We start from the raw sequence: 55,190 nt of genomic DNA on the forward strand, positions 1-55,190 counted from the left end.
GCTCGCGCGGTCATCTGGGCGGCCCGCCGCACCCCGATGGTGAACGCGGCCTGGGTGGAGACCGAGGGCGGGGCCGAGATCTCGGTGCGCCACTACGTGAACCTCGGCATCGCGGCGGCCACGCCCCGCGGCCTGCTCGTGCCGAACATCAAGGACGCGCAGGACCTCAGCATGAAGGACCTCGCCCGGGCCCTGAACCGCCTCACCCTGACGGCGCGCGAGGGCAAGACCAGCCCCGCCGACCAGCAGGGCGGCACGATCACGATCACCAACATCGGTGTGTTCGGGATGGATGCCGGCACGCCCATCATCAACCCCGGCGAGGCCGGCATCGTGGCCATGGGCACGATCAGCCAGAAGCCGTGGGTCGTCGACGGCGAGGTGCGTCCCCGCTGGGTCACCACGGTCGCCGGATCCTTTGACCACCGCGTGATCGACGGCGACGGCATGAGCCGCTTCATCGCCGACGTGGCATCGGTGCTCGAGGAGCCCGCACTGCTCGTGGAGTGATATGAGACGTCCCTGAAGGTGCTTTCTCTTCAATCGAAGTTGAACCACTTTGACGAAGGTGACCTAGATCGAGGTAGTTGATCCCGGTGTTCACAGGGATCGCGGGATGGGAGGCTGTGAGATGGAACCTAAGGAGCGTCGAGCTACGCCGGCGATGCTCTCGTCGGAGTGGCCGGACGGACCCTCCTCCAGCCCCGCGGGTGAAGCTGCACGCCGATTCGCTCTGAAGTTACGTGAAGCCATCGGGCAGCGTTCGGTCAGGTCCGTCGCTCGAGACGCAGGTGTCGATGAGGGGACGATCCGCAAGATCCTGTCGGGGCAGTCGTGGGCCGACTTCCACACGATTTGGAGCCTTGAGCCGACCTTGGACACGCCGCTTTACTCTCGGTGACCGTTTGAGAACGCGGACCCCACTCTGCTGGTCGCTGGTTCTTATGCAGCGGGACTCACCGGCGGAACGCTTCAACGGGTTCGATCTTCGTAGCGCGGATCGCTGGATACAACCCGGCGATAGACCCGATAGCCACGCCCATCACTGGCCCAGCGACGAGTGACCATGGCTCTATGACCGCTGTCCACTGTTGGCTCAACGCGATGACAGTCACTGCGGCCATCGCCAGGGCCGTTCCGACCAAGCCACCGAGTAGCCCGCGCACGGCCGACTCGCCCAAGAACTGGATCGCGATGTGTCTCGGTAGGGCGCCGAGTGAGCGTCGAAGGGCGATCTCGCGGGTGCGAGCGATGACCCCCAGTAGGGAGACATTCGCGATTCCGACGCCACTGACGAGTACGCAGATTCCCGCTAGCGCGAAGAAAAGCGCCTGGGTCGATCCGTTGACCCTGTCCTTGACGACCGTCGGCTTCGGCGGCGGAACGATCTGGTACGCGGTGAGTTCCGCAGGGTTCAAGGCCACAGCGAGTTGGTCGGCGACCACCGTCGATGCTCCCACCTCGGTGGCAACGACCATCGTCTCCCGCTGCCCTGGGGCGGTGAAGTGCTCGCGGGCGAACCCCTCCGGGATGATGACGCTCGTCAGGGCGGCACTAGAACCAGTCGTGTTGTCAACAACTCCGATGACGGTGACTCGAAGGTTGTTGAGCACGACCACGGGTTGGTCGGCGACGTTGTCGATGCCGAGGTCACCGGCGAGCTTCTCTCCGATGACGGCGACGGGTTGGTCTTGGTGGAAGTCATCGAAAGTGCGACCGCTCGAGACCTCAGCGCCCACGAGATCGAAGTAGCCGGGCGTTACCGCCAACAGGGGAGGTTGCGATGACCCTGGGTCGATGGAGGGCGGGTTCGCGCTGATGGTGACGCCCGGGACGTTCCACCAGCGTCCGGTCGCGGTGACACCGTCGATCTGGGACACGCGGCTGTCCGCGTCTGCAGCGAAAAGAAGCTCAGTGCCTGTTCCGCCGCTGCGCGGTGTCACAGTGATCTGTGTGGCTTCCACCTTCAGGAACTCGTCACTGATCTGACCGTTCGCGCTGGCGGTGACGCCGAGAACTGCAACGAAGGATGCGACACCGATGGCGATTCCGACAATCGTCATCCCGGACCGAGACGAGCGCTGCACGACGCCGGCCATCGCCTCGTTCAGCAGCCTTCGACGCACGGGGCGGCCGCTCACGACTTCTCACCTAGCGTGCCGTCGAGCATGTGTAGCGTTCGGTTCCCGTGACGCGCGACCTCAGCGTCGTGAGTGATCAGCACGACGGTTCGCCCCGCATCGTTGAGCTCATCGAACAACGCGAGAATGGCGTTAGCCGTGACGCTGTCGAGGTTTCCTGTTGGCTCGTCGCACAGAAGCACCGCGGGATTGGCGGCCAACGCTCTGGCGATGGCGACTCGCTGTTGTTGTCCGCCGGATAGCTCTGTGGGTAGCCGACGTTCGAACGAACCGAGACCCACCGCTTCCAGAGCCTCCAACGCCCGACTGCGAGATTCACGTTCAGACGTTCCGTTGTACAGGTCGCTGAGCATCACGTTCTCCAGGCATGTGCGCTGCTCGAGCAGGTGAAAAGACTGGAAGACGAATCCGATGTCGGTGCCTCGTACACGCGCCCTGTCGTTCTCCGAAAGAAGCGTGACGTCCTGACCTCTCAGTGTGTAGGTTCCCGCCGTGGGTTTGTCGAGCAGTCCCAGGATGTTCAGAAGCGTGGACTTCCCTGACCCGGATGGGCCCACGATGGTCACGAAGTCGCCCTCGTCGATGGTGACCGAGGACGTTGCTAGAGCGTGCACCTCGGGCGGTCCGGCGTAGACACGAGACACCTCACGCAACTCGACAACAGCCGTCATTTCACGCCCACGACGACCAGATCACCGACGTCGAGGTCCCCTTCGCTGGCGGTCACTCGGGCTTGTCCGCCACCCGTGTCGTCGACGGTCACCGTCACCCTGTGGGTGTCGTCTCCGTCCCTGACGAGCACGTAAGTTCCACCGGTCGCATTCGAACGAACGGCGGAGAGCGGGACGAGCAGGCCAGTCTCGGCCTCCGCGCTGGCCTGAACGGTGATCTCTACCTTGCCGTCGATTGCCCCCGCTGACAGCGCGGCGTCCGGTTGGATGACGACCGTGGCGCGGCTGATCCCATCCTCTCCTGACACCAGCCCGCCGACCGCTGTGATGGTGCCCTCCTGTGCGCCTCCAATGGCACTCCCGGTCACAGACACGCGGTCGCCGACGGCGAGAAGCTGCGACATCGCATCCGTGACTTCCGCGGTCACCGTCGGATCAGACGTCGTCGCTCGAATCAGTGGGCTCTCGACACCACCGCCGAGCGGGGATTTGATGCTGAGCGCCGTCGCGGTGGCGACCGGACCGAAGACGAGCTCGGACTGGAGAGCGGCGCTCTCCGCAGGAACCTCGTACCCCACGGCCTTGTAGAGAGCGCGTAGCGCGTTGGTCGTACCTGCACCCCACGTCCCGTCGGGCTCGCCTTTCAGCCAAGGACGCAGTGCTTCCTGGAGGCGGCGAACATCCTGCCCCTTGTCGCCCGGGCGCAGGTCGCGCAGCAGCGGAATCGCTCCCTGCAGGTAGATGACGGGCCTGTCGTTCACCTCTGCGATGACCGTGCCTGCGCTGAATTGCGCACCAATGGCGACGGGGAGCTCTGTCACGACGCCAGCGCCGGCCGGAGTGAGTTCTGTGACGCTACCGAGAGCAACGACGCCAGGCAGCAGGATCGGATCCGCAATGGTGCCCTCCTCGACCGCAACAGTCAGCTCACTGGGCGACGGGGGTGCCGCATCGGCAGCGACTTGCGCGGGCGATCTCACAAAGAAGCCGGCTGCGCCCCCGATGGCTGCCGACACGAGAGCGGTCGCCAGCAGGAGGACTCCCACACGGCGAGTGGGTGTCATCCGTGCCGCTGGTCTTCCGTTCGTCGCCATCTATTCACCCAAGAGTGTGTTGACCGCGTCGAGGCGCTCACGTTCCGCGTCGAGCGCGGACTGGAACCTCTCAGGTTGCTTGTCGATGGCCTGCTGTTCGTAGTCGCCGAGGACGAAGTAGAACGTGTCGGTCCAACGGCTGGCATTCGTGCATTCCACGTCGGCCGTGGCGGCCGCGATGGTGTCGGCGGTGATAGCTCCTGCATTGGCGGTGGGAGCCTCTTCGAACCGTGCGTAGTCGAACCCGGCGTCCTTCATGCACGCTGACCACGTGCGTGCTTTCTCTTTCACGGCGTCGTGGCTGAACGCCAGGCCGTAGATGTCGGAGGTCACGTCGCGCAGATCTACGAATGACACTCCTACCTGGTCTTCCACCGCACCGTAACACCCCTTCTCCGGAGGCGGATTCCCCGAGCTGTCGGTGGGAATAAGGTCCTCGGAGAGTGCTTCGTCAGCTCCTCCTTCGCCGAGGATCATGCCCTGTTCTGGCCCGTACATCGCGGCTGAAAGCTGTGCGGCCTCAGTCGGGTCATCGGGCATCACGGGGTTCAGATTCTCTGCGCTGGCCAGATAGATGCCGGCACCATTGGACCAGTCGCCGCCGGGAGGGGCCGCATATCCGTACTCCTCGGCTTGATCCCGCGGCAAGGTTCCCAGCCTCCCGCCCCACTGGTAGATGAAGGGGTCTTTCGGGTCCTCGCTCACCTGCTGGATGTAGTCGCCGCTGAATGACGCGGACAAGTTGTAATCAGCGAGGCAACGGTTCAGCAGCTCGGCAGTACCCCGTTGCAATTGCTCCCGCTCAGAGTTCCCCATCGCGAACGAATCGAAGGGCAAAGCGCCCAGAGCCTGCGTCGCGGACAGCTCCGAGGGGACCTCAGGCGTCTTCCACCCTTGCTCTGCCGAAGACCCTCCTGAGCAACCGGTGAGGAGGAGGGCGGTGAGGACGATGGGCGTTGCGGGTGCGAGGCGTTTCATGGGTACGGTGCGGTCCTGTTCTGGTGATGATGATGATGAACGTGGGACCGGGCATAGCGCATGTCCGGTCCCACGTGGGGTCAAACTCCGGAGTAGCCCGACCAGGACGAGCAGCCCAACGACGTGCCGTTGTTGATGGAGCAGGCCTGGACGCGGAACTCCCAGCCGGGCAGCACCCACACAGGTCGCGACTCGGTCTGTCCGGCGCCCTTGGTGTTGTCGATGTTGTTGCTGGAGGTGTTTCCGCGGAGGTTCCACCACGTGCGAGAGCCCCACCCGTCGTTGTAACGGTCTGTGCTGGAGATCGTGTCCGTGGACGCGTTCCAGTAGCCGGTCGCGCGCGGCTGCCCACCGGACGAGTAGGTCGCTTGCGCGTCCGCCATCGCTGCCACTGACGGCGCGACAATAAGAGCGGCCGAAACGGCCGTTGCGGCGGCGAACTTCGCCCAGCGCTTCTTCGTGCTCAACTTCATTTTCTCTCCTCAAGGGATGCGAGGCCTGGATCATTATTGATCAGGTTCACCTCGGTTCCCTCTGAGTGTGAGATGCGGCGTTTCAGGTGTCTGTCCCCCGTTCGGTGGACACCGTTAACCCCCTTTGGCCGCTACAGGAAAGACCTGACAGATGTTGCGGATCCGCGTCTTTCTGGGCTTTCGGGGCTTCTCAACTGGGGCGACCGTGGCGACTATCGACGGTCGCGGTGGCCGGCCCTCCCGAGGAGAAGCAGTGGACCGGACCTCGGCGCGTGAGATTGTCTGTAAGGAGTTCGCTTTTCGGGCAAAGGGGTAGTGGTGATCGTGCTGTTCGCGAGCGGTTCCTGAGACGTTGCGGCTCGAGCGCAAGAGGTGCGGTCGCCGGCGACCGTCGGCTGCCCGGGGTCGCAGCTCCAACTGGCCCGGGACTAAATGATGCCGTGTGTCTCGAGTAGGCGAACCAACTGTCGGACCGGGCTCGGCGACATGTCCCATTCCCGTCGAAGACGCTCAGCCCGGTCCGACGCGCGCGCATCGTCGGTCCCCGGCGGACGGAGCGTGTGACGGGTCCCCGGAGCGAGTAGTTCGGTGCGGAGGAAGGCAAGAGCGAACTCCGCCATCACACGGTTGACGGTTGTCGCTGCGACCGAGTCCATCATCGTACGCAGCAGTCGCACTTATGGGGCTGGGAGTTGCAGGAACGCGGCGGACACGTCGAGGGCGGCGGCTATGGCGTTGGTGGCGGTCTTCGACACGGTCCCGCGTCCCGCCTCAACGAGGGATATGGCTGTCTGAGAGACGCCAGCGCTGGAAGCCAGTGCGGCCTGTGTGAGACCGCGAGCAACGCGGACGGCTTCGAATGCAGTGGAGGACACCGCCCCAGCGCAGGTGGCATTCACCGAACGCGGCGAAATATTCTGCCGATCTTGGTGTCTCTGCTGGGTTCGAGGGGTGCTGGCAAGGCAGGCAAGTAGTAGATAGTTCATGTAAGAGATCTCAAGAGAGAGATATAGAGAAAGGGCAAACTTCTCTCTGGATCCCTCTACATAGACACCCCCGCACTTGCCAGACTTGGCGGAGGTTCGATTTATGCTTAGTGAACTGGGGTTTCTGCGGTTATCGAGCTTGGCAGCAACCGCGATCTGCCTGCCAACCTGCCAGATCTTCACAATTCTCTGGATTTGGCCCCCCTGGGGCCCCGGATCTGCCGCAGGGTAGTCCGTGAGAGAGAGTCGCGGAGAACTCATCCCCGGTCGAAGAAGTTCCAGGACTTCCGAGCGGCCGCGACCAATGCAGGAGGGGGCGCCCTCGCGCCGGGGCCGGAGTTCACACAACAACTACACAGATGAAGCCAGGCCGGGTGCCGAACGAGTCCGTGCACGCCGCGACAGAACATCGCACTGACCTGGCAGGACGCGCTCACGTGCACAGCGACCTTGCCTAGGCACGCTTCGCGAGCCGGGGCAACGCCCGAGGGGCCTCTGGGGGTCGGTCGACGCTGTCCACCCGAACGAAACTGTCCGTGGGGCCGAAATCGCGCCGGCGGACACGCCTGGACCTGCAAGCGGTCGTTCGGGTGCGCCCGCACCGGGAATCCCCGGCATCACCTCAGCATGCGATGGTGTCCGGTTGCAGGCAAACGTTCCGTGTTGTCTCACGGGAACCCGTGCCTGTGGCGCAATCAAAAAGACCGCTCTGTGGTGAGAATGACATTCTCTCTCGCTGACGGGGATCGTTCGCTAGGGACTCTCGTTCAGCTGTCTGTGGTGGCGCACCGCGACCGAAGGATCACCGAACGCGGGCCAGGTCACAGCTCCACGTGGCCCGACACCGTAGCGATCCGGGTGATGGGGGCGCTCGGCGAACTGGGCCGATATCGAGGATGAGGACTGCGTAGGCGTGCGAATCCGAGACGGCGAATGGAGATCTGTCAGGACTTCCGCTGACGGGCAAAGGCTCGCACCATTCCGCCAAACTGAAGCGTCATAACTAAGTGAAAGCGCTCATCTTTCGCTACATTCTGACCTAGCCCGGTCTGGGGGCTGTGCACGAGTAGGGGAAAGAGGGTCTGGGATGGCTGGGGTGCCCGGGGACAAGGATCCGAAGAAGATCCGCTTCGTCCGGTGGTTTCGACGTAACGTGCATTGGGTGCGGACGCTCTTGATGGGCGTCGTCATCTTCTGCGCGATGGCCGCCGTGTTCATGTGGTGGGCGACGCCCGCGGCGAAGGTGACTTCGCACGGGGAGAACTGGGTCATCCTCGTCCTCGTGGCCCTTATCTTCCTGATAGGACGGTTGTTCGTCAGCGACAAGAGCCTTCGGCTTGGAGGTAAGGCGCTCGGTGAGCGTCACATCTACGACAAGTGGGAAAGCACAGGCGACGCGCTCGTTCTCGGCGACCAGTATGTCTCGACCGTGGTCCTCACCGACCTCTACTCATGTGTGATTCCCGCGACCACCGCGCTCACCTCGCCGGCAACATTCACGGAACGGATCACCGAGCGGCGCGAACTTGGTGACGAGCGCATCTCCGTGACGATGGTCCGCACATTCTCCGGAGCGAAGGACCTACGGGCGGTGCCCGCTCTTCGTGTGGAGAAGGGGACGCTCATCGGCTCACTGTCTGTTGCGGTCGATGGGAAGGCGTCTCGGACGCTCACTCATGGGCAGGCGCGGGGGCTCATGATTGTGTGCCTTTACATCCTTCACGATGAGGTGCTTCCCTCGTCGTCGCCGTTCATGACGAAGGCAATCCCGGCGGTCCTCGCGGACAAGCCCATCACCGACGACGAGCTCGCTCATTTGCTCAGCCACATCGATGACGTCGAACGAACTTCCGGCGAAACCGACGCGACGCGGGCACTGCGCGTTCTCACGCGGCTGGTCACCACCTGCGACTTCGTGTTCGTCGTGGCGCCAGAAGGGTGCGACAAGCCGACGAAGGTCTCCATCTCCTATCAGGAGCCCCACGGCGCACGAGTTCGCACGGCCGGAGCGTGGATCCGACGCACGCTGGGGCTGGGACGTCGGGACTATCTCACTGACCTGCATACTGCGTCGGAGAGCCCGTCGTACCACCTCGACATCGCAGGCCCCGATGGCATGTTCGTCCAGAACTCTCACGTGATCCTCCCGCACGACGGGCAGACCGTGCGCCCTACTGCCGTCGGGGCGTCGACGCCGCGCGAGCGAGCTGAGCTGGTGTTCATCCGCTCCCCGCGCGGTGACTCTGGGATCCACCTCTACGCGCGTGATATGGATGGTTCGCCCGTCGTCGTCGCAGACCCGAGCTCGAAGCGAAAGGTAGCCGTGAAGCCACAGTTCGTGGTGGAGCTGCGCGAGCGGCCACCGGGGATTCTCGGCCCGACGTTCGTGTTGTCATTCTGGATCGCCGCGGTCACATGGGTCGTCGGCGTGAACTACGAGGTTGTCTTCCCGACTGTGACCACTCCCGGTTCGGCATGGCCAGCGGTGATCTTTGGTGTCCCCGCACTTGTCGCAGGGTGGTTGTTGTCGAAGCTCACGAAGGAGGTCCTGCGGGTGATCTCCATAGCCACGTTCCTGTGCGTGGCGTGGGTGTCCCTGAACGCGGCATTTGTCGTGACGCTCGCAGCATTGAAGACGACGGGGATCAGTCTGGGCGGCTTCTCCCTGTGGAACATCCACCTTCACCACCCGACCTGGGCGCTCGCGATGTTCCTAACAGGTTTCAACCTGCTGGTGTGTCTGTGGCTCTTCATTGTCAGAAACGCAAGGTACGCTTCAACCATCAACGAGAGGGCGAACTAATGAGCGACGTAGCAACCACCACAGGTGAGATTGTTGTGCACGCCGACAGTTTCGACGTCATCAACGTCGGTAGCCGCTCCTCGGACATGACTCGCTCGTCAGGGCAGAGATTCCATTCCGGATTGCAGAACGAATTCTCCGGCCACAAGCTCATGGGCGCAGACGGACTCGCCACCATCGTGACGATGCGAATGACTCGTGATGAAGCGGACACGCTGTCGACAGCTTTGGGTCGTCGCCTAGCTGCGTTGAAGCAGCGTCAGCAAGATAAGGCCCGGTCCGCTGAGGCGGACGTTCGAGCAGATCACCGTAGAGCGGGCTAGTAGGCCTCTCTGTCGTTGGCAGAAAAGCTGGGCGCGCCAACCGTCTGTCACAGCCCAGAGACTCGTCCTTCAATGGAGTGCGGTTCGGTGACCGTGTTTCCGGGGCTGCTGCACCAGATCATATAGTTTGACGATCTCGTGACCAGGGCTGTTTCCCTGTCTCCAGTGTTCACCTGGATCAACAACGACAGATCCGGATCAGGTGTAGTCGACGGGTCATAAGTGATGGAGCAGATGACCCGAAGGCTGCGCCGATGGAACGTGGTTCACGTCCGGGGCTGACGGATGCGGCTCAGGCGTCGATCCAGAGGGTCGCGTTGACCGCCGCAAGCGCGCGCACCGTCTCCGCACGTATCGTCTCAGCGCCGTGTGGCAAGGTCAGGAAGAACCGCACCCAGACGTCAGTGCGGTGGAGTGCTTCGGCGGCGGGGGTGAGCAACGCGACGCGGTCGAGGATCGCGTCATTGAGCATGTCCGCACGAGTATCCGCATCCGTCTCATCGAACGAGAACGTCGTGATGTCGTAACGGATCCCATCGGCTTCTCGATGCTCCGTGAGGGCCTCGAGACCAGGCACGTCGTCTTGGCCGAACACGGTGACGCTGAGGATCACGTGGCCATCGTCATCGTCGTGGAGAGGAACCCAGCGAGCCGCAGTCATCGGCCCATCGTCGCACGGAACGCGGAATCAGGTGATCGCGGCTTCGAGCGCGCGGTGCCGGTGGCGGCGCTCGATCGCCTGACCGGCGTAGGACGCGGCGACGATGAGCGCGGCACCGAGCAGGCCGACGGTGCCCACGCTCTCGCCGCCGAGCAGCATTCCGACCAGGAGCGCCCAGACCGGCTCGGTGCCCATGAGGATGCTGGCGCGCGTCGCCGAGGTGCGCCGCACCGCCCAGAGCTGAACGACGAACGCGAACACCGAGCACATCAGCCCGAGGAACAGGACGTTCGCCCACCCCGATCTGTCGAGTCGCGCGACCGCCGCGGGCAGCTCCGCTCCTGCGACCAGCGAGGCCGTCGCCGCGCAGACGACGAGCTGCACCAGGACGACGGCGAGCGTGCTGTCTCGGCGGTTGCGGGTGAGCCGGGCGCTCGCTGTCACGTGCAGCGCGCGCACGACCGCCGCCGCGATCACCAGGGCGTCGCCCGCCGTCGGCATCCGCAGGCCGCCGTCGGATACGAGAAGGGCCACCCCCACCACGGCGGCGACCGCGGCGACGAAGTACGAGCGCGGAAGCCACGAGCGCGCAGCGACACTCTCGAGCACGGGGGTGAGGATGAGCGCGAGGCTGATGAGCAGGCCGGCATTGGTCGCCGACGTGAGATGGACGCCCCAGGTCTCGAGTCCGATGATGGCGGCCTGAGAGAAGCCGAGGGCGATGGCGACGGCGAGCCCGCGACCACGCGGCATCCGCTCCCGGCGCACCGCGCAGATCACGCCGAGAGCCACAGCCGCGACGAGGAACCGGAGTGCCACAGCCGAGGCGACGCCGGCCTCGAGCGCGAGACTCTTGGCCGCGACGAAGCTCGCACCCCACACCGCCGCCACGGCGACGAGCAGGACGTCGACGAGCACATCACGAGAGGGATGACGAGGCACGTCCTCACTCTGACGCTGCCGAAGGTGAAGACCAAGGGGAATCTTCTTAAGAATCTCGTAAGGTTGGCCTTATGGATCCGCACCATCTCCGACTGCTCCGGGAGCTTCGCGACCGAGGCAGCGTCGCGGCCGTCGCGGCCGCTCTCGGAATCTCGGCGTCAGCGGTGTCGCAGCAGCTCGCGACCCTGCAGTCGGCGGTGGCTCTGCCGCTCACCGTGCGCCGAGGTCGAGTCCTGATCCTGACCACGGCGGGGGAGGCGCTCGCCGCGGCGAGCATTCGTGTCGACGAGGCATTGACCGCGGCCCGCGACGCGATCGGCGAACTCCTCGACGCGGGCGACAGGCCGGTCCGGGTGTCGTCCTTCAACAGCGCAGGGCTCGCCCTCTTCGGACCGCTTCTGCGCGAACTCGACGGGAGTCCCGCCGTCCGTCTCGCCGATGCCGACGTCCCGCATCGGGACTTCCCCGGGCTCACCGCCGACCACGATCTCGTCATCGCTCACCGGCTCGCGCACGATGCCCCCTGGCCGGCCGATCGGGTCGTCGCGATCCCGCTCGTCGAGGAGCCGCTCGACATCGCCCTCCCCGCAGATCATCCTCTCGCCGGTCGGACGGACATCCGCCTCGCCGACCTCCGCGACGAGGAGTGGGTGTCGGTGCACGAGGGATTCCCTCTCGCGGGCGTGCTCGAGCATCTCGCGGCACTGTCGGGGTCACCCCTGCGGATCGCGCATCGCATCAACGAGTTCTCGGTGACGGCGGAGGTCGTGCGTGCCGGGGCGGCGATCGCCGTCATGCCTCGCGCGACGGCCACGCCTCTGGCGGTGGACGGCCTGGTTCTCAGACCGCTGTCGGACGTGGATCTGGTCCGCCACGTCGACGTGCTGGCTCGGCCGGATGCCCTGGCCTACACCTCGGTCAGGCGGGTGCTGCGAACTCTGCAGGATGTCGCCGCCCGTCTGCAGAGCGACCCGCTCAGCTCACCGCGCTGACGCGCGCACGTCACCGCGCTGACGCGCGCATGTCACCGTGCTGACGCGCGTCTCGGGGGCAGCTCCGCGAGCGTCGTGATCGACGAGGCGGCGGGGTCCCAGAGTCGTACGACGCGGGCGTGCGCAGCGATGTCCCCGCCGAGGAGATCCAGGGCGGCCGGCAGATCGGCGACGCGCAGCCTGCGGGCGAGCGCGACGTGCGGCATCCATTCACCCGGTGCGGTGTGCGGGGCATCCGCGCCAGGACCGACGGCATCGCGCACCAGTGACCGAAGCGCGAGCAGTTCGCCGGTGGGAACGATGCTCCGCGCCAGGACGCGCCGATCCCCGGAACCGAAGAGCAGCGGAGCACCCAGCGTGAGAGGGAATCGCGGGATGCCGTCGAAGACCTCCGCCCCCAGGGCGGGCAGACCGACGCGCGCGACCAGCGTGAGGTGAGGGCGGTTGCTCGCCGAGGTGTGCGCCGCGAGACTCGACATCCCGGCCGCGGCGAGAGCATCCCATTCGGCCCGGATCGCGGCGTCGGCCTCCGTGTCGAACAGCAGCTCGATCGACGAGGGAGAGCGCTGAGGCTCTGGTTCGTGCACGGCTCAGCTCGCCGCGCTGAGGCGTCGTTCCGCCAGCAGGGGCACGGCCACCTCGCGGGCGGCCATCCGCGCGGTCGCGACGGCGCCGATCGACACGACCTCGGCGCCGAGCGTGGAGGCGAGGATCTCGGGGGCCGGCAGGTGCAGCTGGGCCGGCAGCACCTCGCGTGCGGCGGCGAGCACGGGCTCGATGCTCTCGGCGACCCCTCCGCAGATGATCACGCGCGCCGGGTCGTACATGCTGCCGAGCACGCCGACGACGCGGGCGAGGGTCGCGCCGACCCGCGACGTCGCGAGCAGCGCATCGGCATCACCGGCGGATGCCGCGGTCAACACGGTCCGCGGATCGATGCGCTCCGCGCCCGCGAGCCGACCAATCGCCGATTCCGACGAGATCTCGCCGCTCTCGACCCCCGCACGCACCTCGTCCTGCAGGGCGTATCGCAGACCGAAGGCCGACCCGACTCCGATGATGTGGTCGAACACGACGCCCTCGCCGACGCCGCCGTGGGCGCCGTGCAGCACGTGGCCGTCCACGACCACGCCCCCGCCGAACCGTTCGCTCGCGAGCAGGGCGACGTAGTCGCGGCATCCGACCGCGGCCCCCGCGGACCCCTCGGCGATCGCGGCGAGCTGGGCGTCGTTCTTGATCTCGACGACGGGAGCCCACTCGTCGAGAGCTTCGGCGAGCCCCGGGTTGGTGCGCTCCCAGAAGCCCTCGGGGTGCGGCGGTGAGATGCCGGCCCTGTTCACCGGCGCGGCGACGCCGACGCAGATCGCGAGCACCGCCTCGCGCGAGACGTCGGCCTCGGCGAGCGCGTGCGCCATCTGATCCAGGATCGTCGCGCGCCGCGCAGCCGCCGACTGCGTCGGATCGAGGTCGGTGCGGTGGTGCACGAGGGTGCGCTCGAGCGGATCCGAGATCGTGACCGCGAGGTGGGTGTCTCCGGCATCCACCCCGATGACGACGCCGAGGTCGGATGCCAGCACGAAGCGCCGCGCGGGGCGCCCCGCGCGGTAGCTCCCGGCCACCCGTGCGTTGGGGAGTTCCCGCAGCACGGCGGCGTCGACGAGGGTGTCGATCGCGTCGATCGCGGTCGAGCGGGTCAGCGAGGTGGTCGCCATCGCCTCACTCGCGGTGAACTCGCCGGCGGTCCACGCGAAGTCGAGGATCGCGCCGACACTGGCTCGTCCGGTGCCCAGACCTGCGGATACTTCTGTCACGGGTCTTGACCTCACTCTCGTTCACATGAGACAGTACCGTTCATCGAAGTAAATTCGCTCACTAGATTTAGTCCGCGTATCTACAGCACGAAAGGACAACGGTGTCTGTGAAACCACCACGCCCGGCGCAGATCGTCGCCGGTGCGGCCGCTCTCGCCCTGGTCGGGGCCGCCCTCACCGGCTGCTCGACGGCCGGCGGAACCGAGACAATCCGCTTCACGTTCAGCAAGCGGGAGGCGATCGAGTTCATGACCGAGCTCGTGGCGCAGTACAACTCCTCGCAGGACGACGTCCACGTCGAGATCGACACCTCGGGTGTCGACGTCGTCTCGGCCAGCTTCGTGCGGGGCAACCCGCCCGACATCATGCTCGCCAACTACAACTACGAGATCGCCCGCTTCGTGCAGCGCTGCGCGCTCACCGATCTGTCGGGCACCGACGCCGCCTCGACCATCCGCGACGACCTGCAGCCCCTGATGGAGCAGTACGGGTCGTGCGAGGGGCGCACGAGCGCCCTGCCCTACTCGGTGATGGGCGCCTCCGTGATCTACAACAAGGAGATCTTCGCGCAGCAGGGCCTCGAGGTCCCGCAGACGTGGGACGAGCTCGTCGCGGTCTGCGACCGGTTGAAGGAGGCGGGCATCGATCCGTTCTACGCCACCTTCAAGGACGACTGGACGGTCGCCCAGGGCTGGTACGACTACACCGCCGGCGGCTCGGTCGACGTGATCGACTTCTTCGACACGCTCGCGCAGGAGGGCGCCGAGGTCGGCCCCGACTCCCCGGCCTCGTTCGAGAAGGACTTCGCCGAGCCCATGGACCGCATGATGACGCTGGTGAAGGACTACACGAACGCGGATGCCGCGAGCCGAGGCTACGGCGACGGCAACCTCGCCTTCGGCAAGGGCGAGGCCGCGATGTATCTGCAGGGGCCGTGGGCGTTCAGCGAGATCGAGAAGACCGCACCCGACCTCGACCTCGGCACGTTCCCGCTGCCGATGACCGACGACCCCGCCGACCTCGGCGTGCGCGTCAACATGGACCTCGCCGCGATGATCCCCGAGGGATCGCGCCACCAGGAGGCCGCCCGCGACTTCCTCGAGTACCTGTTCCTGCCCGAGCACATCGAGGAGTACAACGCCTCGCAGCTCGGGTTCACCCCGACGAAGGATGCTCCGGCTCCCGACGACCCGCGTGTCGCGGGCATGGTCGAGTACTACCAGAACGGCCAGATCTACCAGGGACCCTCGGTGCTCGTGCCGAAGACCCTGCCGGTCTTCAACTACGCGCAGGCCATGGTGCTCGGCGCGTCCCCGACCTCCACGTTGCGCACCATGGATGCCGACTGGGCGAGGATCGCGTTCCGCGCTCCGATCCCGTCGACCCAGGACAACGCCTCCGGTGAGGACTCCGCATCCGGCGAGACAGAGGAGTCCACGCCATGACGAACACCGCTCTCCCGAATCCCGCTCTCCCGAATCCCGCGGCGACTCCCGCCGCGTCGAACCTCACCAGGCCGAACAGCGCGACGACCGACACCACGGCGATCGTCACGGGCGGCACCCGCAAGCTCGGGCGCCGCACTCGCAAGGTCGAGCCGATCTACTACCTGTTCCTGCTGCCGACGCTGGTGCTCTTCACGCTTGCGATCACGGTGCCCGGCGTCATGGGGATCTTCTTCAGCTTCACCGACTCGATCGGCATCGGAGAGTGGAGCTTCAACGGGCTGACCAACTACATCGCGATGTTCAGCGACCCGGCCATCCTGCAGAGCTACCTGTTCACGTTCGGCTTCTCGATCGCGACGGTGATCGTCGTCAACGTGATCGCGTTCCTGCTGGCGGTCGGGCTGACCTCCCGCATCCGCTTCAAGACGGGTCTTCGCACGATCTTCGTGATCCCCATGGTGATCTCGGGCATCATCATCGCCTACGTCTTCAACTTCCTCTTCTCCAACTCCATCCCGGCCGCGGGCGCCGCCACCGGCATCCCGTGGCTGTCGACCAGCCTGCTCGCCAATCCGGATCTCGCCTGGGTCGCGATCGTCATCGTGACCGCCTGGCAGGCCGTACCGGGCACGCTGCTGATCTACATCGCGGGGCTCCTCTCGGTGCCGGGCGAGGTGTACGAGGCCGCGAGCATCGACGGCGCGAGCAAGACGCAGCAGCTGCTCCGCATCACACTGCCGCTCGTGGCCGGCTACGTGGTGATCAACGTGATCCTCGGCTTCAAGGGCTTCCTCAACGCCTACGACATCATCGTCGGCCTCACCAACGGCGGACCCGGCACCTCCACCCGCAGCGTCGCGATGACGATCATCGCGGGCTTCAACGGCGGCGACTACGCCTACCAGATGGCGAACGCGACGATCTTCTTCATCGTCGCCGTGCTCATCTCCCTGCTGCAGCTGTCGCTGACCCGCGGAAGGAACGCACTCTGATGTCGACGCAGACACTCACCACCATCCCCACCTCGGGCAAGAAGCCGCGCATCCGTATGGAGCGCGTCAACTGGTCGGGCACGATCATCCTGATCCTGTGCGCGGTCACCGTGCTGCTGCCGCTGTACGTGACCATCTCGATGGCCTTCAAGACCACCGGCCAGGCGGTCGACGGCAACGCCTTCTCGCTGCCGGCTCCGTTCAGCATCGACGGCTTCGTCGAGGCATGGAACCTCACGAAGTTCCCGGTCGGCGCCGGCATCTCGCTGCTGGTCACCGCAGGAACGGTCATCGCGACCATCGTGCTCGCCGCATTCGCCTCGTACGCGATCGTCCGCAACTGGGACCACCGCCTGTTCCGCTGGTCGTTCTTCTACCTGCTGGCCGCGATGTTCATCCCGTTCCCCGTGGTCGCGCTGCCGCAGATCCAGCTCACCGGATGGGTCGGACTCGACAACCCGTTCGGCGTGATCATCCTCGCGACGATGTTCCAGCTGAGCTTCAGCGTGCTGCTGTTCACTGCGTTCCTGCGGTCGATCCCGCTCGAGCTCGAGGAGAGCGCGCGCATCGACGGCGCGACGACGTGGCAGACGTTCTGGCAGCTGATCTTCCCGCTGCTCGCACCGATGAGCGCGACCGTCGGGATCTTCGCGTTCCTGTACGCCTGGAACGACTTCATGATGCCGTCGCTGATCATCTCCGATCCCGCGATGCAGACCCTGCCCGTGCGGCAGAACCTGTTCCAGACCCAGTTCAGCAACAACTACAACGTGTCGTTCGCCTCGTACCTGATGGCGATGGCCCCGGCGATCCTGGCGTACCTGTTCACGCAGCGCTTCGTCATGGAGGGCGTCACGCAGGGCGCCGTCAAGGGCTAGCCCCCTCGTCTCGTCGCTTCGCGGTTCCTGAGCGAGCGGAGCGAGACGAAGGGCGCTCAACGACCCTGGTTCCTGAGCGAGCATGCTGACTCCGGTTCCTGAGCGAGGAGCGAAGCGACGAGACGAAGGACCCACACCAGACCGCAGACCGCAACACGAAGGAGCAGTACCCCTCATGACCGATGCGCTTCTCACCGAGACCCGCGACGACACGACGGCAGCATGGTGGCGACAGGCCGCCGTGTATCAGATCTACCCCCGCAGCTTCGCGGACGCGAACGGCGACGGACTCGGTGACATCCCGGGCATCGTCTCGCGCGCCGACTACCTGCGCGATCTCGGCATCGACGCCGTGTGGCTCAGCCCGTTCTACCCCTCGGCCCTCGCCGACGGCGGATACGACGTGGCGGACTACCGTGACGTCGACCCGCGTCTCGGCACGCTCGACGACTTCGACGACATGGTCGCGGCGCTGCACGAGCGCGGCATCCGCGTGATCGTCGACATCGTGCCGAACCACTCGTCGGATCTGCACGAATGGTTCCGGGAGGCGCTCGCCGCAGGGCGCGGCTCGGCGGCGCGCGAGCGGTACATCTTCCGTGAGGGCTCCGGGCCCGACGGCTCCGAGCCCCCGACGGACTGGACCGCGGCCTTCGGAGGATCGGCCTGGGAGCGCGTCGAGGACGGACAGTGGTTCCTGCACAGCTTCGCGCCCGAGCAGCCCGACCTCAACTGGGATCACCCGGAGGTGCGGGAGGACTTCCTGACGACCCTGCGGTTCTGGTCGGACCGGGGCGTCGACGGATTCCGCATCGACGTGGCGCACATGCTCACGAAGGACCTCAGCGAACCGCTGCCGAGCACAGCCGAGCTCGAGCTCCTGCCGCACGACGGCAGCCACCCGCTGTACGACCGCGATGACGTGCACGAGGTGTACGCCGAGTGGCGCCGGGTCTTCAACGAGTACGACCCGCCCCGCACGGCCGTCGCCGAGGCGTGGGTGAGCACACCCGAGCGCCGGGCCAAGTACGCCTCGGCCGAGGGGCTCGGACAGGCGTTCAACTTCGACCTGCTCGTCGCGGACTTCGACGCGACGCAGTTCCGCACGATCATCGCCGACAACCTCGCGCAGGCTCGCGAGACCGGCTCGTCGACCACCTGGGTGCTGTCGAACCACGACGTCACGCGTCACGCGACCCGCTACGGTCTGGCGCCGCTCGCCGGTCGCACCGGGGTGAAGCAGGGCGTGGAGTGGGTCGCCGCCGGAGGCCCCGCCGATCAGCTCGACCGCGAGGGGGGTCTTCGCCGCGCGCACGCCGCGACGCTGCTGCTGCTCGGCCTGCCCGGCAGCACATACCTCTACCAGGGCGAGGAGCTCGGTCTGCAGGAGGTCGCCGAGATCGGTCCGGACGAGCGACAGGACCCCTCGTTCTTCCGCGGAGCCGACTTCGACGGTCTCGGACGTGACGGATGCCGTGTGCCGCTGCCGTGGACGGCATCCGGCCCCTCGTTCGGATTCGGATCCGGCGAGGCGCATCTGCCCCAGCCCGACTGGTTCGGGCGGTACGCGGTGGACGTCGAGGACGGCGACCCGTCGTCGACCCTGACCCTGTACCGCGAGGCTCTGCGGTTGCGTCGCGAGCTGCAGACCGACGAGAGCCTCGAGTGGATCGAGACCGGTCGCGCCGACGTGCTGCGCTTCGCCCGCCCGAACGGCTGGCAGGTCGTGACGAACTTCGGGGCGGAGCCGTTCGAGCTCGGGACGGATGCCGCGGATGTCGTGCTCGGCACCGTCGTCGACGGGGCTGTACCGGCGGATTCGACGGTGTGGATCGCGTCCGGTCTGATCGGCTGAGGCGTTTCGTCTCGTCGCTGCGCTCCTCGCTCAACGGCCGGGCCCTCACTCGACGACGGGGGCCCGGGTTGATTGGCTGACGCGTTTCGTCTCGTCGCTGCGCTCCTCGCTCAACGAGCGGGCTCCCACTTGACGACAGGGGCCCGGTCTGATCGGCTGACGCGTTTCGTCTCGTCGCTGCGCTCCTCGCTCAACGGCCGGGCTCCCACTTGACGACAGGGGCCCGGTCGCTGAGTTGGGTGGGGTGGCTGTGTGACTCTGGTCATTGAGCGAGCGCAGCGAGACGAAATGCGCCCACCATCAATTTGATAATGGTTCTCATTAGCGTCTAGAGTGGGCGACATGAAGAAGCCGTTCGTCGCCCTCGCCCTCGCATCCGTCGCCGCCCTGACGCTGGCCGGATGCTCCTCCGCCCCCGCGGGGGCCGGTGCGGACGGCGGCACCGTCACCGTGGCGGCGAGCACCAACGTCTACGGCTCCCTCGCCGCACAGATCGGCGGAGACCGCGTCGACGTCACCTCGATCATCGAGTCCGTCACGCAGGATCCGCACTCGTACGAGGCCTCGGCGCGCGACCGCCTCACGGTGCAGAAGGCCGACCTCGTCATCGAGAACGGCGGCGGCTACGACGCCTTCATCGACACGCTGCTGCAGGATGCCGGCGACCCGCATCTGGTCACCGCGGTCGAGTTCTCGCACGACTACCCCGGAAACGAGGGGCACGAGCACTCCGACGAGGAGGGCGAGGACGCGCATGACCACGCCGACGGCGAAGAGGGTCACGAAGGCCACGACCACATCGAGGGCTTCAACGAGCACGTCTGGTTCGACCCGCACACGATGATCCACGTCGTCGAGGCGATCGCCGACGAGCTGAGCGAGATCGACCCCGACGGCGAGGCGGACTTCACCGCGAACGCGAAGAAGATCGTCGCCGACCTCGAAGGCTTCGAGACCGACCTCGAGACGCTGAAGACCGAGGACGGCGGCGCGAACGTCATCATCACCGAGCCCGTTCCCGGATACCTCGCCGAGGCCGCCGGACTCACCGACGTCACCCCTGAGGGCTTCGCGGAATCGGTCGAGGAGGGCAGCGACGTCGCCCCCGCGACCCTGCTCGAGACACTGAACGTGATCGAGAGCGGAGACGTGCGTGCGCTGCTCACCAACGCGCAGACCGGGGGAGCCGAGACGCAGCGCGTCGAGGACGCCGCGACCGCCGCCGGGATCCCCGTCGTGGCCTTCACGGAGCTGCTCCCCGACGGATCGTCGTACTCTGAGTGGATGAGTGACGCGATCACGAGCCTCGCCGACGCGCTCCAGTCGTGAGCGCCGCCGCCGACGCGCGAGCAGGAGCCGAGACGCAGGACCCCGTTCTCGACGTGCGGGGAGCCGCTCTGCAGCGCGGCGACCGGGAGCTGTGGTCGGGTCTCGATCTGACGGTGCAGGCGGGCGAGTTCATCGCCGTGCTCGGTCCGTCCGGGTCGGGCAAGACCACACTGCTGCGGGCGATCCTGGGCCTGCAGCCCCTCTCGTCCGGGGTGATCACGGTGGCCGGCGGGCCGGTGCGCAAGGGGAATCCGCGCATCGGGTACATCCCGCAGCAGCGCTCGCTCGCCCCCGACACGAGCATGCGGGCCCGCGACCTCGTGGCGCTGGGGGTGCAGGGCAGTCGATTCGGCTTCCCCGTGCCGCATCGGGGCGACCGGGAGAAGGTCGACCGGCTGCTCGAATCCGTCGGCGCCTCGCACTACGCCGACAGGCGCGTCGGACTCCTCTCCGGCGGAGAGCAGCAGCGGCTGCGCGTAGGGCAGGCGCTCGCCGACGAGCCGACGCTGCTGCTGTGCGACGAGCCGCTGTCGAACCTCGACCTCGCGAACCAGGTCGCCGTCACCGACATCATCGATCGGCAGCGCCGGGAGCGCGGCGCGGCCGTGCTCTTCGTCACGCACGACATCAACCCGATCCTCGGCAGGGTCGACCGGATCCTGTACATCGCCGGCGGGCGGTTCGTTCTCGGCACCCCCGAAGAGGTGCTGCAGACGCGTGTGCTCACCGCCCTCTACGGCACCCCGGTGTTCGTGCTGCGGGCAGGCGACCGTCTCGTCGTGGTCGGCGTGCCCGACGCCGAGCCCCACCACGACCACGCCCACGACCACGGAGGTGCCGCATGACTGTCATGACCGGCATCGTCGCGGCGGTCGACTGGAGCGACGTCTTCTCCTTCCAGGACTACGGCGAGCTCGTCGCCCTGCTCGCGAACTCGATCATCGCGGGTGCGGTGCTCGGCATCGTCGGCGGACTCATCGGCGTCTTCGTGATGCAGCGCGACCTCGCGTTCGCGGTGCACGGGGTCAGCGAGCTGTCGTTCGCCGGAGCCGCCGCAGCGCTGCTGTTCGGCGGCAGTGTGGTCGCGGGGTCGCTCGGCGGGGCGCTCGTGGCTGCCGTCCTGATCGGCGTGCTCGGTGCGAAGGCCAGGGACCGCAACTCGATCGTCGGCGTGCTGATGCCGTTCGGCCTCGGCCTCGGCATCCTCTTCCTCTCGCTCTACGACGGGCGCAGCGCCAACCGGTTCAGCCTGCTCACCGGACAGATCGTCTCGGTGTCGAGCCCCGACCTCGGCTGGCTGCTCGGCATCAGCATCGTGGTGCTGCTGGGGCTGCTGCTGATGTGGAACCCGCTGCGCTTCGACTCGCTCGATCCCGAATCCGCCGCCGCGCGCGGAGTGCCCACGCGTGCCGTCAGCCTGCTGTTCATGGTGCTGCTCGGACTCATCGTGGCCGTGAGCGTGCACATCATCGGCGCGCTCCTCGTGATGGCGCTGCTGGTGACCCCGGCCGCCGCCGCGATGCGCCTCACCGCGGGACCGGTGGCCGTGCCCCTGCTCGCGGCCCTGTTCGGATTCGTGTCGGCGGTCGGCGGCATCCTGCTCGCTCTCGCCGGCACACTGCCGGTGAGCCCGTACATCACCACCCTGTCGTTCACGATCTACGTCGTGTGCTGGATCATCCAGCGCGCTCGCGGCGGTGTGCGCCGCGTGCGCGCCTGACACTCCCAGGGCCCGGCAAGGGCGGCGCGCCTAGAATCGTGGGTATGGCTCAGCGGAACACCTGGCAGCGCGAGCGCGTGCGCGAAGCTCTCGCCGATGCGCGCGGCTTCGTCAGCGCGCAGAATCTGCACGCCGGGCTGCGCGACGAGAACACCGGCATCGGCCTCGCGACGGTCTATCGTGCGCTCGCCGGACTCGCGGCTGCCGGCGACGCCGACTCGCTGCAGAGCCCCGAGGGCGAGGCGCTGTATCGCGCCTGCACCACGCAGGGCCACCACCACCATCTGATCTGCCGCAACTGCGGGCTCACCGTCGAGATCGAGGCGACCGACGTCGAGCAGTGGGCGCATCGCACCGCGGCACTGCACGGGTTCACGGATGCCGCGCACGTCGTCGACATCTTCGGCCTGTGCGCCTCCTGCACCAACAAGCGCGACGCCGAAGAGGTAGCGACCGCGTGAGCGCCCCGACCGCCACCCACACCCCGCACCCGCAACGACTCTCTCGGTCGCCGCGCTCGCCGTGGGTCGGCGTCGCACTCGGTGCGGCCCTGGTGGTCGCGCTGTTCCTCATCGACCGGTTCCTGCCCGACCTGTTCACCGCCAGCCTTCCCGCCAGGGCCCAGGACGGCCTGACGCTCGCGATGAGCGTGCTGATCGAGGCGCTGCCGTTCGTGGTCCTCGGCGTGCTGCTCTCGATCGTGGTGCAGGTGTGGCTGCCCGCCGACGTCATCCACCGCTGGCTGCCGAAGCGCGCCTGGGCCCGTCGTGCGGTGCTGTCGCTGCTGGGCATGCTCATCCCGGTGTGCGAATGCGGCAACGTGCCGTTCGCGCGCGGGCTCATGATGCGCGGACTCGCGCCGGCCGAGGCCATGACCTTCCTCATCGCCGCGCCGATCGTGAACCCGATCGTCATCCTCACCACGCACGCGGCGTTCGGCTTCGACGACGGCATCCTGGTGGCCCGTCTGATCGGCGGCTACCTGATCGCCAACCTCATCGGCTGGATCTACAGCCGTCACCCCGACCCGAACGCCATGCTCACCCAGCGATTCGTCGACACGTGCGACCGCGTCACCCACGAGCACGGCACGCCCGTTCGCCGCAGCCTCACGCAGTTCCTCGTCGAACTGCGCGCCGTGATGCCCGCGCTCATCATCGGATCGGCACTCGCCGGAGCCGTGCAGGTGCTGATCCCGCGCGACGTGCTGCTGGCCATCGGCTCGAACCCGGTGCTGTCGATCCTCGCGATGATGGCCCTCGCTATGACGGTCGCCATCTGCTCGAACGTCGACGCCTTCTTCGCGCTCTCCTTCGCCTCGACCTTCTCGTCGGGTGCCCTGGTGGCGTTCCTGCTCGTCGGCCCCCTCGTCGACGTGAAGATGCTCGCGCTGATGCGCACCACCTTCACCACCCGCACGCTCGTCGGCATCGTCGGCGTCGTCGTGTTCGCCGCCTTCGCGATCGGGATCGGGGTGAACGTCTTTGTCTGACCGCACGCACGAACGCACCCACGACCGCGCCGACCGACGCCGGGCACTCGGCAGCCGCTGGCTGGGCATCGGCCTGGCCACGCTCGTCGCCGTCGTGACGCTCGGGCTCGGGCTCACCGGTCGACTGAATCTCTACATCAGCCCCGAGTCGATCTGGTTCGCGTGCGCCGCTGCCGTCGTGACCATCGCCGGCGCGATCTGGTCGTTCGCACTGCCGCTCGGCGAGGAGGGCGATCACGGGCATGATCACGGCCACGCGGCCGCGGATTCATCGGAGCACCCGGATGCCGCCTCCGCGCCCCGCCGCACCCTCGGGCTGGCCGGCACGGTGACCGGCGGGGTGGTCGCGTCCGGCGTCGTGATCGCCGCGCTCGTGCTGCCTCCCGCGTCTCTGTCGGTCGAGCTCGCGATGTCGCGGGTCGGAGAGCAGACGGCACTGTTCGCGGGTGCGGACGACGTGGCCCTCGGCGTGGCCGACACCTCCACGTTCGGTGTGGGCGATTGGGCGAGCGTGTTCGCGACGGCCACCAACACCGCGGCATACGACGGCAAGACCGTCACCCTCACGGGCTTCGTCACGCCGACGGATGCCGACGGCGTCAACCTCACCCGCCTGGTCATCACGCACTGTGTGATCGACGCGCAGCCCGCGACGCTGCCCGTGACGATCGATGCGGGCGAGTACTCCACCGGTCAGTGGGTGCAGGTCGAGGGCACGGTGAAGGCCGACGTCGATGGCTCGCTGCACGTCGAACCGGCCACGGTGACGGCGATCGACGAACCGCAGGATCCGTATGAGTACTGACGACCAGCGACCCGACGCGCCCGCCGTTCCTGACGTTCCCGACGTGCCGCGCACGAGGGCCGAGATGCGGGCCGCCCGCGAGGCTGAGGCCGCAGCAGCCGCCGCCGCGGCTGCTGCGGCGGCGGCGGCGGCGGCAGCGGACGACGCGACCCTCCCCATTTCGGGGGCCGACACGCCACATGTCGGACGTAGGCCGCAGACGGGTCCGACATCTGGCGTGTCGGCCCCCGCCGCCGAGGCCGGGACGCCCGCCGCCGAGGCGTCTGTCGCCAAGGCCGGGACGCCTGCCGCCGAGGCCGGGGCGCCTGGGGCCGGGACGTCTGCTGTCAAGGTCGGGGTGCCTGCCGCCGAGGCCGAGACGCCCGCCGCCGCCTCCCCTCCCGCCACCTCCCTTCCCGCCGCCTCCCCTCCCACCGCCGTTTCCGCACCCGACACCCTTCCGGTATCGGGGGCCGACACGCCACATGTCGGACGTAGGCCGCAGACGGGTCCGACATCTGGCGTGTCGGCCCCCGGAGTGGCGCAGCCGAGCCCGGCCGCTCCGCGCGACCGACGATTCCTGTTCGCCCTCGCCGCGGTGCTGGGTGTCCTCGTCCTCGTCGGCGGCACGCTCGGGTTCGTCAGCCTGACGCAGGGGCCGCGCATCACCGAGGTGCAGGTGAATCCGAAAGAGGCGATCGAGTCGTCGGGCAGTCGCGTCATCCTCACGGCCAACCAGTCGCTCGCGGCGATCGACGAATCCCAGGTGACGGTCGAACCCGCGGTGCCGTTCACCCTCGATGCGGCGGGCCGGGGCATCGGCATCCGCTTCACCGTGCCGCTCGACGACGACACCGACTACACCGTGAGCGTCGCCGACGCCGTGGGGGCGGGCGGCGGACCCTCGTCGACGCTGACCACCAGCTTCTCGACACCGGCATCCGCGCTGTTCCTGCTGCAACGTGACTTCGACGGAGACGACTCGATCTTCCGCACCGATCTCGCCGGCGAGGGCGTCAAGGTGTTCACCGCCGACAAGATCAACGATTTCCGTGCGACCTCGACGCAGCTCGTCGTCTCGGTCGAGGAAGAGGACGGCTCGAAGCTCCTCGTCATGGACCGCGACGGCAAGAACTCACGTGAGCTCGATCTGCCCGGCGTCGGCAACGTCGGGGCGATCCAGGTCTCCGACCGCGGCGGCTACGTGGGGTACAGCTACTCCGACAAGAAGCTCACCGACACCGAGGGGCGCGCGAGCGTGCTCGTCACTCAGTCGCTCAGCGGCGACGACGAACCCGTGGTGACCGAGGTCGGCGACAAGGAGGCGAACGTCTTCGTCTGGCAGTTCGTGCCGGACAGTGCCGCGGTGCTGTTCATCGACTTCGACGGGGCTCTGTCGCTGGTCGACCGGTCGACCGACGCGGGGGTGCAGTCGCTCGGACTCGCGACGACGATTCAGGGCATCTCCCGAGGCACCTACACGGCCATCGTCGAACGACTCGACGGAACGGTCGTCGAGCTGAACCTCGCCGACGGCACGGAGGTGCCGCTCGAGCCGTCCGACCCGGACTACGGAACGGCGACCACGATCACGCCGTTCCCCGGCGGCACGCTGCGCCACGTGGTCGCGCGCGACGAGAACGGGATCCCCAACGGCCAGGCGGTGGTGCGCGTGGACGACGACGGCACGGCCACCAAGCTCGCCGAGGTCGACTCGTCGGACTCGATCCTCCAGGCCTGCGCCTCGCCCAGCGGGCAGTACGCCGCCGTCGTGATCGCCCCGGATCTGACCGACAACCCCTACGACCAGATGCTGCTGCCGCTGCCGCAGAAGCTCGAGACGCACCTGCTCGATCTGCGCACCGGAGACGAGATCGTGCCCCTCACCGGCTTCGACGCCTCGTGGTGCCAGACCGCTCCCCAGTTCTGATCCTCATGTCCTCGGATGCCCTGCATCGAGCCACCCGCGCCGAGCTGAGCGGGCTGGCCGTCGAGGTCGCCCCGCGGCTGCTCGGCGGGGAGCTGCGCACACTCGTCGCCGGCGCGGAGGTGCGTGTGCGACTGACGGAGGTGGAGGCGTACCACGGGCAGGGCACCGGCCCGCAGGCCGATCCCGGATCGCACGCGCGCATGGGCCGCACCGCACGCAACGCCACGATGTGGGGGGAGCCAGGCCACCTGTACGTCTACCTGAGCCACGGCATCCACTCGTGCGTGAACGTCGTGTGCGGGCCCGAGGGGCAGGCGGGCGGAATCCTGATGCGCGCGGGCGAGGTCGTCGACGGGGCGGATGCCGTCGCGGTGCGCCGCCGCGTGGCGACGCCGCTCTCGAAGACGGCACTGCGCGACCTCGCGCGCGGACCCGGTCGATTCGGCCAGGCGGTGGGGCTGCGGCATCCGATCCACGACGGCATCGACGCGATCACCGGTGCGGAGTTCGAGGGTGCGCGTGCCGAGCTGTGGCTGCGCGACGAGCCGATCACCGACGTCGCGACCGGGCCGCGCGTCGGCGTCGCGGGGGTCGCGGGGACTGAGGCGTTCCCCTGGCGCTTCTGGATCGCCGGCGATCCGACGGTCTCGCCGTTCCGCTGGGGGAGGGGCGCTCAGGCCGAGTCCCTCCACACCACGGGCGTCGGCAGCAGGATGCCCTCGCGCGGTCGCTGATCGTCGCGCAGCTGCGCGAGGACGGATGCCGCCGCAGCCGCGCCGAGCCCCTCGGCCGGCTGGTCGACCGTCGAGAGCTGCGGGGTGGTGCGCGTCGCCCACGAGCTGTTGTCGAAGCCGATCACGCCCACGTCCTCCGGCACCCGTCGCCCGGCGTCGCGCAGGGCGCCCATGGCGCCGGCGGCGACCGCATCCGACGCCGCGAACACGCCGTCGATGTCGGGCGCCCGCTCGAGCAGCCTGGCCATCGCGGCCGCGCCGTCGGCATAGGAGTACAGCGGCACCTCCTCGACGAGGAACGGATCGAAGCGCGCGCCCAGCGCGTCGGTGAAGCCGGCGAGACGATCGGTGCCCGAGTCGCGGTCGAGGGCGGCGGCGATCATCGCGACCCGCGTGCGTCCGGTCTCGAGCAGTCGTGAGGTGACGGCCCGGGCGGCGCCGCGGTTGTCGACGCCGACCCAGGCGGCATCCACATCGGGTGGGTGTCCGACGTAGGCCACCGGAAGGTCGAGGCGCATGACGGCCTTGGTGATCGGGTCCTGCGCGCGGGCGGAGACGATGACGGCCCCGTCGACGAAGCCGCCGTTGAGATACCGCGCGACGCGCTCGGTGTCGCGCACCGAGTCCACGACCAGGCACACCATCTGGTAGTCGGCCTCGGACAGCGTCTCGTTCGTGCCGAGCATGATCGCGCCGATGTTGGGGTCTTCCAGGAACAGCGCGTGCGGCTCGTGCACGATGAAGGCGATGGCCTGCGTGCGCTGGCGGACGAGGCTCTGGGCGGCCGTGTTCGGCACGTAGCCGACCTCGCGGATCGCCTCTTCGATCGCGTTGCGGGCGGAGTCCGAGACGTAGCCGCCGTTGATCACGCGACTCACGGTTCCCCGCGACACCCCGGCCACGCGCGCCACGTCGTGCACAGTGCTGCGGCGGCGCGCGGAAGTACTCATGATCGACAGCCTAGCGACCCCGACTTGACGCGATTCGTCTCGCCATGCGACGATGTGTGCACGTTCACAGAAATCTGACCCGCTTCTTTCGCCGCGTCTACTGTGCACGTGCACACATGAACCGCAAAGGAGCGTCACCGCATGGCCGCCGCAGTGTCCGACCGCATCGCCTCCCTCTCCGCAGCGAGCGGCCTCGTCTTCGGATGCGACTACAACCCCGAGCAGTGGGATCGCAGCGTGTGGCCCGACGACGTGCGGCTCATGCAGCAGGCCGGCGTCGGACTGGTGGCGATCAACATCTTCGGCTGGTCGTCGATCAACCCGGCCGAGGGCGTGTGGGACTTCGAGGCGCTCGATGAGATCATCGGCCTCCTGCACGAGGGCGGCATCCGCATCAACCTCGGCACCGGCACGGCGTCGCCCGCACCGTGGGTCACCGCCCGGCATCCGGAGATCCTTCCGGTCGGCGAAGACGGCACGGTCTTCCAGCAGGGCGGACGTCAGGGCTACTGCCCGAGCTCACCTGTCTTCCGCGCCTACGCCGCCGAGGTCGTCACCCGGGTGGTCGAGCGCTACGGCGACCACCCCGCCGTGTCGCTCTGGCACGTGTCGAACGAGCTGGGCTGCCACAACGCGCTCTGCTACTGCGACACGAGCGCCGAGGCGTTCCGCGGATGGCTGCGCGACCGCTACGACGACATCGACGCGCTCAACCGGGCGTGGGGGACGACGTTCTGGAGCCAGCGGTACAGCGACTTCGACGACGTGCGCGTACCCGCGCAGGCGCTGTCGCTGCGCAACCCCGGTCAGATCCTCGACTTCCAGCGCTTCAGCTCCGACGAGCAGCTCGCGCTCTACCGCGCCGAGGCCGCCATCCTGCGCGAGCGCAGCGACGTGCCGGTCACGACGAACTTCATGGTCACCGCTCACATCCGCAATCTCGACTACTGGACGTGGGCGGGCGAGATGGATCTGATCGCCAACGACCACTATCTCGACCGTCGCCTCGACGACCCGCGCGGCGAGCTCTCGTTCGCCGCCGACCTCACCCGCGGGCTCGCCCAGGGTGCTCCGTGGCTGCTGATGGAGACCTCCACCGGCGCCGTGAACTGGCAGCCCTACAACTTCGCCAAGGCCCCCGGCGAGCTGCAGCGCAATGTCGCCGCGCACGTTGCGCGCGGTGCCGACGGCATCTGCTTCTTCCAGTGGCGCGCCTCGACCCAGGGCGCCGAGAAGTACCACACCGCGCTCGTGCCGCACGCGGGCGAGGACTCCGACCAGTGGCGCGAGGCCGTCGCGCTCGGCGGCCTGCTCGAGCGTCTCGGCGAGGTCGCGGGCACTCGGGTCACCGCCGACGCCGCACTGCTCTTCTCCTGGGAGAGCTGGTGGGCCAGCGAGAACGAGGGGCGACCGAGCGAGGGGCTCACCTACCTCGGTCAGGTGCACGCCGCGCACGCGGCGCTGGCGGATGCCGGCGTCACCACCGACGTCGTACGCCCCGGCGGCTCCCTCGACGGGTACCGTCTGCTGATCGTCCCCGCCCTGCACCTGCTCAGCGACGCGGATGCGGCCGCCCTCACCCGCGCGGTCGAGAACGGCGCCACCGCGCTCATCACGTTCTTCAGCGGCATCGTCGACGAGCAGGACCGCGTGCGCACCGGCGGCTACCCCGGCGCGTTCCGCGACCTGCTCGGCATCCGCTCGGAGGAGTTCGCCCCGCTGCGCCCCGACGAGACCGTGTTCCTCACCGACGGCACGAGCGGCTCGGTGTGGTCCGAGAGGCTGCGGGCGACGGATGCCGAGGTCGTGGCCTCGTTCGCCGACGGGCCGTCGGCCGGCGGCCCCGCCCTGACCCGCCGCACCGCCGGCGACGGCGAGGCGTGGTTCGTCGCCACGCAGCCCGACCGCATCGCCTACCGCGACCTCGTCGCCCGCCTCGCCGACACCGCGGGCGTCGTCGCGCATCCCGGCGCGAACCGCGACGTCGAGATCGTCCGACGCTCGGGTGATGCGGGGAGCTTCCTGTTCGTCATCAACCACGGCGACTCCGGAGCCGAGATCTCCGCCACCGGCCACGACCTCGTCACCGACGCCCCTGCGACGGGCTTCGTGCCCGCCGGGGCCGTCCGCATCATCAAGGAGGATGTATGACCACCACGCTCACCGCTCCGGCGGTCGCCTCGGCGCCTCAGGCGCCGGGCCGCCGCCGACGGATCCCGCACAAGGGCGCCATCGCGTTCCTGATCGTGCCCTTCGGCGTCCTTTTCGTCCTCTTCTACGTCGTGCCCATCGCGTACGCCTTCTGGCAGTCGCTGCTCGTCGTGAAGCGCGAGGGGACGTTCGGCAAGGCCGAGCAGGTGTTCGGCGGATTCGCCCAGTACGCGCTCGTCTTCCAGAACGAGGCGTTCTGGAGCTCGATGGGCCGGATGCTCATGTTCGGCGTCGTGCAGGTGCCGGTCATGCTCGGGCTCGCGCTGCTGTTCGCCCTGCTGCTGGACTCGCCGCTCGTGCGCGGCAAGCGCTTCTTCCGTCTCGCGTTCTTCGTGCCGTACGCGGTGCCCGGCGTGATCGCCGCGATCATGTGGGGCTCCCTGTTCTCGCCCAACCTGTCGCCGTTCACCGCCATCACCAAGAACATCGACTTCCTCGGCGCCGACCTCGTGCTGTGGTCGATCGCGAACGTGGTCACCTGGGTCTACGTCGGCTACAACATGCTGATCATCTACTCGGCGCTGCTGTCGATCCCGCAGGAGCTGTACGAGGCCGCGCGCCTGGACGGCGCCAGCCAGTGGCGCATCGCCTGGTCGATCAAGATCCCGCTGGTGCGCCCCGCGATCGTGATGACGGCGATCTTCTCGATCATCGGCACTCTGCAGCTGCTCGCCGAGCCGCAGGTCTTCCGGTCGTTCAGCTCGGCCGTGACGAGCACGTTCACGCCGAACATGACCGTCTACGCGACGGCATCCATCCCCAACACCAACCTGGCGGCCGCGTTCTCGGTCGTGCTCGCCGTGACGACGTTCCTGCTGTCGTTCGGGTTCATGAAGTACATGCAGCGCAAGGAGCAGAACGCATGAGCACCATGTCGATCGTCGCCCCCTCCCGCTCGTCGCGCGGCAGCGGCTCGCGACCGCGGTCCGCTCGGGAATCGGGCATCTCGCGCACCGGCGCCATGCTGATCATGGCCGTCTTCACGGTCTACTTCCTGCTGCCGCTGTGGTGGCTGCTCGTCGCATCGAGCAAGGAGACCGGCGACATCCTCACCACCGCACCGCTGTGGTTCGCCGACTTCCACCTGTTCGACAACATCGCGGAGCTCTTCGCCTACCGCGACGGCGTCTACCTGCGCTGGCTGATGAACTCGGTGCTCTACGCGGCCCTCGGCGGCGCGATCGCCACACTGCTCGCCGCGATGGCCGGCTACGCCCTGGCGAAGTACCGCTTCCCCGGTCGCGACCTGCTGTTCGACATCGTCCTCGGCGGCGTCCTCGTGCCGGCGACCGCGCTCGCGCTGCCGCTGTTCCTCCTCTTCAGCCAGGCGCAGCTCACCAACACCTTCTGGTCGGTCTTCCTCCCCTCGATCGTCAGTCCGTTCGGCGTGTACCTGGCACGGATCTTCGCCGCCTCCTCGGTGCCCGACGAGCTGCTCGAGGCGAGCCGGCTCGACGGCGCGGGCGAGATCCGCACGTTCTTCACCGTCAGCGTCCGTCTGATGACCCCCGCGCTGGTGACGATGTTCCTCTTCCAGTTCGTGGCCATCTGGAACAACTTCTTCCTGCCGATGATCATGCTCCGGTCCGAGGACCTCTTCCCGGTCGTCTTCGGTCTCTACAACTGGAACAACCAGCTGAACCAGCTGCCAGAACTCCGCGGTCTCGTCCTGATCGGCGCTCTGCTGTCGGTCATCCCGCTGATCGTGACCTTCCTCCTGCTCCAGCGCTTCTGGCGCAACGGACTGGGCGCCGGCGCCCTGAAGTGAGCAGGCGGTCGTCCGGCCACTCCCGGGCGACCCGCACCACCGCACCACCCTCACCACCGCACCACCCTCGCAACACCGCATCACCACACATCGCATCCACGAAAGGGATCGAAATGCAGCATTCGAAGAAGAAGGCAGCGGCCGTCATCGCCATCTCGGCGTTCGCGCTCGCAGGCTGCTCCGCCGGCGGCGGAGACAGCACCGGAGGCGACGCGGCCGTCGCCTGCACCCCGGCGGACGGCGACGTCACGCTGGAGTTCACCTCCTGGATCCCCGGCATCGAAGACGTCGTGAAGATCTGGAACGACGCCAACCCCGAGATCCAGGTCGATGTGCAGACCGGGCCGAACGGCAACGGCGGCACGTACCAGAACTTCTTCAACCAGATCAAGGCGGGCGACGCCCCCGATCTCGGCCAGATCGAGTACGACGCCCTGCCGAACTTCCTCGTGCAGGACGGCGTCGAGGACCTCAGCGCGTGCGAGGACGTCGTCGCCGCCGAGGACCAGTTCGTCGACTGGGCCTGGGGTCAGGTCACGCTCGGCACCGACAGCGTCTACGGCATCCCGCAGGACACCGGTCCCATGGCGCTGTTCTACCGTGCCGACCTGTTCGAGCAGAACGGCATCGCGATCCCGACCACGTGGGACGAGTACCGCGAAGCCGCCGTGAAGATCCGCGACCTGGGCGGCTACATCACGAACTTCTCGCAGTCCGACATCAACCAGTTCGCCGGCTTCGCCTGGCAGGACGGCGCGCAGTGGTTCTCGAGCGACGACAAGGGGTGGACGGTCTCGCTGGCCGATGACGCCACCACGACGGTCGCCGAGTTCTGGCAGGGCATGCTCGACGACGACCTCGTGGCCACCGTGCCCGCGTGGACGGACGAGTGGAACAACGCCTACAACTCCGGACAGGTCTGGACCTGGAACTCCGCCGTCTGGGGCGCCAACTCCATCTCCAGCGGTGCACCCGACACGGCAGGCAACTGGTCTGTCGCACCGCTGCCGCAGTGGCAGGCCGGCGGCACCGCCGCAGGCAACTGGGGCGGATCGTCGACCGCCGTCCTCAAGGGCAGCGAGCACGTGTACGAGGCGACGAAGTTCGCGCTGTGGCTCAACACCTCGGATGAGGCTCTGACCGCGCTCGCCGAGGCCGCGAACCTCTACCCGGCCACCACCGACGGGCTGACGCTGCCGGTCTTCGCCGACGGCGTCGACTTCTACGGCGGACAGAAGATCTACGACGTCTTCGCCGACGCCGCGACCCAGGTGTCGCCGGACTTCGCCTGGGGTCCGACCATGACCCAGACCTACTCCGACGTCTCCGACGGTTTCAAGGCCGCGGTCTCGGGCAGCGGCACGCTGCTCGATGCGATCGAGAAGGGTCAGACGGCGACCGTCGACGCGCTCAAGGCGGCGTCGATCCCCGTCACGGAGTAACACCCCACGGAGGCCCGCCCGTATGCTCACGGGCGGGCCTCCCTTTCTTCGTCTGGAGCGGCAATGAGCGCACTCGTCCACCTGACCTCGGCCGGCGTGAGCGTGGTCGTCGACACCGCCACCGCGCGCCTGCTGCACTGGGGCGCGGCGCTGCATCCCGCCGACCTCGACGTGCTCGCGGAGACCTCGACCGGGTCGGTGACCTTCAGCTCCTTCGACGCGCCGCGCACGCTCCCGCTGCTGCCCGTCGAGGCCGACGGCTGGTCCGGCGCCCCCGCGCTCGCCTGGCACCGGGACGGCCTGCACAGCGCCCCGCTCCTGCGCGCGGGGGAGTGGGAGTCCACGTCGTCCTCGCTGCGCGGACGCTTCGCGGATGCCGGGGCCGCCGCCTCCGTGGTCCTCGACCTCGACCTCGACGCCGCCGGAGTGCTCACCGCGCAGGTGACGGTCACCAGCACGGCCGACCGCGACGCCGCCCCGCTCGACCTGCTCGCCGCCCGCATCCTGCTGCCGATCCCCGCCCACGCGACCGAGGTGCTCGACCACACCGGCCGCTGGACCGGCGAGCGGCACCCGCAGCGAGGGGCCCTGCGTCATGGCGCGCACCTGCGTCAGGTGCGTCGCGGACGCGGCGGTCACGACGCTCCCTACCTCACCGTGCTCGGCACCGACGGGTTCGGCTTCCGCCGTGGCGAGCTGTGGGCAGCCCACGTCGCGTGGAGCGGCGACCTCGAAGTGGGGGTCGAGAGGCTCCCCGAGGGTGCGGGCGTGCATGGCGCGGTACTCGGCGGCGGAGAGCTGCTGCTGCCGGGCGAGATCCGGCTCGCTGCCGGTGAGACCTACGTCTCGCCGCGCGTGTTCCTCACCTACGGAGAGGCGGGCCTCGACTCGGTGTCCGCGCGCCTGCATCGGACCGCTCGGGCGCTGCCCGGGCACCCCGAGACGCCGCGCCCCCTCGTGCTCAACACCTGGGAGGCGGTCTACTTCGACCACGACCCGGCGAAGATCACGGCTCTCGCCGAGGCCGCCGCATCCGTCGGCGTCGAGCGATTCGTGCTCGACGACGGCTGGTTCCGCGGCAGGCCGGACGATCGCTCCGGGTTGGGCGACTGGTACATCGATGACGCCAAGTGGCCCGACGGCCTCAGTCCCCTCGCCGATCACGTGCACGGACTCGGGATGCAGTTCGGGCTCTGGTTCGAGCCCGAGATGGTCAATCCGGTCTCGGAGCTCGCTGCGCGGCATCCGGACTGGGTCCTGCAGGCCTCGCCCGACTCGCCCACCTGGCGGCACCAGAAGGTGCTCGACCTCGCGAACCCGGATGCCGCCGCCCACCTGCTCGAGCGCCTGAGCGCGCTCGTGGCGGAGATCGGTGTCGACTTCATCAAGTGGGACCACAACCGCGACCTGCACGCCGCGGTCTCCCCGCACACCGGACGCGCCTCGGTGCACGCCCAGACGACGGCGTTCTACGCGCTGCTCGATGCGCTGCGCGAGCGGCATCCGGCGCTCGAGATCGAGTCGTGCGCGAGCGGAGGTGCCCGCGTCGATCTCGGTGTCCTGCAGCGCACGCAGCGGGTGTGGGCCTCCGACTCGAACGACCCCGTCGAACGTCAGCGCATCCAGCGCTGGACGGGAACCCTCGTGCCGCCCGAGGTGGTGGGCTCGCATGTCGGACCCGCGATCGCCGAGACGACGCATCGTGCCGCATCGCTGCCGTTCCGCATGACGACCGCGCTGTTCGGTCACGCCGGCATCGAGTGGGACATCACCCGGTGCACGCAGGACGAGCGTGCGGCGCTCACCCGCTGGACGGCGCTCTACCGCGAGCTGCGACCGCTGCTGCACTCGGGCATCACGGTGCGCAGCGACGAGGTCGACGACGAGACCCTTCTGCACGGGGTCGTCGCCCCCGACGGTTCGCGCGGGGTGTTCGCCTGGGTGCGGCTGGGCACGTCGGTCGACGGGTTCACGCCGCGCACGCGCATCCCGGGCCTGCAGGCGGGGAAGCGGTATCGGCTTCGGGTGCGCGAGGACCTCGGGGCGGTCACTCGGCACCAGGTCGCGGACCCCGCGTGGCTCGACGCCGGGATCGAGGCCACCGGTGCGTTCCTCGAGACCGTGGGCGTGCCGCTGCCGCTGCTGGCACCGGGGTCGGCGCTGCTGCTCGAGGCCGTCCGGCTCTGAGCATCCGCCGTGCTAGAATCGTTCTTTGTCTGCGCACACTCCTGTGCGTAGTTCGTGTGCTCCCCCCCTCTGTTCCGATCCCTGAGTGTGTCTCAGGGCGGGCGATGCGGGGTGGCGCGCAGACAAGGGATCTTGGGTGGGGCCGTCCGGCCTCACGGTATAGAAGGAGTCACATCATGGCAGCAGTGTGCCAGGTGACAGGAGCTGTTCCCGGCTTCGGTCACAACGTCTCGCACTCGCACCGCCGGACGAAGCGTCGCTTCGACCCGAACGTGCAGAAGAAGACCTATTTCGTCGCTTCGCTCGGTCGTAAGATCACCCTCAACGTGTCCGCCAAGGGCATTAAGGTGATCGACGTCCGCGGCATCGAGAACGTGGTCAAGGACCTCCAGGCGAAGGGTGTGAAGCTCTAATGGCCAAGAAGGCTCAGGACGTACGTCCGATCATCAAGCTGCGCTCGACGGCAGGTACGGGGTACACGTACGTGACGAAGAAGAACCGCCGCAACACCCCCGACCGCCTCGTGCTGAAGAAGTACGACCCGGTCATCCGTCAGCACGTCGAATTCCGAGAGGAGCGTTGATCAATGGCTAAGAAGAGCAAGATCGCTCGCAACGAGCAGCGCAAGGTCATCGTCGAGCGTTACGCAGAGCGTCGCGCCGAGCTGAAGAAGACCCTGGTCGACCCGAACGCCACCGACGAGGCCCGCGAGGCCGCACGCGTCGGACTGCAGAAGCTGCCGCGCAACGCGTCGCCGGCTCGCGTGCGTTCGCGCGACGTCATCGACGGCCGCCCCCGCGGTGTCCTCACGAAGTTCGGCATCTCGCGTGTCCGCTTCCGTGACATGGCACACCGTGGCGAGCTGCCCGGTGTCACCAAGTCGAGCTGGTAAGTCTCAGCAGACGAGCCGAGAGGGGCGAGGATCTTCGGATCCTCGCCCCTTTCGCCGTCCCCCCGGCCGGGCGACTGTCGCGCTGGGTCGGCTGTCCCGGTCGGTCGACTGTCGCGCTGATGGGCGGACTTCTCCCCGGTCGGCGGATCCGTCGGCCCGAAGTCATCCGCCAGACGGGGAGTTCGCCGCCGGACGGGCGGGCAGCTCCGTCGCCGGACGGGCAAGCAGCGCCGTCGCCGTGCGAAGGTGATCTGACACGCCTGGATGCGGTGGGTGGGACGATCACGGCTGCGGCAGGGTGATGGCGGGCGGATGGCGGCCAGGTGGCGGCCGACTGGCGGCCCGGTGGCGTGGCGGCCGATCGCGGGCGCTGAGGAGCATGGAGAACATGAACACGACACGGATCACCGCACTGCGCCAGGCGCAGGGATGGACACAGGAACGACTCGCGAACGAGAGCGGCGTCGGGCTCAGAACGGTGCAGCGGCTGGAGGCCGGGCAGGACGCGAGTCTCGAGACGCTGTCGCTGGTCGCGGATGCACTGCAGGTGCCCGTGCGAGACCTCTTCGCCGAGATCGACGACGAGATGCTCAGCAGTCGCGTCGACTCGCTGCAGCAGCGCGCGGACGAGCAGCAGGCGTCGCGTGACCGGATCGCGCACGCCTGGACGTGGCTGTACGTCGGGGTGGGGATCGTCTGCACACTGCTCAGCTTCACGTTCTCATACGGGCTCGTGCTCTTCCTCTCGTACTGGGTGGGCGGGTACGCGATCCTCACGGCGCTGCGCCGCATCGTCCTGGAACCCCGTCTCGATGCCCGGTATCCGCTCTCGAAGGAGACGCGCACCCGCCGGGCCAAGCGTCGAGCAGCGGCGACAGCCCGCCGCGACGACGGCGCCCTCTCCGGGACGCCTGCCGCCCCCTGACGCTATGGGATCGTCCGCCCCGGGCGTCGGTTTCCGCCGGGCTGTCCCCGATGCGTCATCGGGCGGACTTCTCCCCGGTGGGCGGACTCCCTGGCTCGAGCTCTCCGCCGGTCGGGGAGTTCTCCGCCGGGGTGGTCGCCCCTCGTCATTGGGCGGACTTCTCCCCGGTGGGCGGACTTCCTAGCTCGAGCTCTCCGCCGGTCGGGGAGTTCTCCGCCGGTCGGGGCGGGGCTATGTCCACGAGAGCTCCTGCACGAGGAGGGCGACCGCGATGTCCTCCACAGATGCTGAGATGCACGACCGGGCGGATGCTGCCTGAACGGCATCATCGACGGATGGATGTGGAAGCGGCACTCGGCGGAAGAGGAGGGGTCGCCCGCGTTCGGACCCTGCGGAGAGACGGGGTGACCGAGCACGCACTGCGACGCGCGGTCCGCGAGGGCCGCGTGTTCTCGGTCTGCCGGGGGTGGGTGGCGGTTCGCGGTGCGGATCCGATGCTGGTCGCCGCAGCCAGGCGAGGCGTGGTGATCAGCTGCGTCACCCTCTGCGCTCGGAAAGGGCTCTGGGTGACGTCGGCATCCGCGGTCCACGTCGCCGCTCCGGCGAACTCGGGGCACGCGAACTCGGCGCGAGGAGTCGTCCATTGGAGTCGGCCGACCTTTCCGCGAGACCCGGATCTGCTCGAGGACTCGCTCGAGAACGCGCTGATCCTGGTGTCGCGATGCCAGTCGCACGAAGACGCGCTCGCGACCTGGGAGTCGGCGCTGCGGCAGCACGTCGTGGACCCGGATGTGCTTGCGGAGGCGTCGTTGACACCGCAGGCGCGTCGGATGCTGAGCGAGGCGACGCCGTTCGCGGATGCCGGCACCGAGACGATCTTCCGGACGAGGCTCGGATGGCTGGACGTGCCGATCGTCCCGCAGGTGTGGATACTCGGCCACCGGGTGGACTTTCTCATCGGTGAGAGACTCGTCATCCAGATCGACGGCGGACACCACGTCGGGCCGCAGCGATCGAGCGATATCGCCCACGACGCCGAACTGATGCTCCGGGGGTATCACGTGATCCGCATCGGCTACGAGCAGCTGATGCACGGATGGCCTGAGGTGCAGAGCCTGATTCTCGCCGCTGTCGCGCAGCGGCGTCATCTCGCGGCGTGAGGGGCACCGTCTCGGGCGGACTTCTCCACAGTGGGCTGACCTCCTGGCCCGAGCACTCCGCCCGTAGGGGAGTTCTCCGCCCGTCGGGGAGTTCTCCAAGCCGTCGGAGAGTTCTCCGCGTGTGGCGGACTTCTCGCCGTCGGGAGGACGCTGTCGCGCTGTTGTTCCGCCTCACGCCGAGTTCTCCGCCCGGCGGGGAGGCCGTCGGGGAGTTCTCTGCCCGACGCGGCGAGAGCACGCGGCGAGGGGACGCGGCGAGGCACGCGGAGAGCGGAATCGACGTCTCACGAGTCACATTCGTCACTTCTGCACCACGACACGCCGCCCAAAACCTCAAAACCCGCGAAATGACGCGGAAATGTGGGTGGTCGTTGATACATTCAAGGCGGTCACTCGACCAGGGGCATCCGCCCCGATACACACAACGATGCGACGGAACACTCGTCGCTGGAGGATGACATGGCTGACAAGTCCATCACCAAGACCGAGCTCGTCGCGAGCATCGCTTCCGCCACCGGCCAGAGCCAGGCCACCGTCTCGGGTGTCCTCGACGCGCTGTTCTCCTCGGTCTCCGACGCTGTTGCCAAGGGCAGCAAGGTCTCGATCCCGGGCTGGATCTCGTTCGAGCAGGTCGCGACCGCGGCTCGCACGGGCCGCAACCCGCAGACCGGTGCCGAGATCAAGATCCCGGCCGGCCACCGCGTCAAGGTGACCGCTGGTTCCAAGCTCAAGGCTGCCGTCAAGTAAGACTGCTCCTGTTCGAAGGCCGCTCCCGATCCGTCGGGGGCGGCCTTCGTGCTCCCGCGACGACGGCGCGGCTTAGGCTTGACGTGTGAGTGCCCGCGTCGCGCAGACCCCGACCCGCTCCGCGTATCGCGCGGCGGGCGTCGGCCTGCTGCTCGCGGGCGGTCTGGTCGCCGTCGTCGCCGCACTCGTGATCGGCGGCGGAGCCGCACCGCTGCTGCTGCAGGACCCTGGTCCGTTCGTGCGCTGGGCGACTCCGATCGCCAAGCTGGTCATGAACATCGCGTCGGCGGCGATGCTCGGATCCCTCGTGCTCGCGCTGTTCGCGCTGCGCAGCGAGGAGAAGTCGTTCGACACCGCCCTCAACATCGCGTCTGCCGGGGCGGCCGTCTTCACGGTCTCCGCCGGCATCGGTGGATTCTTCACCTTCATGGCCGCGTTCAACCCGCAGCTCAGCGCCGAGCGCGAGTTCGGCGAGCAGCTCGGCCGGTTCCTGCTCGAGCTGCCCCTGGGCCAGTCCTGGCTGATCACGACGATCATGGGATCGGTCATCACGGTGCTGGCCTTCGCCTGGCGCACCTGGACCCCCACGCTCATCACGGCCCTGCTCGCCGCCGCATCCTTCCTGCCCCTGGCGACCCAGGGACACTCGGGTGATCTCGCGGGCCACAACATCGCGGTGAACTCGATCCTGCTCCACACGATCGGCGCGGCGGTCTGGCTCGGCGGCCTGCTGCTCGTCGTGATCCTGCGCGATCGCTCGGGCATCCGCACCGCCGACCTGGTCCGTCGCTACTCGAGCCTCGCGATCGCGGCCTTCGTGGTCGTCGCGGTCTCGGGGGTGGCCCGCTCGTTCGTCGCGCTCGGAGACATCTCGCAGCTGTGGACGCCGTACGGCACGATCCTGCTCATCAAGGTCGTGCTGCTGACAGCCATGGGCCTGTTCGGCGCCTGGTACCGCATCCGTCTGATCCCCCGCCTCGACGGCGAGAACGCGACGCGCTGGTTCTGGATGCTGGTGCTGGGCGAGATCACGCTGATGGGCCTCGCCTCGGGGGCGGCCGCCGCCCTCGCGCGCACACCCCCGCCGACCGGCGAGGAGCAGGCCTTCGTGCAGACTCCCGCCGAGAATCTCACGCGCTCGCCGCTGCCGCCCGAGTTCACGATCGACCGCTGGTTCACCGCCTGGGACATCGACGTGCTCTGGCTGGTCGCCGTCGGCTTCGGGCTGTTCCTCTACCTGGCGGGTGTGCGTCGGCTGCGTCGCCGCGGCGACCGCTGGCCGATCCATCGCACGGTGTTCTGGGTGCTGGGGATGCTGCTGCTGCTCTGGGTGACGGGCGGGCCGATCAACGCCTACCAGGAGTACCTGTTCAGCGTGCACATGCTCGGGCACATGATGCTGTCGATGGCGATCCCTCTGCTGCTGGTGTCGGGCGCGCCGATCACCCTGGCGCTCCGCGCGATCCACAAGCGCGACGACGGCACGCGCGGCGGGCGCGAGTGGATCATGTGGGCGGTGCATTCCCCGTTCTCGCGGGTGGTCACGCATCCGTTCGTCGCGGCGGGCATCTTCATCCTGTCGCTGTGGGCCTTCTACTTCACCGATCTGGTGCGCTGGTCGATGTACGAGCACCTCGGTCACGAGTGGATGGTCGCGCACTTCCTGATCTCCGGCTACCTGTTCGTGATGAGCCTGGTCGGCGCAGACCCCGTCCCCTACCGGCTGCCCTACCCCGGGCGGCTCATCACGCTCATCGCGATCATGGCCATGCACGCGTTCTTCGGCGTCGCGATCATGATGCAGGAGGGGCTGATGGTCGCGGACTGGTTCGGCTCGATGGGGCGCACCTGGGGTCCCTCGCCGATGGAGGATCAGTACATCGGCGGCGGCATCGCCTGGTCGATCGGGGAGATCCCGACGCTGATCCTCGCGATCACGGTCGCGATCCAGTGGAGCCGCAGCGACAGCAAACTGCAGAAGCGCCAGGATCGGCACGCCGACCGCACGGGCGAGGCCGAGCTCGAGGAGTACAACGCGAAGCTCGCCGCCCTCGCCGAGCGCGACCGCCGCGAGGCCGAGCGCCCGACGCGCTGATACGGCCCGACGCGCCGACCCGCCGCGCCGGCGCGGTGTCAGCCCTCGGGCTCGTCCTCGCCGGGGGAGCCGATGCGGATCGACGCCGAGCCGTCGGGGAGGATGGTGATCGAGCCGTCCACCTGGAAGGGGACGTCCTCCGACACCTCCTGGATCGAGCCGTCGAAGAGCGAGCGGATCTTGACCTCGACGTGTGCGACGGCATCCGTCGGCGGGATCTTCCAGTGGCCGCCGTCCGGCACCACGGTCACCTGCGGCTGATCGGCGATCGACCACGTCGGCAGCGACGCGATGCGGTTCGAGACCTCGAGTCCGAACGGGCAGGCCGTGGGCTGCAGCACCTCCTGCGCCGTGCAGCCGGTGAGGAACTCCTCGACCCGCTGCTGCACGACCGAGACGAACTCGTCGGTCGGGTCGGTCTGCAGGTCGAGGGGGGTCGTCGCGAGCGGGCTGTCTGCGAGGACGCCGACGCCGTCGGACTTCGCGATCGCGGTGTCGACGGTCACGGCGTACAGCCCGGGGGTGAACACCAGCAGCGGCAGGGGGTCGAGCGGCGCGGCGTCCGCGCCCGCGGGAGACACCTGACGGCGGTCCATCTCGAAGCCGTTCACCGCGAACTGATCGGCGCCGCGCAGCGTGAGATCGACCACGGCGAGGGGGCTCGTCGTGAAGCGCCAGTTCGGGGTCACCCCGGCCCATCCGTCCTGCGCGACCGTGAACGTCGTGGTGCCCTCATGATCGGCCGCGCGGTACGAGACGGTCACGGCGGTCGCGTCGCCGTCGGGCTCTTCGGAGACGACCTCGACGTCGGTCAGCGGCGCGAGAGCGGAGTGCCGCAGCAGCGCCTCGGAGGCGGTCGCGCCGATGCCCGCGTTCTGCAGGGTCTCGCGGTCGATCGCGACACCGGGCACGCGGAGGGCGTCGGCGGCTCGTCCCTCCGAGAGGAGGTCGAGGTAGCGCACGACGAACGCGGAGGGACCGTAGAACTGGCGGTACAGCGTGGCCCCGCCGGCGCCGAGGGCGGCGACGAGGACGAGGCCGATCACCGCGAGGAGCGCGAGATCGGCGGCAAGACGGGAACGCCGGGGCGCCTTCGTCTCGACCTGCTGCATGGCGTCAGTCTAGGAGGACGCCCTGGGATGGAGCCGTGCGCCGCGTCGCTGTGTGACGGGCCGATCGGCTGTGTCAGACGGATGCCGCGCCGCGACCCCCCGTAGCATGGAGAGCGCGCCGTCGTGCGCGTTTCCCGTCGTCTTCCCGTGTGAGAGAACCGTGTCGCTTCCCGCCCTGTCCGAAGAGCAGCAAGAGCTGTTCCGACTGATCGAGGACACCGGCGAGCACGTCTTCATCACCGGCCGTGCGGGCACCGGCAAATCCACACTGCTGCAGTACTTCTCGTGGAACACGAAGAAGCAGATCGCGATCTGCGCCCCCACCGGCGTCGCCGCCCTGAACGTCGAGGGACAGACGATCCATTCGCTGTTCCGGCTGCCGATCGGTCTGATCGGCGATTCCGACATCGAGCAGAACGACAACACCCGCCGCATCCTCAACGCGATCGAGACCCTCGTCATCGACGAGATCTCGATGGTCAACGCCGACCTGATGGATGCCATGGACCGCTCGCTGAGGCAGGCCCGCGGCAAACGCGGCATCCCCTTCGGCGGCGTGCAGATCGTCATGTTCGGCGACCCGTACCAGCTCGCGCCGGTGCCGCCGCGGGGCGACGAGCTGCGCTACGTGAAGGACCACTACCGGTCGTTCTGGTTCTTCGATGCCAAGGTCTGGGCGGGATCGGGCGGGGGAGACGCGCAGGACGACGACGGCGGCCTCTTCGCCGTCGACACGCGCGCCGAGCTGCACGTGCGCGAGCTGGTGCAGATCCACCGGCAGTCGGATGACGGATTCAAGGCGATGCTGAACGCGGTGCGCTACGGCCGGGTGACCGCCGAGATCGCGGGAGTGCTGAACGCCCAGGGTGCGCGCACGCCCCCCGACCCCGAGCCGGGGGAGGTGCCGATGATCACCCTCGCCACCCGCAACGACATCGTGAACACGATCAACAGCCGTCACCTCGCCGCTTTGCCGGGCAAGGAGCAGACCGCGAAGGCGGAGGTGAACGGCGAGTTCGGGCGGGGCGAGGCGTCCCTGCCCGCCGAATCCGAGCTGAAGCTCAAGATCGGTGCCCAGGTGATGTTCCTGCGCAACGACACGTCGATGTCGGGGGAGCCGCCGCGGTGGGTCAACGGCACGATCGGCACCGTGGTGCGCATCCTCGGCGAGACCGTGCGCGTCGAGATCGACGGCGACGAGGTCGATGTCGAGCCGGCCGTCTGGGAGCGCTTCCGCTACTCGTACGAGGCCAGCACGAAGAAGCTGTCGCGCGACGTGATCGCGGAGTTCACGCAGTTCCCGCTGCGACTGGCGTGGGCGGTGACGATCCACAAGTCCCAGGGCAAGACCTACGACCGCGCGATCATCGACCTGGGGTCGGGCGCGTTCGCGCCGGGGCAGACCTACGTGGCGCTCTCGCGGCTCACCGCGCTCGACGGCCTCTACCTGTCGCGGGCGCTGCGGCCGAGCGACATCCGGGTCGACGAGGACGTGCGTCGTTTCATGCGCGACGCCTGGCTCGCGGCATCCACCCCCGAGCTCGGGAAGGGCTGAGGCGTTTCGTCTCGGTCGCTCCGCTCCCTCGCTCAACGGGCGGGGTCTCGGTCGCTCCGCTCCCTCGCTCAACGGGCGGGGTCTCGGTCGGTCCGCTCCCTCGCTCAACGAGCGGGAGTCAGGACTCAGGCGGCGATGCGCGCGCGGGAGTCAGGACTCAGGCGGCGACGCGCGCGCGGTCGAGGTCCTCGAAGAGCTCGGTGTTGAAGCGGTAGGCGAGCAGGACCTCGTCGATCACCCGCTCGCGCTCCGCGTCGTCCCACGGGGCGGCGTCGAGCTGCTCGCGGTAGACGTCCTTGAAGGCGGCGGGATCTGCGATGTCGTCGAAGAGGTAGAACCCGATGCCGTTGGTCTCGAAGCCGAAGTGGCGGGCCATGACGCGGCCGATGAAGACCCCGCCCGACAGGTCGCCGAGGTAGCGGGTGTAATGGTGGGCCACGAAGCCGCCCGCCCAGGTGGCGCCGACCTGACGGATGCGCTCGACGTAGCGCTGCGTGGTGGGCAGGGCGACGATCAGGTCTCGCCAGTCGGCGCCGAGCAGGAACCCGAGGTCGGCCTCCAGCGCGGGCAGGCGGGTCAGCTTGTCGCTGAGGAACACGGATGCCACGGGGTCCTTGCACATGCGCTCGCCCGCTCCCTCGAGCGCCTCGTAGATGAAGTAGTGCTGGGCGACGAGGGCGATGTAGTCCTCGCGGGAGCCCTCGCCCTTGAGCAGATCGGACATGAAGCCCGCTCCCTCGCTGCGCGAGTGCGAACCGGAGGAGCGTTCCCGGAGGGCGGCGGAGAAGGAGAGGATCTCGGACATGACCTCAGTGTAAGGGTTGCCTAACCTCCAGCGGAACCCTCGATCTCACCGCGTCATGCGTGCGGACGCGGCTCGACGCCGACTTTCGCGCACGCGAGGTCGTACAGAGCGACGACCTCCCGGCGGACGGCCGAGCGTTCGGTGATCGGCCCGGACGGCCAGGCGATGCGGAGTTCCGAGACGGCACCCGCGTCGGTGACCTCCCAGACGCCGCCGTCGCCGTCGAGACCGGTCATCACGGCATCTGTGATCTCGCCCTCGCCGGCCCCGGTGAAGGCGCGGGTGATGAGCAGGTTGTCGTCGCGGTGGTCGCCGTTCATGTGGCGGAGGATCGCCGAGACGACGTCGGCATCGAAGATGTGCGGCATGGTCCTCACCCTAATCCGGCCCCCGCGATGCGATCTTTCAGGATCCGCGTTCTAGACTCGGGAGACACGTCTTCCGGGGGTCCCCTTTCATGCAGCTTCTCTCGTCACGCAGGTTCCGCGCCGTAGCGGCCGGCGTCGCCGTGCTCGGACTCTTCCTCACCGGATGCACGTCGTCCGAGCCGGAGTTCAGCTATCAGCCCCCGTCGCAGGTCGACGGCGACTTCCCCGCCGACACGGTCACGGCGATGCAGGATGCGGTCGCGAACGCGCTCGCCGCCTCCGGCGCCTCGGGTGCCGTGGTGGGTGTCTGGGCGCCGTGGAGTGGACGCTGGGTGACCGGCGTGGGCACACAGGACCCCGGAGCGGGCGCCGAGATCACGACCGACATGGCCTTCCGCGTCTCCGACATGACGAGGCTCATGACGTGCGACGTGCTCTACGGCCTCGCGGACGAGGGCATCGTCGGTCTCGACGACCCCGTGCCCGACCATGTGTCCGGCGTTCCGGACATGACGGACACCACCCTGCTCGACCTCTGCAACAGCACGAGCGGGATCGGCTCCTCCGAGGGCATCGCGCAGACCGCCTGGATGACCACCCCCGAGCGGGTGTGGGCGCCGCTCGAGCTGGCGTCGTACGGGCTCGGTGCGCCGCGTGCCACCGCCCACACCACGTACACGAACTCCGATGCCGGATACCTGCTGCTCGGACTCGCTCTCGAGCGCGCGTCGGGTATGACGGCATCCGAGCTCATCTCCGCGTACGTCACCCGGCCGCTCGGGCTCTCGAACACCTCGCTGCCCTCGCCCGCGCCGGCGGCGCCCTCTACCGGTCCGGTGATGAACGGGCACTACCTCGCCCCCGTCGAAGGCGGGTACAACTGCGCCGCCCCGGTCGACATCACGACGCTGTCGTCGAGCACCGGCTTCACCGACTCCGGGGTGGTCTCCACGATCGACGACCTCGGCCGCTACATGCAGGCCGAGGCCGCACAGGTGCTGCGCACGAAGAAGGAGCCGAACCGCTTCGGATCACCGCTGCCGCAGGCCCCCGACGCCCCGTCCTGGTTCCAGGCGACCGGAGGCGCACTCCTCGTCGGCTCGATGATCGGTCAGTCCGGGTGGACGCCCGGTTATCAGACGTCGGCATTCTCCGACCCCGCGACCGGGTTCACCGTGGCGGTCTCGCTGAACGACTCGACCACCGGCGGCACCACGGCGATGTTCCTCGCGTGGGAGCTGGCGGCCCTCGCCTCCAAGGCGCCGGCGGCCGAGGGCCAGACGGCACCGGACTTCGGTCTGCCCTTCACGGCGGAGCAGTACCACCAGGCGATCGCGGACTCCGCGCTTCCCTGCGTCGCACCGCCTGAGGGCTGATTCGGACGCACCCGGCCGCTGCGCGACCGGGTCGGGAGAGAGGTCGGCCATGGCCATCATCGACAACGCGATCTACGTCGACGGCGTCCGCACCGAGAATCCGCGGAGCCTGAGCGAGACGTTCGAGGCCATGCGCGAACGCGGCGGGATGAGCTGGATCGGTCTCTATCGTCCGAGCGAGGCGGAGATCCGCGAGGTCGCCGACGAGTTCGGCATCCATGCGCTCGTGGTCGAGGACGCCCTGTCGGGGCATCAGCGCTCGAAGCTCGAACGGTACGGTGACGTCCTCTTCATGGTGCTGCGCTCGGCGCGCTACCTCGATGAGACGGAGGAGGTGGAGTTCGGCGAGATCCATCTGCTCGTGGGGCCGGACTTCGTCGTCACGATCCGGCACGCCGAGTCGCCCGATCTCGGCCGCGTGCGCCACCGCCTCGAAGACGACCCCGCGCTGCTCCGTCTCGGCGCCGGGGCGGTGCTCTATGCGATCCTCGACGAGGTCGTCGACGAGTACGCCCCGGTGCTGGCGGGTCTCGAGAACGACATCGACGAGATCGAGGGTCAGCTGTTCGAGGACGGCATCGACGCGACGCAGCGCATCTACGAGCTGGGTCGCGAGGTCATCGACTTCCAACGTGCGGTGCAGCCTCTCGCCGGGATGCTCGATTCTCTGCTGCGCGGCTCGCCCGAGCACGAGGCCGACGAGGAGCTGCAGCGCTACCTGCGCGATGTGCTCGACCACACCCTGCGCATCTCCGAGCGGGCGAACACGTTCCGCACCGTGCTCGACAACGCCCTGACCGTCGAGTCGACCATCGTGGCGCGTCGGCAGAACGAGGAGATGCGGCGGATGACGGAGCTGAGCATCCGTCAGAACGACGAGGTGAAGAAGATCTCGGGATGGGCCGCGATCCTCTTCGCGCCGACCCTCGTCGGCACGGTCTACGGGATGAACTTCGATCACATGCCCGAGCTGCACTGGGTGCTCGGCTACCCGATGGCCATCGGACTCATGCTGGCGATGGGCGTCGGCCTCTACTGGGCGTTCAAGCGCAAGGGCTGGCTGTGACCGCCGAGAGGTGAGGCTGAGCGTACTCGACGCCGCGTCAGTCGGCCCGTCGGCGCCGGGCTCTCCCCTTCGCGAAGCCGGAGGCCATGACGACGATGAGCACGACGGACACGACGGTGAGCAGTCCGCCCAGTCCGGTGACCGTGCGGCCCGGGGTCCCGTGGCCCTCGACCACGGCCGTGCTCGGTTCGGCAGTGCTGTAGATGACCGTGACGCTGCTGCCGAGGGCAGGCTTCTCATCGGGCGCCCAGTCGGCCCAGACCGAATGCGATGACGTGTCGCCGGCGAAGTACTCGACTCTGAAGTTGTGCGTGGAGGCCTCGGCCCCGTCGTTCACTTCGACCACCGTTCCCGTCGTGCGCGAGCCGCTCGCGACGAGCTCTCGGTCGGCGGCGTTCATCGACGATCCGACCACCAGCAGCACGGGGCCGACGAGGAGGACGGCGACGATCACGATCGTCTGGAACACGGGGTGGTACACGAAGCTCCGGGGCGCGTTGCCGGAGTCGTAGGGCGTCATCACGTGCCCATCTCAGCACAGGTTCGTCGACGAGAGGCTGATGCGGGGCGTCGAGAGGACAGGGAATCCGGCGCGGTGCGCGCGCGACCCGGTCTCAGTCGTCGGTGTCGACGCCGGGCCCAGGACCCGGTCGCACGGCGGCATCCGGCGCGATGTCGATGCGTGTGGTGCCGTCGTGCTCCGACACCTCGATGCGTGGCGCGGCATCGGCCTCGGTCGCCTCCGGCGCGGCGGTCAGCTGATCGTGCCGCTTCTCTTCGCTGGTCATCTCGTCGTCCGAGTCCGGGGTGCGGTCAGTGGTTGCCATGATTCTCCTCCGTGGTGGTGTGGGTATCGGTGGTGGAACTCGTGCGGGCTGCGGTTCGCGTCCTGCCCCAGCGCGCGAGCAGGTACAGGACGCCCCCGACGGCCAGAAGGATGCCGCCGAACAGCCAGACGGCGGGGCGCTGCTGGGTGAGCAGCAGGATGCACGACCCGATGCCGAGCACGGGGATGATCGTCCAGATCCGGAAGTGGTCGTGCTCCACCCGATCGCGGCGCAGTACGAGCACCGAGACGTTGACGCTGAGGAACACGATCAGCAGCAGTAGCACGACCGTCTCGGCGAGCGTCGCGAGGTCGCCGACCAGGGTCAGCCCCATCGCGACGAGGGTGGTGGTGAGAATGGCGACCCACGGGGTCTTCCGCCGCGGCAGCACGCGACCGAGCACGGCGGGCAGCAGGTTCTGCTCGGCCATGCCGTAGGTCAGGCGGCTCACCATGATCATGGTGAGCAACGCGCCGTTGGCGACCGCGACCAGGGCGATCAGGCTGAACAGCCAGGACGGGATGCTGGCGCCCGCCGCCTCGACGACCGAGAGCAGCGGACCGCTCGACTCCTGCAGGTCAGAGGCGGGCAGCGCGATCGAGCTCGCGATCCCGACGAGTACGTAGACCGCGCCCGCCGTGAACAGCGCACCGAAGAGCGCACGCGGGTACGTGCGCCGCGGATTCTTCACCTCTTCGATCATGTTGGCCGAGGTCTCGAAGCCCACGAAGGAGTAGTAGGCGATCACGGCGCCGGCGAGCACGGCCATCGCCGCGGGAGTCCCCTCGGGCGTCTGGGTGAGGCGCGAGGCGTCGCCACCGCCGCCGGCCACGAACACGCCCACCACGGCGATGACGATCACGAGACCGCTCAGCTCGATCGCCGTCATCACCAGGTTCGCCCCCAGGGACTCGCGGATGCCGCGGGCGTTGAGGGCCGCGACGACGGCGAGGAAGACGATCGCGACGGGGATGGTCGGCAGGTCGAAGAAGGTGCCGAGGTAGTCGCCGGCGAACGCGATCGCGAGGCCCGCGGCGCTGGTCACTCCGGCGGCGAGCATGCTGAACCCGACGAGGAACGACACCGCCGGGCTGTGGAAGGCACGCTCGGCGAAGACGGATGCCCCGCCCGCGCGCGGGTACTTGGTGACGAGCTCGGCGTACGAGCCGGCCGTCAGGAGGGCGAGGAGCAGGGCCAGCAGCAGCGGCGCCCACAGCATCCCGCCGACCTTCTCGGAGAGCACCCCCATCAGGGCGTAGATGCCGGCGCCGAGCACGTCGCCCAGGATGAAGGCGAAGAGCAGCGGCCCGGTGATGGCGCGGCGAAGCCGAGTGGGCTCCTCAGGCGTGCGCGCGGTGTCGGAGGTCATCCCGGAACCCTAGGGAGAGAGGAGGGTCACCGGCGACGGGGTTGACAGGCCGCCGACTCGAGTGCCGCGGCGTCGTGAAATCACCCGTGCGGGGGATGCCGCCGCTCGCGGCGGGTCATAGCGTGGAGGCATGCTGATCGTCGAGGAACTCCACATGCTGTTGCTTCGGCCCGACGGCCGTGTCGAGAGCGCGGTGAGCGGGAACCGTCTGTATGGCGAGGTCGCGGCCGTCCTCGTCGACCTCGCCCTGCACGGGCGCATCTCGTTCTCGCACGAGAAGCATCCGACCGTCGACATCGTGTCGACCGAGCCGACGGGCAACCCGATCCTCGACACCACCCTGCAGCGTCTCGTGCCGATGCGAGGCAAGCGACTGCAATCGCTGGTCGTGTCGCCGAAGCTCGATCCGCTCGAGGTCGTCGTCGAGTCGCTGGTCGTGCAGGGAGTCCTCGTGCGCGGGGAACGCGGATTCTTCGGCTGGGGGTCGGAACGCACTCCCGAGTCCGACCCCGCGCCCGAGCTGGTGCTGCGTTCGCGGCTCGCCGCTGTGCTCGCGGGCACCGGCGCCCCGACGCAGGCTGACCTCTCGCTGCTCTCGATCCTGCAGAACCTCAACGCCGCGCACGCGATCCTTCGGGCGGAGTGCGGGGACATCTCGGCACGCGACCTCAAGAAGAGGATCGAGCAGCTCACCGCGGGGTCGCCGGCCGGTGATGCCGTCGCCAAGGCCGTGAATGATGCGATCGCCGCCGCGATGGTGGCCATCATGACTCCGGTGATCGTCGCGGCGACGATCACCTGACCCGCTCGGGTCGGGGTTCAGCGCAGCACGGCGACGCGCTCCGCGAGCTCGTCGATCACGCGGCTCTCATCGAGAGGATCGACGATCACACCGGCGACGGCGTCGAGGTCGAGCACCGGGAAGTGCGAGGTCGCTCCGATCTTCTCCTCGCTGCCGAGTGCGAAGGTCTGCGTGCATCGGGCGGAGATCGCCCGCTTGGTGACGGCGTCGTCGAGGTTGCCGGTGGTGAGTCCGCGCACCGGATCGACGCCGGTGACGCCGAGGAAGAAGAGGTCGGCCGCGAGGTGCTGCACGGCTTCCATGGCCAACGGTCCGCTGGCGACCATCGAGAATCGTGCCAGCTCGCCGCCGATCATGACGATGCGCGCCGCCGAGTGCTCGGCGGTGGCGAGGGCCACGGCCGGGCTCGGCGTGATGACGGTGAGGTCGGCGCCGTGGGGCAGCATCCGCGCCATCGCGAGAGTGGTGGTGCCGGCGTCCAGCACGATCGTCGAACCCGGTTCGATCAGGGAGACGGCGCGAGACGCCACCCTCTCCTTGCTCGCGGTGGCGAGGGATGACCGCTGATCGACGGGCCTGTCTGCCGGCGGGATCGGCAGAGCGCCCCCATAGACGCGCACCAGCTCGCCGGCCTCGGCGAGCTCTCGCAGGTCGCGACGGATCGAGTCCTCCGACACCCCGAGATCGAGGGCGACATCCTTCGCCACCACGCGTCCGTCGGCGCGGAGGATCTCCCGCAGGTGGTCTTTGCGCTGTGCGCCCAGCATCCGAGCCCGTCTCCTCTTGTTCTCTCACGAAGTTGCACGTTCTTGCACGGTTAACGTTACAGTCTTCTTCATGACGACACCACTCCTGATCCTGATCGCCGGCCCCTACCGCTCCGGAACCGGCGGCGACCCCGCTCTCATCGCCCGCAATCTCGAGATCCTCGAGCAGGCCGCAGCGCCCATCCACCGGCTCGGACACGTCCCGATGATCGGGGAGTGGGTCGCTCTGCCGATCCTGCGCGGCCTCGACGAGGACGCAGCGACCGACGGCGATGTCATGTACGAGACCGCGCACCGACTGCTGCAGCACTGCGATGCCGTCCTCCGTCTGCCCGGTGAGTCCTCGGGCGCCGACAAGGACGTCGAGATCGCACGGGAGCGGGGGCTTCCGGTCTTCCGCTCGCTCGACGAGATCCCCGCCCTCGGCGCCGCAGCAGGCATCCGGTGAGCCGGGGGAGCTGACCGCAGCGCGGTCACGCCTCGACCCGCCCGTGTTCAGGCGTCGAACCGCACCCCGGTCAGCTCCTCGGCCGCCGACCACAGCGCGCGTCCCACCTCGGGGGAGCGCACCTGCTCGCCGGCGCGCACGCGAGCAGGTGCGCCGCGGAACTCGAGCAGACCGCCGGGGCCCCAGTAATCGCCTCCGGTCGCATCGGCCGACACCGCCGCGTGCACGATCGGCGCTGCGCCGGCGTCTTTGCCCTGCACGAGCGGTCGACCGAGACCGGCGAGAGCGCGGGAGAGGCCCGACACCTCGGCCAGGCCGTCGCGGTGCGGGGTGAGTGGGTCGACCGCGTATCCCGGATGCGCGCACAGCGCGGAGCGCGCGGTTCCCCGCCACCGTCGATCGAGCTCGAAAGCGAGCGCCATGAGCGCGGCCTTCGAGCGGCCGTACTGACGCAGCGACGCCCCGGTCCACGGCTGGCCGAGTGTCGCAGGGTCGATCTCCGCGAAGCGGTGCGCCAGCGAACCGACGGCCACGACGCGCACCTCGTCCGCGAGCGCCGGCCCGAGCTGCGCGAGCAGGGCGAAGTGGCCGAGGGCATTCGTCCCGACCATCAGATCGAGCCCGTCGGCGGTGCGCGCGCGGCGGTCGGCCGCCTTGATCCCCGCGTTGCAGATGACCGCGTCGAGCCGCTCGTCGACCGAGGCCGCGGCCGCGGCGATCGCGTCGAGCGAGCCCAGATCAAGGGGGAGGATGCCGACGTCGGCGCTCGCCGCATGCGTGCGGATCGACGCCGCCGCGACCTCGGCGCGGTCGGTTGAGCGGCAGCCGAGCAGCACCCTGGCCCCGCGGGCGGCGAGCTGTTCGGCGCACCAGTATCCGATCCCCGCATTCGCGCCGGTGACCAGGATCGTGCGGCCGTGGAGGTCGCGGACGGGGGAGGGGGCCGAGGTCATGTCCTCCAACCTAGGCCGCGCGCCCGTGGTGCGAAAAAATTCCTCGACGAGTTTGTGACGAATCTCGTTCCCCGCACGTCTTACCTGTGAGCGACCAACCACGCTCCCGGTGCGGCCGACAGGTCTCGCAGCCGGAACCCCGTGAGACGAAGGAAAAGTCATGGCAACTCAGGATCAGAACACCCCCGCCAGCCCCGCCGAGAAGGAGCTGGCTCAGACTTCCGCCGCGCCGAAGCCCGCCGCGTCCGGCTCCCGCGTGGACCGCTCGTCGAGCTTCTCGACGTCGCGCATCCCCACCGACGTCGACGCGGCCGGCAAGACGGTCATCGCCGATGGCGTCGTGGCCAAGGTCGCCGGCATCGCCGCCCGTGAGGTCGCTGGCGTCTACGCGCTCGGCGGCGGCGGAGCACGCGCCTTCGGTGCGATCCGCGACGTGATCAACGCCACCGACCTCGCCCAGGGCGTCAAGGTCGAGGTCGGCGAGACGCAGGCCGCAGCCGACCTGACCATCGTCGTGGAGTACCCGGCCCCCATCCAGGAGGTCGCGAACAACGTCCGCGCCGCCGTCGCCGGTGCGATCAGCCGCCTGGTCGGTCTCGAGGTCGTCGAGGTCAACGTCGAGGTCAACGACGTGCACGTCCCCGGTGACGACAACACCGAGAACGAGGAGTCGCGCGTCTCATGAGCCCCACCATCACCGGCGCCGTGATCGGCGCCCTGCTCGCTCTCGCCGCACTGGCGTTCGGGTTCTGGGGCTTCCTCCTCGTCGCCCTGTTCGCCGGGATCGGTGCCATCATCGGCCGGATCGCCTCCGGCAAGCTCGACGTCCGCGGTCTCGCGGACGCCTTCACGGGGCGGCGCACCTCCTGATGCGCGTCGACCAGCACTTCGCCCCCGGTGGTGGCCCCGTGGGGGTCGCCACCGGTGAGGCCACCGTTCCTGGCCGCGTCGACGTGAGGGAACGCGTCTACCGCACGGTGACCGAACAGGCATCCGCAGTCCTGATCGGTGTGCCGCGCGGCGACGTGAAGGTCGATGTCGCCGAGCATCCGGGCGGCTTCGCCGTCCGCATCGCCACCCCGCTCCCCGTGCCGAATCTCGACGACACCGTCGCGATCGAGCAGGGAGTCCCCGTTCTCGAGAGGGCCCGTCAGCTGCAGGAGCAGTTGCAGACGCGGCTGACCGGAATCCTCGGTCGAGACATCACCCGGATCAACCTCACCATCACCGGTGCCACCATCCCAGAGAGGAGTCGAGTGCGATGAGCACCCCCGTACTTCGTCGCGTCGTTCGTCGCGAGACGCATTCGCCGCGCACCGTCGCGATGTTCGTCGCGGTCATCCTCCTGATCCTCGCCCTGGCCTACATCGGTCTCGAGATCGTGCTGAGCCTCGCAGCCCAGCCCGCCCTCCTGCTCGGTCCCGCCGCAGCGGGCGGTTGGCTGGTCGGATTGCCGACCGCGCAGCCGGCCGGTCTCGTGATCGCGGGCAGCATCGTGCTGGCCCTGATCGGGATCGTCTTCATCGGTCTGGCCGTCACACCGGGCCGACTGTCGAAGCACACGCTCGAGGCGGGCGACCGTGCGGTCGTCGTCGACAACGGCGTGATCGCCAGTGCACTGGCCCAGCATCTGTCGGAGCAGACGGGTCTCTCCCGCGAGAGCATCACCGTCGGCGTCGGCCATCGGTCCGTGGACGTCACCGTGCGTCCCGGCGCCGGCATCCCGCTCGACAAGAGCGCGGTGCAGTCCGCCGCAGAGGCCGAGCTGACGACCTACCGACTGACCAGGAGCGTACGCACCCGGGTCCGCATCGAGCGGCCCACCGAGAAGGAGGACGAGCTGTGAACGCCACCAATCGTGCGCTGAACCGCACCCTGCTGCTGATCATCGGCCTGCTGTTCCTCGCTCTCGGGGCCCTCGGGATCGCGATCATGAGCTGGCCCACCGCCACCGACATCTGGACGTCGGCCGGCAAGGACGCCCGCACCTGGCTCGACCAGGCGATCGCCGCCACGGCCATCGCAGGAGGAAGCCTCTCCTGGGTCGGTATCGGCGCCGTCGCCGCGATCGTCATCGTCGTCGTGCTCCTCATCGCCGCGTTGACGAGCATCTCGGGGCGCCGCTCCAAGACGGTCCTCCGCTCGTCGGGTTCGCAGAACCCGCTCGGCCGGGTCACGGTCACGGAGTCCTTCGTGTCGGATGCGGTGAAGAACTCGCTCGCGGATCGGGCCGACATCCTCTCCACCCACGTCACCGCGAACGACATCCACAGCGAGCCCGTGCTGCACGTCGCGCTGACCCCTCGTCAGAACACCGATCCGCGTGAG

The 55,190-nt window shown here is 68.5% G+C and carries 57 protein-coding genes (2 of these 57 cut by a window edge); 38 read left to right on the top strand and 19 right to left on the bottom strand.

Annotated features, from left to right (window positions below; all coding sequences use genetic code 11):
• Positions 1–510 carry the end of a dihydrolipoamide acetyltransferase family protein gene (locus ASD43_RS05760; protein ID WP_056414719.1) on the top strand. Its footprint begins 846 nt before the window's first position, so 510 of the gene's 1,356 nt are visible here — the last part of the coding sequence; its start codon lies beyond the left edge, outside the window; the stop codon is at positions 508–510.
• A gap of 446 nt (positions 511–956) precedes the next feature.
• Here ASD43_RS05760 and ASD43_RS05770 read toward each other — a convergent pair whose 3' ends face one another.
• The 6 genes from ASD43_RS05770 to ASD43_RS17695 form a co-directional block, all read right to left on the bottom strand.
• Positions 957–2,141, bottom strand: coding sequence for an ABC transporter permease (locus ASD43_RS05770; RefSeq protein ID WP_157550840.1), 1,185 nt, complete (start codon positions 2,139–2,141; stop codon positions 957–959).
• Positions 2,138–2,812 carry an ABC transporter ATP-binding protein gene (locus ASD43_RS05775; protein WP_056414730.1) on the bottom strand — a complete coding sequence of 225 codons (675 nt, stop codon included), beginning with the start codon at positions 2,810–2,812 and terminating at the stop codon, positions 2,138–2,140. Before ASD43_RS05775 ends, ASD43_RS05770 begins: the two co-directional genes overlap by 4 nt.
• The gene (locus tag ASD43_RS05780; RefSeq protein WP_056414732.1) at positions 2,809–3,858 is read right to left on the bottom strand and encodes an efflux RND transporter periplasmic adaptor subunit; all 1,050 of its coding nucleotides are present in this window, start codon (positions 3,856–3,858) and stop codon (positions 2,809–2,811) included. The genes ASD43_RS05775 and ASD43_RS05780 overlap by 4 nt, the downstream gene beginning before the upstream one ends.
• Before the next feature lie 48 nt (positions 3,859–3,906).
• On the bottom strand, positions 3,907–4,884 hold the full coding sequence (locus ASD43_RS05785; protein WP_056414735.1) for a hypothetical protein: 978 nt from the start codon (positions 4,882–4,884) through the stop codon (positions 3,907–3,909).
• An 80-nt stretch (positions 4,885–4,964) separates the two neighbouring features.
• Entirely contained in the window at positions 4,965–5,357 is a 393-nt protein-coding gene (locus tag ASD43_RS05790) for a hypothetical protein (RefSeq protein WP_056414738.1), read from the bottom strand.
• Between the two features lie 677 nt (positions 5,358–6,034).
• The gene (locus ASD43_RS17695) at positions 6,035–6,604 is read right to left on the bottom strand and encodes a helix-turn-helix domain-containing protein (protein ID WP_082539277.1); all 570 of its coding nucleotides are present in this window, start codon (positions 6,602–6,604) and stop codon (positions 6,035–6,037) included.
• An 826-nt stretch (positions 6,605–7,430) separates the two neighbouring features.
• Between ASD43_RS17695 and ASD43_RS05800 the strand changes: the two genes are divergently transcribed.
• Both ASD43_RS05800 and ASD43_RS05805 read left to right on the top strand, forming a co-directional pair.
• On the top strand, positions 7,431–9,146 hold the full coding sequence (locus tag ASD43_RS05800; RefSeq protein WP_056414744.1) for a hypothetical protein: 1,716 nt from the start codon (positions 7,431–7,433) through the stop codon (positions 9,144–9,146).
• Positions 9,146–9,469, top strand: coding sequence for a hypothetical protein (locus tag ASD43_RS05805; RefSeq protein WP_056414747.1), 324 nt, complete (start codon positions 9,146–9,148; stop codon positions 9,467–9,469). The genes ASD43_RS05800 and ASD43_RS05805 overlap by 1 nt, the downstream gene beginning before the upstream one ends.
• Positions 9,470–9,761: 292 nt before the next feature.
• Here the strand turns inward: ASD43_RS05805 and ASD43_RS05810 are convergent, their stop codons facing one another.
• A complete protein-coding gene (locus tag ASD43_RS05810) occupies positions 9,762–10,082 on the bottom strand; it encodes a hypothetical protein (RefSeq protein WP_157550843.1) in 321 nt (106 codons plus the stop codon).
• 75 nt (positions 10,083–10,157) lie between these two features.
• Positions 10,158–11,072 (bottom strand): DMT family transporter, encoded by a 915-nt coding sequence (locus tag ASD43_RS05815; protein WP_056414753.1) that lies wholly within the window; start codon positions 11,070–11,072, stop codon positions 10,158–10,160.
• A gap of 71 nt (positions 11,073–11,143) precedes the next feature.
• On the opposite strand from ASD43_RS05815, the gene ASD43_RS05820 reads away from it, so the two are divergent.
• Positions 11,144–12,064, top strand: coding sequence for a LysR family transcriptional regulator (locus tag ASD43_RS05820; RefSeq protein ID WP_056414756.1), 921 nt, complete (start codon positions 11,144–11,146; stop codon positions 12,062–12,064).
• A gap of 32 nt (positions 12,065–12,096) precedes the next feature.
• Here the strand turns inward: ASD43_RS05820 and ASD43_RS05825 are convergent, their stop codons facing one another.
• Both ASD43_RS05825 and ASD43_RS05830 read right to left on the bottom strand, forming a co-directional pair.
• On the bottom strand, positions 12,097–12,651 hold the full coding sequence (locus tag ASD43_RS05825; RefSeq protein WP_056414759.1) for a 2'-5' RNA ligase family protein: 555 nt from the start codon (positions 12,649–12,651) through the stop codon (positions 12,097–12,099).
• Positions 12,652–12,654: 3 nt separating this feature from the next.
• Positions 12,655–13,875 (bottom strand): ROK family protein, encoded by a 1,221-nt coding sequence (locus ASD43_RS05830; RefSeq protein WP_056414763.1) that lies wholly within the window; start codon positions 13,873–13,875, stop codon positions 12,655–12,657.
• Between the two features lie 101 nt (positions 13,876–13,976).
• Between ASD43_RS05830 and ASD43_RS05835 the strand changes: the two genes are divergently transcribed.
• The 12 genes from ASD43_RS05835 to ASD43_RS05890 all read left to right on the top strand — a co-directional run bounded on the left by ASD43_RS05835 (position 13,977) and on the right by ASD43_RS05890 (position 27,037).
• Entirely contained in the window at positions 13,977–15,320 is a 1,344-nt protein-coding gene (locus tag ASD43_RS05835; protein ID WP_056414766.1) for an ABC transporter substrate-binding protein, read from the top strand.
• Entirely contained in the window at positions 15,317–16,315 is a 999-nt protein-coding gene (locus tag ASD43_RS05840) for a carbohydrate ABC transporter permease (protein ID WP_235564042.1), read from the top strand. Before ASD43_RS05835 ends, ASD43_RS05840 begins: the two co-directional genes overlap by 4 nt.
• The gene (locus tag ASD43_RS05845; RefSeq protein WP_045252845.1) at positions 16,315–17,193 is read left to right on the top strand and encodes a carbohydrate ABC transporter permease; all 879 of its coding nucleotides are present in this window, start codon (positions 16,315–16,317) and stop codon (positions 17,191–17,193) included. The genes ASD43_RS05840 and ASD43_RS05845 overlap by 1 nt, the downstream gene beginning before the upstream one ends.
• A 175-nt stretch (positions 17,194–17,368) precedes the next feature.
• Positions 17,369–19,048 (top strand): glycoside hydrolase family 13 protein, encoded by a 1,680-nt coding sequence (locus ASD43_RS05850; RefSeq protein WP_056414769.1) that lies wholly within the window; start codon positions 17,369–17,371, stop codon positions 19,046–19,048.
• 342 nt (positions 19,049–19,390) lie between these two features.
• A complete protein-coding gene (locus tag ASD43_RS05855; protein WP_056414772.1) occupies positions 19,391–20,377 on the top strand; it encodes a metal ABC transporter solute-binding protein, Zn/Mn family in 987 nt (328 codons plus the stop codon).
• Positions 20,374–21,222, top strand: coding sequence for a metal ABC transporter ATP-binding protein (locus ASD43_RS05860; RefSeq protein ID WP_056414773.1), 849 nt, complete (start codon positions 20,374–20,376; stop codon positions 21,220–21,222). The genes ASD43_RS05855 and ASD43_RS05860 overlap by 4 nt, the downstream gene beginning before the upstream one ends.
• Positions 21,223–21,227: 5 nt before the next feature.
• Positions 21,228–22,097: a metal ABC transporter permease gene (locus ASD43_RS05865; RefSeq protein WP_056419197.1), complete on the top strand. Its 870-nt coding sequence runs from the start codon at positions 21,228–21,230 to the stop codon at positions 22,095–22,097.
• Positions 22,098–22,141: 44 nt separating this feature from the next.
• Complete coding sequence (locus ASD43_RS05870) at positions 22,142–22,558, top strand: Fur family transcriptional regulator (protein WP_056414776.1); 417 nt, start codon at positions 22,142–22,144, stop codon at positions 22,556–22,558.
• Positions 22,555–23,589: a permease gene (locus tag ASD43_RS05875; RefSeq protein ID WP_157550846.1), complete on the top strand. Its 1,035-nt coding sequence runs from the start codon at positions 22,555–22,557 to the stop codon at positions 23,587–23,589. The genes ASD43_RS05870 and ASD43_RS05875 overlap by 4 nt, the downstream gene beginning before the upstream one ends.
• Complete coding sequence (locus ASD43_RS05880) at positions 23,582–24,394, top strand: TIGR03943 family putative permease subunit (RefSeq protein ID WP_082539278.1); 813 nt, start codon at positions 23,582–23,584, stop codon at positions 24,392–24,394. The genes ASD43_RS05875 and ASD43_RS05880 overlap by 8 nt, the downstream gene beginning before the upstream one ends.
• Positions 24,384–26,303: a hypothetical protein gene (locus ASD43_RS05885; RefSeq protein WP_200946571.1), complete on the top strand. Its 1,920-nt coding sequence runs from the start codon at positions 24,384–24,386 to the stop codon at positions 26,301–26,303. The genes ASD43_RS05880 and ASD43_RS05885 overlap by 11 nt, the downstream gene beginning before the upstream one ends.
• 5 nt (positions 26,304–26,308) lie before the next feature.
• Positions 26,309–27,037, top strand: a complete 729-nt coding sequence (locus tag ASD43_RS05890; protein ID WP_056414781.1) for a DNA-3-methyladenine glycosylase — start codon at positions 26,309–26,311, stop codon at positions 27,035–27,037.
• Here the strand turns inward: ASD43_RS05890 and ASD43_RS05895 are convergent.
• On the bottom strand, positions 26,977–27,987 hold the full coding sequence (locus ASD43_RS05895) for a LacI family DNA-binding transcriptional regulator (protein WP_056414784.1): 1,011 nt from the start codon (positions 27,985–27,987) through the stop codon (positions 26,977–26,979). The two genes, ASD43_RS05890 and ASD43_RS05895, sit on opposite strands and share 61 nt — an antisense overlap.
• 141 nt (positions 27,988–28,128) lie before the next feature.
• Between ASD43_RS05895 and ASD43_RS05900 the strand changes: the two genes are divergently transcribed.
• From ASD43_RS05900 to ASD43_RS05955, 12 genes are all read left to right on the top strand, one after another.
• Complete coding sequence (locus ASD43_RS05900) at positions 28,129–30,138, top strand: beta-galactosidase (RefSeq protein WP_056414786.1); 2,010 nt, start codon at positions 28,129–28,131, stop codon at positions 30,136–30,138.
• Entirely contained in the window at positions 30,135–31,064 is a 930-nt protein-coding gene (locus ASD43_RS05905) for a carbohydrate ABC transporter permease (RefSeq protein ID WP_056414789.1), read from the top strand. Before ASD43_RS05900 ends, ASD43_RS05905 begins: the two co-directional genes overlap by 4 nt.
• Complete coding sequence (locus ASD43_RS05910; RefSeq protein WP_188042273.1) at positions 31,061–31,966, top strand: carbohydrate ABC transporter permease; 906 nt, start codon at positions 31,061–31,063, stop codon at positions 31,964–31,966. Before ASD43_RS05905 ends, ASD43_RS05910 begins: the two co-directional genes overlap by 4 nt.
• A 113-nt stretch (positions 31,967–32,079) precedes the next feature.
• Positions 32,080–33,408, top strand: coding sequence for an ABC transporter substrate-binding protein (locus ASD43_RS05915; RefSeq protein ID WP_056414792.1), 1,329 nt, complete (start codon positions 32,080–32,082; stop codon positions 33,406–33,408).
• Positions 33,409–33,471: 63 nt separating this feature from the next.
• Positions 33,472–35,595, top strand: a complete 2,124-nt coding sequence (locus ASD43_RS05920; RefSeq protein ID WP_056414796.1) for an alpha-galactosidase — start codon at positions 33,472–33,474, stop codon at positions 35,593–35,595.
• Positions 35,596–35,771: 176 nt separating this feature from the next.
• Entirely contained in the window at positions 35,772–36,008 is a 237-nt protein-coding gene (gene rpmB, locus ASD43_RS05925) for a 50S ribosomal protein L28 (protein WP_042540533.1), read from the top strand.
• Positions 36,008–36,178, top strand: a complete 171-nt coding sequence (rpmG, locus tag ASD43_RS05930) for a 50S ribosomal protein L33 (protein WP_017203558.1) — start codon at positions 36,008–36,010, stop codon at positions 36,176–36,178. Before rpmB ends, rpmG begins: the two co-directional genes overlap by 1 nt.
• Before the next feature lie 3 nt (positions 36,179–36,181).
• The gene (gene rpsN / locus ASD43_RS05935) at positions 36,182–36,487 is read left to right on the top strand and encodes a 30S ribosomal protein S14 (protein ID WP_017829734.1); all 306 of its coding nucleotides are present in this window, start codon (positions 36,182–36,184) and stop codon (positions 36,485–36,487) included.
• A gap of 388 nt (positions 36,488–36,875) precedes the next feature.
• A complete protein-coding gene (locus ASD43_RS05940; RefSeq protein ID WP_082539440.1) occupies positions 36,876–37,412 on the top strand; it encodes a helix-turn-helix domain-containing protein in 537 nt (178 codons plus the stop codon).
• A 404-nt stretch (positions 37,413–37,816) separates the two neighbouring features.
• Positions 37,817–38,572 carry an endonuclease domain-containing protein gene (locus tag ASD43_RS05945; protein WP_235564043.1) on the top strand — a complete coding sequence of 252 codons (756 nt, stop codon included), beginning with the start codon at positions 37,817–37,819 and terminating at the stop codon, positions 38,570–38,572.
• Positions 38,573–39,031: 459 nt separating this feature from the next.
• On the top strand, positions 39,032–39,319 hold the full coding sequence (locus tag ASD43_RS05950) for an HU family DNA-binding protein (protein ID WP_042541574.1): 288 nt from the start codon (positions 39,032–39,034) through the stop codon (positions 39,317–39,319).
• 85 nt (positions 39,320–39,404) lie between these two features.
• Positions 39,405–41,414 (top strand): cytochrome c oxidase assembly protein, encoded by a 2,010-nt coding sequence (locus ASD43_RS05955; protein ID WP_082539281.1) that lies wholly within the window; start codon positions 39,405–39,407, stop codon positions 41,412–41,414.
• A gap of 38 nt (positions 41,415–41,452) precedes the next feature.
• Here ASD43_RS05955 and ASD43_RS05960 read toward each other — a convergent pair whose 3' ends face one another.
• Entirely contained in the window at positions 41,453–42,526 is a 1,074-nt protein-coding gene (locus ASD43_RS05960; protein WP_056414802.1) for a hypothetical protein, read from the bottom strand.
• 160 nt (positions 42,527–42,686) lie between these two features.
• On the opposite strand from ASD43_RS05960, the gene ASD43_RS05965 reads away from it, so the two are divergent.
• The gene (locus ASD43_RS05965) at positions 42,687–44,081 is read left to right on the top strand and encodes an ATP-dependent DNA helicase (RefSeq protein ID WP_056419221.1); all 1,395 of its coding nucleotides are present in this window, start codon (positions 42,687–42,689) and stop codon (positions 44,079–44,081) included.
• A 157-nt stretch (positions 44,082–44,238) separates the two neighbouring features.
• Here the strand turns inward: ASD43_RS05965 and ASD43_RS05970 are convergent, their stop codons facing one another.
• Together ASD43_RS05970 and ASD43_RS05975 are read right to left on the bottom strand one after the other, a co-directional pair.
• On the bottom strand, positions 44,239–44,886 hold the full coding sequence (locus ASD43_RS05970) for a biliverdin-producing heme oxygenase (protein ID WP_056414805.1): 648 nt from the start codon (positions 44,884–44,886) through the stop codon (positions 44,239–44,241).
• A gap of 53 nt (positions 44,887–44,939) precedes the next feature.
• On the bottom strand, positions 44,940–45,254 hold the full coding sequence (locus tag ASD43_RS05975; protein WP_056414810.1) for a DUF2470 domain-containing protein: 315 nt from the start codon (positions 45,252–45,254) through the stop codon (positions 44,940–44,942).
• Positions 45,255–45,343: 89 nt separating this feature from the next.
• On the opposite strand from ASD43_RS05975, the gene ASD43_RS05980 reads away from it, so the two are divergent.
• Complete coding sequence (locus tag ASD43_RS05980; RefSeq protein ID WP_056414813.1) at positions 45,344–46,630, top strand: serine hydrolase domain-containing protein; 1,287 nt, start codon at positions 45,344–45,346, stop codon at positions 46,628–46,630.
• Positions 46,631–46,679: 49 nt separating this feature from the next.
• Complete coding sequence (corA, locus tag ASD43_RS05985) at positions 46,680–47,696, top strand: magnesium/cobalt transporter CorA (RefSeq protein ID WP_056414816.1); 1,017 nt, start codon at positions 46,680–46,682, stop codon at positions 47,694–47,696.
• 37 nt (positions 47,697–47,733) lie between these two features.
• Here the strand turns inward: corA and ASD43_RS05990 are convergent, their stop codons facing one another.
• The 3 genes from ASD43_RS05990 to ASD43_RS06000 all read right to left on the bottom strand — a co-directional run bounded on the left by ASD43_RS05990 (position 47,734) and on the right by ASD43_RS06000 (position 49,892).
• Positions 47,734–48,216: a DUF3592 domain-containing protein gene (locus tag ASD43_RS05990; RefSeq protein ID WP_056414818.1), complete on the bottom strand. Its 483-nt coding sequence runs from the start codon at positions 48,214–48,216 to the stop codon at positions 47,734–47,736.
• 94 nt (positions 48,217–48,310) lie between these two features.
• On the bottom strand, positions 48,311–48,523 hold the full coding sequence (locus ASD43_RS05995) for a hypothetical protein (RefSeq protein WP_056414823.1): 213 nt from the start codon (positions 48,521–48,523) through the stop codon (positions 48,311–48,313).
• Positions 48,510–49,892, bottom strand: coding sequence for an APC family permease (locus ASD43_RS06000; protein WP_056414827.1), 1,383 nt, complete (start codon positions 49,890–49,892; stop codon positions 48,510–48,512). Before ASD43_RS06000 ends, ASD43_RS05995 begins: the two co-directional genes overlap by 14 nt.
• A 130-nt stretch (positions 49,893–50,022) precedes the next feature.
• On the opposite strand from ASD43_RS06000, the gene ASD43_RS06005 reads away from it, so the two are divergent.
• Positions 50,023–50,694: a GOLPH3/VPS74 family protein gene (locus ASD43_RS06005; protein ID WP_056414830.1), complete on the top strand. Its 672-nt coding sequence runs from the start codon at positions 50,023–50,025 to the stop codon at positions 50,692–50,694.
• 17 nt (positions 50,695–50,711) lie between these two features.
• Here ASD43_RS06005 and ASD43_RS06010 read toward each other — a convergent pair whose 3' ends face one another.
• Positions 50,712–51,461, bottom strand: coding sequence for a DeoR/GlpR family DNA-binding transcription regulator (locus ASD43_RS06010; protein WP_056414833.1), 750 nt, complete (start codon positions 51,459–51,461; stop codon positions 50,712–50,714).
• A 70-nt stretch (positions 51,462–51,531) separates the two neighbouring features.
• On the opposite strand from ASD43_RS06010, the gene ASD43_RS06015 reads away from it, so the two are divergent.
• Complete coding sequence (locus ASD43_RS06015; protein ID WP_056414837.1) at positions 51,532–51,909, top strand: DUF4406 domain-containing protein; 378 nt, start codon at positions 51,532–51,534, stop codon at positions 51,907–51,909.
• A 47-nt stretch (positions 51,910–51,956) separates the two neighbouring features.
• Here the strand turns inward: ASD43_RS06015 and ASD43_RS06020 are convergent, their stop codons facing one another.
• On the bottom strand, positions 51,957–52,862 hold the full coding sequence (locus ASD43_RS06020) for an SDR family NAD(P)-dependent oxidoreductase (protein WP_056414841.1): 906 nt from the start codon (positions 52,860–52,862) through the stop codon (positions 51,957–51,959).
• A 160-nt stretch (positions 52,863–53,022) separates the two neighbouring features.
• Here ASD43_RS06020 and ASD43_RS06025 point away from each other — a divergent pair, with 160 nt between their 5' ends.
• The 5 genes in view from ASD43_RS06025 to ASD43_RS06045 are tightly spaced (each overlapping or abutting the next) and all read left to right on the top strand, a layout consistent with a single transcriptional unit that may run on beyond the window.
• Complete coding sequence (locus tag ASD43_RS06025) at positions 53,023–53,547, top strand: Asp23/Gls24 family envelope stress response protein (protein ID WP_200946572.1); 525 nt, start codon at positions 53,023–53,025, stop codon at positions 53,545–53,547.
• Positions 53,544–53,732 carry a DUF2273 domain-containing protein gene (locus ASD43_RS06030; RefSeq protein WP_045252972.1) on the top strand — a complete coding sequence of 63 codons (189 nt, stop codon included), beginning with the start codon at positions 53,544–53,546 and terminating at the stop codon, positions 53,730–53,732. Before ASD43_RS06025 ends, ASD43_RS06030 begins: the two co-directional genes overlap by 4 nt.
• A complete protein-coding gene (locus ASD43_RS06035) occupies positions 53,732–54,127 on the top strand; it encodes a hypothetical protein (protein ID WP_235564044.1) in 396 nt (131 codons plus the stop codon). The genes ASD43_RS06030 and ASD43_RS06035 overlap by 1 nt, the downstream gene beginning before the upstream one ends.
• Complete coding sequence (locus ASD43_RS06040) at positions 54,124–54,708, top strand: DUF6286 domain-containing protein (protein ID WP_056414843.1); 585 nt, start codon at positions 54,124–54,126, stop codon at positions 54,706–54,708. Before ASD43_RS06035 ends, ASD43_RS06040 begins: the two co-directional genes overlap by 4 nt.
• Positions 54,705–55,190: the 5' portion of a hypothetical protein gene (locus ASD43_RS06045; protein ID WP_056414847.1), read on the top strand. 129 nt of this gene lie beyond the right edge of the window; 486 of the gene's 615 nt are visible here — the first part of the coding sequence; the start codon lies at positions 54,705–54,707; its stop codon lies beyond the right edge, outside the window. The genes ASD43_RS06040 and ASD43_RS06045 overlap by 4 nt, the downstream gene beginning before the upstream one ends.

The organism is Microbacterium sp. Root553, from assembly GCF_001426995.1.
Classification (GTDB): Bacteria; Actinomycetota; Actinomycetes; order Actinomycetales; family Microbacteriaceae; genus Microbacterium.

Bases quoted from the DNA above. Each gene is read 5' to 3' on its own strand.
- ASD43_RS05775 (WP_056414730.1), bottom strand. From the start codon at position 2,812: ATGACGGCTGTTGTCGAGTTGCGTGAGGTGTCTCGTGTCTACGCCGGA.
- ASD43_RS05890 (WP_056414781.1), top strand. From the start codon at position 26,309: ATGTCCTCGGATGCCCTGCATCGAGCCACCCGCGCCGAGCTGAGCGGG.
- ASD43_RS06015 (WP_056414837.1), top strand. From the start codon at position 51,532: ATGACGACACCACTCCTGATCCTGATCGCCGGCCCCTACCGCTCCGGA.
- ASD43_RS06010 (WP_056414833.1), bottom strand. From the start codon at position 51,461: ATGCTGGGCGCACAGCGCAAAGACCACCTGCGGGAGATCCTCCGCGCC.
- ASD43_RS05900 (WP_056414786.1), top strand. From the start codon at position 28,129: ATGGCCGCCGCAGTGTCCGACCGCATCGCCTCCCTCTCCGCAGCGAGC.
- ASD43_RS06005 (WP_056414830.1), top strand. From the start codon at position 50,023: ATGCTGATCGTCGAGGAACTCCACATGCTGTTGCTTCGGCCCGACGGC.
- ASD43_RS05980 (WP_056414813.1), top strand. From the start codon at position 45,344: ATGCAGCTTCTCTCGTCACGCAGGTTCCGCGCCGTAGCGGCCGGCGTC.
- rpmG (WP_017203558.1), top strand. From the start codon at position 36,008: ATGGCCAAGAAGGCTCAGGACGTACGTCCGATCATCAAGCTGCGCTCG.
- ASD43_RS05905 (WP_056414789.1), top strand. From the start codon at position 30,135: ATGACCACCACGCTCACCGCTCCGGCGGTCGCCTCGGCGCCTCAGGCG.
- ASD43_RS06030 (WP_045252972.1), top strand. From the start codon at position 53,544: ATGAGCCCCACCATCACCGGCGCCGTGATCGGCGCCCTGCTCGCTCTC.
- ASD43_RS17695 (WP_082539277.1), bottom strand. From the start codon at position 6,604: ATGAGTTCTCCGCGACTCTCTCTCACGGACTACCCTGCGGCAGATCCG.
- ASD43_RS05990 (WP_056414818.1), bottom strand. From the start codon at position 48,216: ATGACGCCCTACGACTCCGGCAACGCGCCCCGGAGCTTCGTGTACCAC.
- ASD43_RS05975 (WP_056414810.1), bottom strand. From the start codon at position 45,254: ATGCCGCACATCTTCGATGCCGACGTCGTCTCGGCGATCCTCCGCCAC.
- ASD43_RS05855 (WP_056414772.1), top strand. From the start codon at position 19,391: ATGAAGAAGCCGTTCGTCGCCCTCGCCCTCGCATCCGTCGCCGCCCTG.
- ASD43_RS05940 (WP_082539440.1), top strand. From the start codon at position 36,876: ATGAACACGACACGGATCACCGCACTGCGCCAGGCGCAGGGATGGACA.
- ASD43_RS05790 (WP_056414738.1), bottom strand. From the start codon at position 5,357: ATGAAGTTGAGCACGAAGAAGCGCTGGGCGAAGTTCGCCGCCGCAACG.
- ASD43_RS06040 (WP_056414843.1), top strand. From the start codon at position 54,124: ATGAGCACCCCCGTACTTCGTCGCGTCGTTCGTCGCGAGACGCATTCG.
- corA (WP_056414816.1), top strand. From the start codon at position 46,680: ATGGCCATCATCGACAACGCGATCTACGTCGACGGCGTCCGCACCGAG.
- ASD43_RS05870 (WP_056414776.1), top strand. From the start codon at position 22,142: ATGGCTCAGCGGAACACCTGGCAGCGCGAGCGCGTGCGCGAAGCTCTC.
- rpmB (WP_042540533.1), top strand. From the start codon at position 35,772: ATGGCAGCAGTGTGCCAGGTGACAGGAGCTGTTCCCGGCTTCGGTCAC.
- ASD43_RS05885 (WP_200946571.1), top strand. From the start codon at position 24,384: ATGAGTACTGACGACCAGCGACCCGACGCGCCCGCCGTTCCTGACGTT.
- ASD43_RS05805 (WP_056414747.1), top strand. From the start codon at position 9,146: ATGAGCGACGTAGCAACCACCACAGGTGAGATTGTTGTGCACGCCGAC.
- ASD43_RS05960 (WP_056414802.1), bottom strand. From the start codon at position 42,526: ATGCAGCAGGTCGAGACGAAGGCGCCCCGGCGTTCCCGTCTTGCCGCC.
- ASD43_RS06035 (WP_235564044.1), top strand. From the start codon at position 53,732: ATGCGCGTCGACCAGCACTTCGCCCCCGGTGGTGGCCCCGTGGGGGTC.
- ASD43_RS05995 (WP_056414823.1), bottom strand. From the start codon at position 48,523: ATGGCAACCACTGACCGCACCCCGGACTCGGACGACGAGATGACCAGC.
- ASD43_RS05970 (WP_056414805.1), bottom strand. From the start codon at position 44,886: ATGTCCGAGATCCTCTCCTTCTCCGCCGCCCTCCGGGAACGCTCCTCC.
- ASD43_RS06000 (WP_056414827.1), bottom strand. From the start codon at position 49,892: ATGACCTCCGACACCGCGCGCACGCCTGAGGAGCCCACTCGGCTTCGC.
- ASD43_RS06025 (WP_200946572.1), top strand. From the start codon at position 53,023: ATGGCAACTCAGGATCAGAACACCCCCGCCAGCCCCGCCGAGAAGGAG.
- ASD43_RS05950 (WP_042541574.1), top strand. From the start codon at position 39,032: ATGGCTGACAAGTCCATCACCAAGACCGAGCTCGTCGCGAGCATCGCT.
- ASD43_RS05800 (WP_056414744.1), top strand. From the start codon at position 7,431: ATGGCTGGGGTGCCCGGGGACAAGGATCCGAAGAAGATCCGCTTCGTC.
- ASD43_RS06020 (WP_056414841.1), bottom strand. From the start codon at position 52,862: ATGACCTCGGCCCCCTCCCCCGTCCGCGACCTCCACGGCCGCACGATC.
- ASD43_RS05785 (WP_056414735.1), bottom strand. From the start codon at position 4,884: ATGAAACGCCTCGCACCCGCAACGCCCATCGTCCTCACCGCCCTCCTC.
- rpsN (WP_017829734.1), top strand. From the start codon at position 36,182: ATGGCTAAGAAGAGCAAGATCGCTCGCAACGAGCAGCGCAAGGTCATC.
- ASD43_RS05850 (WP_056414769.1), top strand. From the start codon at position 17,369: ATGACCGATGCGCTTCTCACCGAGACCCGCGACGACACGACGGCAGCA.
- ASD43_RS05920 (WP_056414796.1), top strand. From the start codon at position 33,472: ATGAGCGCACTCGTCCACCTGACCTCGGCCGGCGTGAGCGTGGTCGTC.
- ASD43_RS05845 (WP_045252845.1), top strand. From the start codon at position 16,315: ATGTCGACGCAGACACTCACCACCATCCCCACCTCGGGCAAGAAGCCG.
- ASD43_RS05820 (WP_056414756.1), top strand. From the start codon at position 11,144: ATGGATCCGCACCATCTCCGACTGCTCCGGGAGCTTCGCGACCGAGGC.
- ASD43_RS05840 (WP_235564042.1), top strand. From the start codon at position 15,317: ATGACGAACACCGCTCTCCCGAATCCCGCTCTCCCGAATCCCGCGGCG.
- ASD43_RS05865 (WP_056419197.1), top strand. From the start codon at position 21,228: ATGACCGGCATCGTCGCGGCGGTCGACTGGAGCGACGTCTTCTCCTTC.
- ASD43_RS05915 (WP_056414792.1), top strand. From the start codon at position 32,080: ATGCAGCATTCGAAGAAGAAGGCAGCGGCCGTCATCGCCATCTCGGCG.
- ASD43_RS05895 (WP_056414784.1), bottom strand. From the start codon at position 27,987: ATGAGTACTTCCGCGCGCCGCCGCAGCACTGTGCACGACGTGGCGCGC.
- ASD43_RS05910 (WP_188042273.1), top strand. From the start codon at position 31,061: ATGAGCACCATGTCGATCGTCGCCCCCTCCCGCTCGTCGCGCGGCAGC.